Here is a 50,560-nt window from a genome sequence, read left to right as displayed (position 1 = left end):
CACACCACAATTTAGTGGCTACAAACGGTGGTACAAAAGAGGGCTGATCACCCGGAACCACAAGGAACCAGGGCGATCAGCCCACGTAACTTCGGTCTAGTCACCATCGATTCCGGCTTCGCTTTACCCTTGTGCGGCATCACGGCGTCCTTCGATCGTCACTGCAATTTTCGTTCTGCAACCATGCTCGCTGACCATCGAGCTACCGTCCAGACCAAGGTAAGCTACTTCGGCGAAACGAAGTCCCCCATCACCACGCGCTCCAGCACCTCGGTGAGCAGATCCACGCCGGCGAGCATGTCGTCGTCGTTGGTCAGTTCCTTCTCGTTGTGGGAGATGCCCTCCACGCTGGGCACGAACAGCATGATCGTCGGGACGATGTCCTTCATGTTCGTCGAATCGTGCCCGGCTAGTGTGCGGACGGTTCCGTAGGGCAGTTCCAGCGCCTCGGCGCTCTTGGCGGCCAGGCGCATGCCGGCCTCGTCGTAGGCCTTGGCGGCCCAAACATGCTCGGCGCCGCGCTCGATCCGCACACTCGCCTTCCGCTCGATCTCCGCCACCCGGCGGTGCAGTTCGGCGTCGGCCGCGGCCAGCACGTCCGGGTCAGTGCTGCGCACGTCGACGAGCAGCTCCACCCGGCTGGCTACCACCACGGGCGAGTTCGGGTAGACCGTGAACTCTCCGCAGGAGGTGATGACGGAATGCTCGTCGGTGCTGAATTCGTCGGCGATCTCCCGCGCGGCAACCACCAGCGAGGAGGCCCCAAGCAGCGCATCGTGCCGGTCGGCGATCACGGTGGCACCGGTGTGCGCCTGCTCCCCGTGCACGATGAACTCATACTTGTTCGCGCCCCAGGTGGATTCGACCAGGCCGATGGTCAGCCCGGAGTCCTCAAGCGACCGCCCCTGCTCGATGTGGATCTCCACGTACGCAGCAACATCCAGCGAGAAGTCGCCGATGGTCCCGATGGCCTCCAGCGCCTCGCGGACGGTGGTGCCATGCGGATCGGTGGTGGCCAGGACCTGCTCGGCGGGCAGCTTGCCGGTGAACACGGAGCTGCCCATCATGGAGGGCTTGAACCGGCAGCCTTCCTCGTTAAACCAGTTGATCACGGCGATGTTGAACGCCGGCTCGGTGCCCTCCGCCGCGAGCCGCTGCTGCAGCCGGATCGCCGCGTGGGCTCCGGCCAGCACGCCGTAGGCGCCGTCGAACCGCCCGCCCAGCGGCTGCGAGTCCAGGTGCGAGCCCACCGCGATGTACGGGGCGCCGGGCACTAGCTCAAGCAGCGCGAACTGGTTCCCCACCATGTCGTAGCGGACGTCGAAGCCATGCCCTTCCACCAGGCCGCGGAACCAAGTCCGCGTCTGGCCATCGACGAGCGTCCCCGCCTGCCGGTCCACTCCCCCGCCGGGCGTGGCCCCGAACGTGCTCATCGAGCGGAAGTCGTGCAGGAAGGCGCTGGCGTCATCGCCGGAGACGGACGGGGCGGACTGCGCGGAGGTGGTGGTCATGTGTGGAATCCTAACGGCTCGGTCTGACGTAAGATGTTCAGCGAACGACGGCGGCGCCCGGCTCGGGCGCGAAGAGAGACTCAGGCGCGGGGCTGGCGCTGCGATCCGCGGTTGGACCGGTACCTGAACCAGCACTCGCGCTCGTGTCCGGGCCAACAACCGTATCGGAGCTCAACCCGTCGTAGCTGAACTCGCCGCCGACGATCGTGGCCAGCACGTTGAGATCGGAGATGTCCGGCGCGGCCAGCGGCGACCCGGAGAGCACCGCGAAGTCCGCCAGCTTCCCCCGGCGCAGCGTGCCCTTCTGGTCGGCAGTGCCCGTGGCTTGGGCGGCCCAGTCGGTGTAGGTCCGCAGTGCCTCTTCGGCGGTGAGGCCCTCTGCCGCTCCCCCAAGAATCTTGCCCTGCTCGGTGCGCCGATCCACCCAGGACTGCATCGCGCGGAGCACGTTGTTGTCGGCAACCGGCAGGTCGGAGCTGCCGGCCACCAGGATGCCGGCGTCCACCAGCGAGCGCCCCCGGTACAGCCAGTCTTCGCGCTCGGGCCCCACCAGCGCGGCGAACTGGTCTCCCAGCGGGCCGATGAACGCGGCCTGCGGGGCGACGGCGATCCCGGCGGCGGCGACAGGGGGCAGCTGGTCCGGCCTTGCGATGCCGAAGTGCTCGATCCGGTTGGGCAGGTGGTTCCGGCCGTAGCGCTCCTGGCAGCCGACGATGATCTCGGTGGCCAGGTCGATGGCCGCGTCGCCGATCGCGTGCAGCGCGATCGGCCAGCCAGCCCGGTAGGCGGCGTCGACGCGTTCGCGGTAGGCCTCGGGCGAATCCAGCAGGTAGCCGGTGTTGTGCTGGTGGCCGCAGTAGTCCTCGGTGACCGCCGCGGTCGCGCCGAGCAGCGAGCCGTCCATGAAGACCTTAACCGGCCCCAGCGACACCCACTCGTCGCCGAAGCCCGCTACGGCGCCGAGGTCCAGCCCGCGGCCGGAACCCGTGCCGTGCATGTCCGCGGCGTTCGCCTCGATCAGCCGCAGCGAATCCAGCGCGGGCATCAGCTGGGCGCGGGCGTGGAGCTTTCCGGCCCGCTTGGCTGTCAGATAGGCCTGCACTTCTACCGGGCTGTGCCCGATCCAGCCGCCGCCGATGCCGGCTTCGGTGAAACTGGTGATGCCTTCGGCGGCGTACCGCGTGGTAGCCGCGTCCAGCGCCTCGACGATGCGCTCCACCGGATACGGCAGCAGCAGGTTCTGGATCAGCTGCTGCGCGGATTCCTCAACCACGCCAGTCGGGTAGCCGTCAGCGCGCAGCACGGCACCGCCGGTGGGATCGGCGAAGCCGGATTCGAAGACGCCGGCCAGCCGGAGCGTGGCGGAGTTGGTGATGGACAGGTGCCCGGACACGTGCCGCAGGTACAGCGGCCGGTCGCCGGTGATCTCGTCCAGCCGGCGGATGTCCGGAAAGGCCCCGCCGTGGTGCTTGTGGTTGAAGCCGGTGCCGTTAACCCAGGAGTCAGGGGCGCCGCCGGGCAGCGCGTCCAGCCGCCGGACCTCGGCTTCGAGCAGCGCGTAAAGCTCCTCGAGGCCACGGGCCTGCTCCAGTTCGACGGCGCCCAGGCCCAGCCCCCACCAGGTGGTGTGGCAGTGCGCGTCGATGAAACCGGGCACCACGGTGGCGCCGCCCAGCGAGACTTCCCGCGCGGCCGTGCACCCCTCGAGTTCCTCGTCGAAACCGGCGATCCGCCCACCCAGAACCCCCACGGACGTGGCCCGGGGACGGTCGGCCTCGAGGGTGATGATCTCGGCGTCGCGCAGGATCAGGTCCAGTTTCATCGCGCGCCCTCTTCCACGGCAACCTCGGCCAGCTCTTCCGGCGCGTTCGCAGTGCCCGGCGGCATCGTCTCCGGATCGGTCACCAGGTGCAGCAGCGCCAACCGCCCGCTGGACAGCGCACGCTCCAGCGCGGGCCCGAACTCTTCGGTCTTCTCCACCCGTTCGCCGTGCCCGCCGAAGCTGCGGATCCAGTCGGCGAAGTCCGGGTTGACCATCGAGGTGCCGGACGGCCGGTCTGGATATTCCCGCCGCTGGTGCAGCACGATAGTGCCGTAAATCCCGTTATCCACCACGATCACCAACGGGGCAGCACCGTACGCCGCCGCCACGGCGAGCTCCTGCGCGTTCATCAGGAAGTCGCCGTCGCCGCAGACCGCCACCACCTGCCGCTCGGGCTCGATCAAAGACGCGGCAACGGCGGCCGGAACGGCCAGCCCCATGGCCCCGTTGCGCGGCCCGATCAGCGAGCCGAATCCGTGGTGGGTCAGGTAGCGGTGGCCCCAGAGGGTCGCGTTGCCAGCACCGTACGTGACCACCTTGTCCGCGGGCAGCCGGTCTTCCAGCACGCCGAAGGCCACGCCCAGGTCAACGCCCGGGCTGTTGTCCGGCCGCGGGGTCGCGTACCGGCGCTGGTCCTCGGCGAGCGCTTCCATCCAGCCGCTCCCCCGGCTCCCGCGCACCTCCGCGGCAGCCGGCAAAGCCGCAACGATCGACGACGGCGACACCGCCAGGTGCAGGTCGATCCGGCCGGAGTGCGTCGCCGCATCCGGGTCCGGCAGCACCAGCACGGTCGGCACCTTGAAGCCCTTGGTGTAGCCGTCGCTGAGCACGTCGGTCCGCCCGCAGCCGACAAAGACCAGCAGGTCGGCCTCGTCCAGCCGGGCCGCCAGCGTGTCCGCGCGGCCGTAGCCCAGCCAGCCGGCCCATGCCGGAGAACTGTGCGGAACGACGTCGTACGCCCGCCAGTCCGCGGCCGCCGGAACCTGCGCCTCAACCGCCCACGAAGCGAGCTTCCCGCCGTCGTCGCCCCAGCCGTCCCCGCCCACCACAATCAGCGGGCGGGCGGCAGCGGCCAGCCGGCCGGCCAGTTCCTGCATCGCGGCCGGCGGCGGCACCGCGGCGGCCAGCGCGCGCGGCGGAACCACGTCGGCGTCGGTTATCCGGACCAGCACGTCCTCCGGCAGGCCGATCACCACCGGGCCGGGCCGGCCGGACACCGCCAGCTGCATCGCCTCGGCCACGGTCTCCGCGGCGCGGTGTTCGTCGTCGAGCACCACCACGCGCTTGGCCGTCGTCGAGAACCAGCCCTCCAGGCTGAACTCCTGGAACGAGTCGCGTCCCCTGTCCGCCACCGGGATCAGGCCGACAAAGAGCACCAGCGGCGTCGCGTCCTGCCACGCGGTGTGCACCGCGATCATCGCGTTCGCCGCGCCCGGCCCGCGGGTGACCATCGCGATGCCCGGGATGCCGGTCTTGCGCCCCTCAGCCAGCGCCATGAACCCGGCGCCGCCCTCCTGCCGGCAGACCACCGTGGAAACGGGCGAATCGTGCAGCCCGTCCAGCACGTCGAGGAAGCTCTCCCCCGGGACGGAATACACGCGGCGGACGCCGTGCGCCTCAAGCTGGCGGACTATCAGGTGGCCGGCTGACTGGGACATAGTGTGGAGCTCTTTCATCAGGGAGGTCGACGCCGGAAGCGGATCAGGAGCGTCGGCGGGAGGTCGTCGTCGTACGTTGAATTTAGTGCTTGAAGCCGGGCAGGTCCACGCTCATGCGCGGGGCCACGGCACCGGCGACGGCGGTGAACAGGCTCAGGAACACCAGCATCGCGGCGGCCGGCCACCAGTGGTTTGCGGCCGCGGCCACCATGCCCGTAGCCAGCAGCGGAACGAAGCCGGAGAGCATGCCGGCGGTGTTCTGCGCGAAGCCCACGCCGGTGTAGCGGGTGCGGGCCGGGAACAGGCCGGTCAGCACCGTGCCGGAGGCGGCGTACGGGAAGGACAGCGTTGCCACCGCGAGGACCATCCCGATGACCACCAGCACGGGGTTGCCGCTGGCCACCAGCATGAAGGACGGAACCGCGGCAATGGCGGAGGCGATGCCGCCCACCAGGATCACGCGGCTGCAGCCGTAGCGCTCGCCCAGCCGTCCGCCCAGGATCAGGATGGGGATTTCCACGATGGCGGCGATCATGCCGCCCAGCAGCATCAGCTGCGCGGAGTAGCCCAGGATGGCCACGCCGTAGTAGACCACAAACGCGGTCACCAGGTAGAAACCGCCCACGCCCAGCAGGGCCGCGGCCATGCCGATGATGATGTGCTTCCAAGACTCCCGCAGGGTGGTGCGGATCGGGGCCTTCTCCACCTGGTCGTTCTCCATCAGCTCGGTGAAGACCGGCGACTCTTCGAGCCGGCTGCGGATGTACAGCGCAATCAGGAGCATCGGGATGGCGGCCAGGAACGGGATGCGCCAGCCGAACGAGTTGAAGCTCTCCTGCGAGAAGAACAGCGTCATCAGGAAGAAGCCGCCGGAGGAAAGGATGGTGCCGATCGGCGAACCGATCTGCGGCAGCGCGGCGTAGCGGGCACGGCGCTCCAGCGGCGCGTTCTCCACCACAATGGTCATCGCGCCGGACCACTCGCCGCCCACAAACAGGCCCTGGAACACGCGCAGCAGCACCAGCAATACCGGAGCGGCAATGCCGATGGCGGCGTAGGTCGGCAGCAGGCCGATCAGCCCGGTCACCGCGCCGATGCCCACAATGGTGACCATCAGGGTCTTGCGGCGGCCGATCCTGTCGCCCATGGCGCCGAAGAACATGCCGCCCAGCGGACGTGCCACCAGGCCCACGCCGAAGGTGGCGAAGGAAGCCAGCGCCGCCGCCGTGGCGTTCTCGTTGGCGAAGTACTGCACGTTGAACACCAGCGCTGCCGCCGCGCTGAACAGGAAGAAGTCGTACCACTCCATCGCGGTGCCGATGAGGGCGCCCATGGAGACCTTCATCGCCTCCTTGTCGGTGATCTGCCGGGTGGCCCCGGCCTCGAGGTTCAGGGTTTGTGACATGGTGCCTCCACGCTTGGTGTTCGGACTGCCCATTGCGCCGAACGGTGCGCAACGGACTGGGAATGCACTCAAGCCTGCCAGAGTGCGCCGCGTCACACCCGCACGAAAAGTCGCGGGTTTCGGCGGCTAGAATGTGCAAAAGCACAAAAATCGGGGCGGATAACACCATGGCAATACCCAGGAAACAAAGGAACGACGACGGCGCCGCGCAGGCCGCCCGCTGGAACGGCCTGCTGGACCAGCTCTCCGTGGATACGCTCACGGATCTCTTCATCGAGCGCGTCCTGCAGCTCGACGACTACCGGGACGGGGTCCTGCCGGCCAGCGAGATCCGCCGCACCGGTGCCGCCTCGTTCGCGTCGCTCATCGAGAGCCTGCGCCCCGGCGCGGACAGCGACCGCTTGGTGGCCGAACGGCAGAACATCTCCCTGGACGTCGGCGTCTCCCGCGCCCGTGCCGGCATCCCGGTGGAATCGCTCATGACGGCCATCCGGATCGACTTCACCGTGATCTGGGGCGAGCTCATGGCCCTGGCGGACCCGGGCGACGCCGAACTGCTGGTGCGCCGGGCCGAGACAGTGTGGCAGGTGGTCGACTCCTACGCCGCCCAGACCCAGGCCACCTACATCGCCGAACGCCAGCGCATGGCCCAGGAAGCCTCCTCCGTGCGGCAGGGCCACGTCGCCACCATGTTCGGCCCGGTCAGCCCGGCCCCGGAAATGCTCACCCGCATCGCCGACGAGCTCGGCATCGACCAGGACGCTCCCCTCGTCGTGGCGGCAGCAACAACGGACGACGCCGCCGCCCTCCGTGTGGTGATAGCCGCGGCTTCCCGCCGTGGTACAGAAGTATTCACCCACCCGCTGCCCGACGGACTCGTCGCGTTCTGGGCCGCCGACGACCGCCCCGGCAGCGCCGTCCGCGAAGCCGTTGAGCAGATCCGGCAGATCAGGTGTGGCCTGGTGGAACAAGTCCGCGGCCTCGCGGACCTGCGCGTCGCGGCACAGGCAGCCCGTGCGCTGGCCTCCCTGGCCGAAGACAGCGATCAGCAGGCCCTCACCATGCGCAATGCCTGGGCCCGGCTGGCCCGCCACCGCCTCTCGGAAACCGGCGTTCCCGTGGTGCCCGATGTCGAATCGGCGCTAGCCCAAAGCGGAACGGTCGAACGGGCGCGCTTGGAAGAAGCCGTGCGCTCTTACCTGACCACCGGCAGCATCGCTCAGTCCGCCGACCAGCTCTTTTGCCACCGCAACACCCTCATGAACCGCCTGCGCCGCTTCACCGACCTCACCGGCATCGACATCACCATCCCCCACCAAGCCGCCCGCCTCGTCGTCGCCTGGTCCTGAGCGCTGTCGCCGTCACCGAACAGGCCCTCTCCGCCGTGTCCAACAATCAGGATGGACTCTGAGGCCTCGCCTCGGAACTGTCCGGAACCTCAGAAACCGATCGCGATCGGGCGTAATTCATCGCGTTTTGTAGTATGGTCCTTCCCAATCGGTTGGCCGCCCTGACCTCGCCATCCCGGCCCATGACAAACAGCGGCATTTGTACTTCGTTCGCGTATATGGTGGCTTGCGCCGTGTACCTGGAGCAGCAAAAAAAATAGCTGCCGTCTTACATCGACGTGTGCCCTGGCCGCCCCGACGAGGCGTTGCAGCGCTGGGCGGCCGGTATCTGCTCTTTCGTTTTTCACCGGAGCTACAACGCCGGTACCGAAGATGTCTATGCCCCCATCCGCGCCACGTCTTGTGAGTTTTGCGTCGCTGAATCCCAGGTAGTGCATCCAACTCAAAGCATTCAGCTCAGCCGTAATCCAATCAGTGATTTCCAACGGCGCTGGCTTGTTTTTTCTAACCCACTCTGCCGCGGCCCGTCGTTCCTTCTCTTCCTTTCGCAAACGCCGTTCTTCCTTCTGCGCGTGCTGCGCTTTGCGATCGTCCGCGCCTGCCCTCCATCTCGCGTCGGCTTCATCCCGCTTCACTTTGGCGACCTCCCGTCGCCTGAGGACTTCGTCGTAGCCGTCTACGACTAGCATTCTCGCGCCTAATCTCTCCAAGACTTTGTCGTCGACTTGCGCTGTGCTCCACTCTGGATTTTTGTGGCTGGCTGCCGCAAGGAGCGTGTTGACATACGCGATGTACGTAGACCGTTGATCCACCAACCGGGAGAAGCTGCCGGAAATTTGTTCGATGATTGCATTCGCACGCTTTTCTTCAGCCCGCAGGGGCCGCACGAAAAATGAGTCGAACTCGACTAGCAAGGGCGCCCCCTCGCTTATGACCGAGGCACCCAGTTTTCTCGACGGCCTTGCCCGGTTAATTTGGTGGTAGGCGGGTCGTATCCTCTGCATGTCGCTACTGGAAATCCTGGCCCAAAATCGGCGGTCCAATAGCCTTGTCATTGCATAACCGAGGGCTTCTTCGGTGATCGGCGTCGCCCTCAGGTACTTGCGCAAGTCAGAAGCGAGAGCCGAGGCGCTCGGACGTTCATAGGGGGCCACAGTAAAGAGGGTTTCCATCCAGGCAGCCTGTTCCTCAATGAGAACTTCAATGGCTGTCCGCATGTCTTGGGAATACGTGTATTCTTCGTACTGTGAGGTCCAAAACTGGTGCCAATCGAAGGATGATGGCGGCATGGATTGTGCAGGCTTCATGGCCTGCCCATTGGCATCGAATACGAAGACATATTGATTCGAGCGCATAGCTCGAGCCAAGAGGCATTGACCATGACAGTGCTAATGCCCGGTCTGGCATAGCCGTATTCCCTTTGGCGGCGACCAAAAGAGACCTGGAAACCAGGACTGCCGGTATTGCTAAAATCCATCGGAAAATTTCCTCCGACAACAGGCTTCAAAATCGACGCTTGGGTCATAAACGGCATACTTTCACATGCTCGTGCTACACAGGTGCGGGGAGGGTAAATCTTCAGGCATCCGGCACGTCGAGAACTAGGATCCGCAAATCAGCGTTTTGCTCCAGCGCGGATCCATACCGCCGTCTCATGAACTCGACTGTCTGTCGCTAGTTGAGACGGTTCGAATGAGACCAGGTGTTGAGAGGCCCGCAGCAAGAGGACCAACGTACTTTAGCGTCGGTGCACGTCCCGGGGTGTCGGACGTCCGACACCCCGCACACACCGACCTCGACCGGCATCCCTCCCCCATCCGAACGAGCTGGTGCCAATTCCGCCGGTGCGACCTATGGTTGACCGCCTCGCCCCGTGATTCTTCCGATGCTCCGGCGGCTCCCACCGATACCATAGCTTCGGGTTGCTTGAAGACACGCACATCCGGACTAGTCAAACTTGGCTTAACACGCCTCTAGCGGAATAGAGTCCAGTAAACGTCTATGAATGGTTGTTCCCTCCGGCTCTGAGCTGGATGGAGAAAAAAGGGGGGCCTGGTGTCATTGCGCGATGCTTGGAAAGCCGATCAATCGCTGATCGCTTATGTCCAACAGCTGAACTCCAGTGCTCTGGCGGCCTATCGGGAGAACCCCAACCTCATTGAGGAGCACGCCAATCAAGAGGAGTCCATCAAAGTGGGCGGATACGCCCACCGGACCGTTCAAGAACTCGTCCAGAACGCCTCCGACGCGTTGGCGGGAGCGACAGCGTCGATGATGGCCGGTGGCCGTATCGAAGTGGTCCTCGACGAGGTCAACCGCAGGCTCTATGTCGCCAACTGCGGTCGGCCGTTCTCGCGCGAAGGACTACGGGCGGTTGTTCACGCCCATCTGAGCGCCAAGAGAGGCGACGAGATCGGGCGGTTCGGCCTCGGCTTCAAATCAGTCTTGGCCGTCACCGACCATCCGCAGATTTTCAGCCGGTCAGTATCCTTCGAGTTCAACGCACCCGAAGCTCAGGCGGTCGTGAGCACGGTCCGGCCCGGCAACCGCAAAGTGCCGGTCTTGAGAACGCCGTCCCTCCTCGACGTCACGGCCGAGATGGAAGCAGACCCCGTCTTGGCCGAACTGGGGGGCTGGGCTACAACGGTGGTCCGCCTGCCGGAGATCGACGACACGACCTCGCTCCGGAGGGATCTGCTCGACTTCTCGACTGAATTCCTCCTCTTCGTCACGGCTGTGCGTGGAATCAGAATTCGAATCATCGGCGACGAACCGATCGATAACACCCACGTGTCTCGAGACCTCGGACAGGACCGTTTCTCGATTGAGACCCCTCACGGTGCCGCCAATGAGTGGATCGTCACCGAGACCATGCACTCGCCCAGCGCCACCGCGCGTCGTGAAGTCGGTGAGGCCGTATCACGAGACCAAATGAAGGTATCCGTCGCCATCCCGGCGTCTGGCGCCCCTGGCTTCAAGGGTCGCTTTTGGGCGTACTTTCCCATCGAAGACGAGACTTCTGCCTCCGGATTGTTCAATGCACCATGGAGTCTAAACAACGATCGCACGACCCTGCTCGATAACTTGTACAACCGGGAGATCCTTTCCACGCTCTTGGATCTCTTTCTCGAGAAGATGCCGAGCCTCATGACAGGGGACGACCCTGCACGGCACCTCGACTACCTTCCATCCCGCCCACGAGAGGCGTTCTCTACCGCCGACCGATACTTCCGAGCTATCGGACCAATCCGGGCCGCCGCAGTCGGACTGGTTCCGAACGCCGCAGGGAAGCTGACCACGCCTGACAATCTCAAGCCCCTCGATTTCAATTTCGAAAGGGTTGACGCTAAGGACCATCGATCCTGGCAACGTGCTGAGCACACCGGCGGAGACGTACCTCACTGGCGCTGCTATACATCCCCCACAAGGGTCAACCGCCTGCGACATATTCTCGCCGCACCAGGGATCGATGTCGCGGCCGATTGGTCGCCGTCTCTCGAGGAACGTGTTCTTAGCAGGATGCCCAAGCGCGGCGTCCTATCGTGGATTCGCGAGTGGGCTGAAGGTGGAACAAACACCGACACGGCTCATGCACTGGACTTCGTCCTGCGCCATGAAAACAGCGTTCCGCTGCTACGGGACGCCAAGGTCATTCCGACGAACCAAGGACTCGTCACGCTGAACGACCGGACAACCGTCTTCCTCGACAGCGTCGAAGGTTTTGATGTCGAGTCCGCGACCTTTGTCTCGAGCACGTTCCTGGAAGTCCCTGGAGTACGAGTTGCACTGGAACGGCGAGGGTTCCGACAACTTGACGCCCAAACGCGCCTGGAAGCGCAGATGTCGCGTCTCCGCCCCACGTCCGTAGCCGAGGACCACGAGGCGGTATGGAAAATCATCCGCGAAGAAGTGCCGCCAGCCCAGGCGGTGAAAGCGGTCGAACGGCAGGGCCGGATGATGAAGGTCCCCACCCTCGACGGAAACTGGTCCTGGCCGCAACAGGTTCTCCATCTCGGGGGGATCGATGCGGCGGTTGCCGCTCCACACCTCCTGGACATCGACCGCTGCGTCCTGCCCGTCGCACGTAGCCTGGGGGTGATCGACCAGCCTGTCTCTCGCTTCGCGCTCAGCGACGAAGTGGGAGAGGCCGCTTATAGGGAGTTCATCGAGGAGCACGTGAACGGCAGCCTGGGGCCGGGTGAAAGAGTGATCGATCAGATTGACTTGTCCCTCGAGGAAGGACCAGGCCCGGTGTCTGCACTGATCCTGCTGAGGGACTCGGCCTCGGACCCGGGGCTCATCAACCAGTGGACCACCCGTCTACTTGTGCAGCCTGATGGGACATGGAGAGCCGAAGACCCGGACAGCCGCAGGACGTTCGATATCCCCTCCCCCCGCGACTGGGCCGTCGCGCAGGCCGGTCTGCTGAAATCGGACTGGGGCTATCGCCGCTTGGACCAGCTGGTGTCGCGTCGGCTGCTGCGATATCAGGGGCTGCTTCCCCTCTACGCCGACGAGATGCGTCTCGAACAGCAGCTCGGTCTCGCATCCGAACTCTCGGAGGTCTCCGCCGACCTCTTCCGTGAAGCCCTCACACGTGATCGATATGCCTTCAGCAACACCAAAGAACTCGATGTCGTCCTGACAGAGTTCCTGACCGCAGCGGCTCGGGCACTGGCAGATCAAGGGGGGCTCAGGAGGATTCCGGCACGGATCGGGCGGACCGTGGAATCGGCTCCGGTGGGCTCCGTCTACGTCGCTGTCGACGAAGAACAGGTGGAATACCTGCTCGATAAAGGCAAGTACTTCTTGAGTCTTCCGGCGGAGTGCGCCGAGGAATTTGTAGAGATCACGTCCACCAAGTCCTTCTCCGAGGTCTATTCCTTCGAACTTCATATCGGGGGCAAGCAGGACGGGGAAGTGATCACTGACGTCTTCACAGGGTTTCGAAATACGTACTTTCTTGACAGTGTGCGCGGAGCGTACCTCGTAAGGACACAGGAGATCGTCAAGCGGGTCACCACCTCGGCTGGGGAAGGCGTCGAACCGCTCCCCCTGCAATGGCACCGCGACGGAGAAACGCTCTACGTGAAGTCCGATCTCGACGACACGGCCATACTCAGGTGCATCGCCGACGCGTTCACTTTGGAACTCACCGGCAAGGATCTCGACGAGATCCTCCAGACCGGGCATGACGACATGCTGGAAGGTCTACGACGTGAGGCACAGAGCATGGAGTCGGACGCGGACCGCTTGGAGGTCTATTTCACTCCCGAGGATCTCAAAGAAAAGCTCCCATCGGGTCTCTGGGAAACCTTGGAGGATCAGGGACTGGTAGATGCGACGACCTCCGTTGCCGAGCTGTATCTGACAGTGAATGGCAACGACGCCGTGAAGAACCTCCGGCCGCTCTTCCGTGACTTGGGCTACCGCGATGTCCCGGAGCGGTGGACGCGCAATTCCTCGACGCTGAACTGGCTGCGGAAGATGGGGTTCAATGGTGACTTCGCGAGCCAACCCGCGGACAACTTGCCTTCCAGCGATGTAATCCCCGGCGCGGTCAATCTCCCGCCCCTCCACGACTATCAGAAGAAAGTTAGAGACGAGTTGGCATCGGCCATTCTGGCCGTGTCCGCGGAAGGGCACCGCACGAAGGCCATGGTCGAAATGCCCACGGGGGCCGGCAAGACACGGGTCGCATCCCAGACCGTGCTCGAGCTCTTCTCCCGTGACTTGTTGACCGGGCCCGTTCTCTGGATCGCCGAATCCCAGGAGCTGTGCGAGCAGGCCGTCCAGACGTGGGGTTACGTCTGGCGGGGCCTGCTCGATGAACGCCCCCTCACCGTCGGTCGCCTGTGGGGAAGCAACAGGGTGGAAGAGCCGGAGACGGACTTCAGCGTAATCGTCGCGACGGACGCGCAGCTCAATGCCATCTTGTCGGATCCCGCCCGCGCCACCCAATTCGAATGGCTACGCGATTGCGCGGTTGTGGTGGTCGACGAGGCCCACCGGTCCGGCTCCTCCGAGGTCTACACGAGGCTTTTCCGCTGGCTGGGTGTGGATGGCCGTAACCACGAGAAACCATTGGTTGGTCTATCGGCCACGCCTTTCAAGGGCGGCGACTCCGGCACCACCGCTTTGATCCGACGGTACGGGGGATACCTCATCCGCGCTTTCGAATCAGACTCACCCTTCGAAGAGGCTGCGCAGGCAGAAGTGCTTGCGCGCGTTTCTTACCGCAAGATGCCGGGTATCAACGTGGTCCTCGGACAAGACGAGATCAATGACGCGAAGAAGTTCCGGCGGGTGAACCCGAAGGTGCTCGAACGCATCGGGCGAGACCGGAACCGACTACGGACGCTCGTCCACGACATTGAGCAGTTGGACCCCGATTGGCCCGTTCTCGTCTTCACTCCTTCCGTCCTCTCGGCTCAGGTGCTCGCCTCGACGCTCCGTTACAAGGACATCTCCGCCGCCTCTGTCAGCGGGGAGACGGGACGGCACGAACGTCGGAAGATCATTGAAGACTTCAAAGCGGGCAAAATCCGTGTGCTCGCGAACTGCGATCTCCTGACCCAGGGGTTCGACGCTCCGGGAGTCCGAGCCCTGTATGTCGCCCGCCCCACCTTCAGTCCAAGTGCGTACATCCAGATGGTCGGACGCGGACTGCGTGGGCCGAAGAACGGCGGAAAGCGCGAATGTCTCATCGTCGATATTGAGGACAACTTCGGAGCGGAGAACCATCTGCTGGGTCATTTGGACTACGTCGACCAATGGAAGGCGCTGGCACGATGATCCTGGTTCCGACTCTCGAGGAGATCCGGCGGACCTCTAACAGTCCTGCCGAAATACTCGTCGCCACCCTGCTCTCGGAAATCGACCTCGGGGACAACGCGCGTGCGTTCCATTCCCTTCGACTCCGCTCGCACCGCTATAAGAGACAGGCCGAAATTGACTTCCTGGTCCTGATCAAGGGAGCCGTGCTCATCATCGAGGTCAAGGGCGGCGGCATCGTCCAGCGTGACCGGGAATGGTGGACGGTGACACGTCGAGGAGAGTCCCATCGCCTTTCGGAGCCACCCATGAAGCAAGCTGAGGGCGCCGGTTTCGCATTGCAGGAGATCCTGAAGGACGAGAACGTGGGATGGTACCCATGGGAGGCACTCGTCATCACTCCGGACGTGAAGGACATTCCCGGGTCGACGGAGTGGAAGACCACGCACTGGTTGACGGGTGAGGATATGACGTCGAAGGGCCTGGAGGACGCTCTGCGGAGAGTCCTCAACGAGGTCACCCAGCCACCGCGCACGAGCAGGAGGGCATCGGACTCGGATCTGCGCAAGCAGTTCTACAAGGATTTCACCCGCCTGCCGTCAATCGACAGCAGCACTGGGAGAGTGCTCGAGCAGCAGCATCGGGCGACTGCTGCGCAGGCGCGCATCCTGGCCATCAGCACTGAGAACGATCGCATCATCGTCAAGGGAGGAGCGGGCACGGGGAAGACCCTCGTAGCGGCCGAGCTCGCCAAACAGGAAGCCGCTCTTGGGAAGACAACGCTGCTCACCTTCCGTTCGCCGACACTGCGGACCGTCGTTGAAAAGTACGTCGAAGGTCACTCCGTGGATGTCATACCGTTCACCGGAACGACAGGCTTAGATGCCTACGACGTCGTGGTGATTGACGAGGCCCAGGACCTGATGACCGTGGAGGACATGGACCATCTCGACGCCCTCGTGAAAGGTGGCCGCGAGAGCGGGAGATGGCGGATGCTCATGGATCCGAACAACCAGACCCATGTCGAGGGCGCCTTCGACCCCGAGGTGTTTGACCTGGTCAAAACCGGTGCGACAGTCCTCACTTTGCCGAACAACGTCAGAAATACGGAATCCATCGTGCAGGTGGTGCGTCAGTATCTCGGTGCTGACATCGGGGACCCCGGCACCGTCCACGGCGAGAAGGTCGAATGGAAGCGAGGAGCCACGGGAGACTTGAGCGCAGCGATCAGCCGGGCACGTGAGCTCGTTGAGCAGGGAGCCGCACGGGATTCGATCTGGTTAATCGACATGACAAACAACGGTGAGTCCCGAACGGTGGAAGGTTTCCGGCTGGTCTCACCGCGAGAGGTGAAAGGACTGGAGCGCGAACACGTCGTGGCATACGCCTGGCCGAGTGACTTCACCGATGAGGCCATCGCGTCCGTCTACGTCGCCTTGACTCGAGCGAGGGTCTCCCTTTCCATCCTGCTGTCCGTAAACGAAGAGGCGAAGCTCAAAGAGCTCCTCATGAAAGTGATGGCCGTATGAACCTGTCTCCGCCACAGCAGGCCGCCCTCGAGCATCTCCGGGCCACCTACGCGGGTCCCGAGGGAGGTGAGCACGAGGTCATCGTCAAGAACAACCCCGTCTACCAGTACGTCGTCGGCATGCTGTTCCCCCGGGAAGCCAGTCAATCGGCTGGCTCGACCGGCGAAGTAACTGTCATGGCGGATACGGTCCTCGGGGATATCGAGGAACCGGCCGAAAGCGATTCCTTGGCCGAAGCTTGGCGGCCGTCGTCGACGGGGATCTCCTTCGTGACGGATGCGGAGGAGCTCGAGGTCGACCTTATGTTCGGCACCTATGAACACTTCGAGAATGGTGACGTCCCCGAATGGCGACGGACACCACACCTGTTCGAAGGCATCAGCGTTACCAGGACCGGCGAGCAACCCCAAGGGCGTCGAGCCGGTGACGTCCTGTTCCAAATCGGCTCGCGATGGCGACCGTACGGCGACAACTGGCTGGTAACAGTCCACCTGCGCAACCTGGAGATTTCGCCGATCGGGCGCGACGACGACGCCACTCCCGAGGCCAAACTGCAGGACGCACAGCGGACAATGTTCCAGGTCGGTCTGGATGTCACGCCGGCGGGAGGTCGAATTCTTGAATACGATCTTGACAAGGTCCTAGACACCGACCCCGAGGCGGCCGAGCTCCGGCTTAGATTCAGGAAACGGAAGACTTTTGCCGTCGGCCACGGTCTGGCAGCGAACTGGACCATGGATGGTGACCGATGTGTCAGTGCCCGCCTTGAGGCCGTCCCGGCCCATGTGGTGCCCGCAGTCGAAGGAACCACCATGCCGGAAGACCTTCCGCAAGGGCAAGCGCTGCGCTTGGACGAACTGGCCCGGATCGTGGAGGATCCTGAAGGCGTGGCCGCCAAGCTCCGCGCATTCGCAGACGCCTTCGCGGATTGGGTCCAGACAGAAACAGTCAAGGTTCAGGAGCTCGACACTCACCGTGAACCGGCCGAACGCATCGTCGCTCGTGCGCGCATCGCGGCCGAGCGGATGGGTGCGACAATCGACCTGCTCGCCGACCCAAGGCAGGGCACCTTGCGTTCGTCCTTCGCCCTGGCGATGAAGGCCATGCGACTCCAGATGCGCCAGGCGACTGCCGCGAAAACCACGGCGGACTTGAAAGAGCCCTCCTGGCGGCCGTTCCAGTTGGGTTTCCTCCTGGTCTCGCTGTCGTCGACGGTCGATGCGCAGCACCCGGAGCGGGAGCTGGTGGATCTCATCTGGTTCCCCACGGGAGGCGGGAAGACCGAGGCATATCTGGGACTTGCAGCAGTGGAGATGTTCCGCCGTCGGCTGGAGCACGGACAGAAGGGAGGCGGGACGGCGGTCATCACCCGGTATACGCTGCGCCTCCTCACCTCCCAACAGTTCCAGCGTTCGGCCGCGCTGATCTGTGCAATGGAGACGCTCCGCCGCACCGATGCCAGCGCAGCCAAGATGCTGCCGTTCACCATCGGTCTGTGGGTCGGCAACGAGGTCACTCCAGGCAACAGCAAGGACGCGGTCGAAGCACTACAGAGACTCTTCGAGGCCAAGCATCCCCAAGAGGCAAACCATTTCCAAGTCACCGACTGTCCCTGGTGTCGGACCGAACTCGTTCCGAAGGAGTGGACCGGCGACCGGTCGCGTTATGGTTTTCGAGAGGAATCCGGTCGGGTGGTGGTCTACTGCCCCCGGGCTGACTGCACGTTCCACGACGCCATCCCACTCAGCGTCGTCGATGACGACCTGTATGAGAATCCGCCGACCTTCCTGCTGGGCACTGTCGACAAGTTCGCCCGTCTCCAGTTCTTGCCCGAGGCCGGATCAATGCTGGGCCTCCGCGGGACGACTCTACAGCCCTCGCTGTTAATCCAAGACGAGCTCCATCTGTTGTCTGGACCGTTGGGGACGACGGTCGCGGTGTTCGAGGCAGTCCTGCAGATCCTGCTATCTCGGCAGGGGACGCATCCCAAGACCGTCGCCTCGACCGCGACGATCAGGGCCTCGGAAGAGCAGATTCGAGGCCTGTACGGACGACCTGTAGCTCTCTATCCGCCCGCAGGACTCGACGAGGACCGCAGCTTCTTCTCACAACCCGTCCCTTCCGGTGAGGGACGTCTCTACGTCGGCCTTATGCCCCAGTCGTTGCCACAAACGACCGCATTGATAGCGGCCGCGACACCGCTACTTGAACTTCCCCATGTCTTGGTGGACCGGGGGGTTACGGAAGCGGTTTCAGACGACTATTGGACCTCGGTGTTCTATCACAACAGCCTGCGGGAGCTGGGCCGGAGCGAGACGTTGATCGCAGACGACATCGATGCTCGCTTGGCGGTGAGGGCAGTCCGGATGGGGTGGCCACCTCGTCGCCTCGAAGGCGGTCGCCTCATCGAACTGACGAGCCGGAGGCAGTCCAACGAGCTGCGGGGTGACCTCCAGCGGATGGAGACCCGTCTTGACCAGAGCGACGAGGCGATCGATATCGTGCTGTCCTCGAACATGCTGTCGGTGGGCATCGACGTGTCTCGTCTCGCCCTCATGCTGATGGTGGGTCAGCCAAAAACCACCTCCGAATACATCCAGGCGACCAGCCGAGTCGGACGTGGAGAAGTCCCCGGTGTCGTCGTCACCCTGTTCCGCTCGAACCGGGCCCGCGATAGATCCCAATATGAGTCATTCCGGGCCTTCCACCAGTCGCTCTATCGGAATGTCGAGCCGACCAGTGTCACTCCCTGGTCGCATTCCTCGAGGAAACGTTCATTGGCTGGCGCCCTGGTGATGCTCGTACGACAAGGACTCTCACCGTTCAGCGGGAACAACGATGCGGGCCGATATGACCGGGCGGACGCACAGATCAGCCGGGCCGTCAACGGCCTCGTGGACCAACTTCTCAGCCGGGTCGAACGTGCCGACACCGCCGAACAAGCCGCTACGCGGCGCCAAGTGGACGAGTACTTGGCCGAATGGCATGACAAAGCGCAGATGTCGGGCGCTAGGGCTCCGCTGAAATACGAGAAAAAATCGTCCACGGACCGAAATGTCCTCCTGCGTCGATTCGACGACCTATTCGATGGATGGCTCGTCGCGGACTCCATGCGAACGGTGGAACCCAGTGTGGCGATCGAAGTCCAGGAACCCTACGAGAGGGGAAAGTGACGTGACCAAGAAGGTCAAGTACAGCCTGCGGCAGTCGGAGACGGTCTCGCCTTTCGGCCCAGGGGCGATCACCGACGTCAGCGGAGCGTCGCTGATGGCACCAGATATGACGAGATGGAATACGAAACATGCCGAGGAGATTTTTTGCGATCGGCTGTCGTCCAAGCTCGGTGGCGGACGGCTGCTCGCTTCCCCCACGTTCTCGGGCCCCCTGGAAGCGGACGTTCGGTCGCTTGAATACTCGCGATTCCCGGAATGGCGGTTCTGCGAACGATGTGAACGGATGACCCGAAAGACCGTGGTGAAGAAAGGCAAATTCGCCAACGAGTGCCCCTGTGGCGGCGCCTTGATCCCGATGCGGTACGTGGCTGCGTGCCAGGGGGGCAGCCATCTCCAGGACGTCCCTTGGCACCTGTGGGTGCACCGACGCCGGGATGAGGATCTATCGGAAGAGCAGCGACTTTGCAGGGCCGACGACCAGCTCAAGTTCGTCAGGCGGTCGGACAGGGGTGAGGGACTAGGGTCCATGTTCGTCCGCTGCATGGCGTGCCGGCAGGAGCGAAGCCTGGCGCAGCTGGTTGGAAAGAAGGCGCTGGCGGCGGACGGGTTTCGGTGCCTCGGGAGGCAACCGTGGCGAGGTAGCGCCATATCCGAATGCGAGCATCCTCTGGTAGCCAAACAGCGGGGTGCCACAAGCAATTATCTCCCCGAGATCGTTGCCGCCATCGACATCCCGGAGGGCCAGGCCAGTGCCGAGAGAGACCTCGAGCGGATTCGCACCCACGATGCCTTCGGCCTGCTCGTCCAGGACAACGGGGGCCCCCTTGCGGAAATGCTCCGGACGAAGATCGCCCAAGACCTGGACGTCCCGGAGCACATGGTCGATGAGGCGGCCAGGACGTCCGACGAGGACGAACGTCCGGTCCTGGGCCTGAAAGACGGTGAATGGCTGGCCTTTGAGGAGAAACTCGAGAACGGCCGCGATGAGGAGACTAGCGGGTTCATTGTCGACGGGCGGCGAATCCCTACGACCCCAAACGTGCCGACATCCGTGTTCGAGGTGTTCACCCACGTCGGCCAGGTCAGACGCCTTCGTCTGGTGCGCTCACTCCAAGGATTCCGTCGCCATGGGCAGGACGCCCGGATGATTGCGGCGGACCCAGGGGAACCAGGTCGCACCCGCCGCATTTATCCCGCCCTGGAACTCTTCGGCGAGGGAATCTTCCTGCGTCTTGATGAAGACCGTGTCCGTCAATGGGAATCGCGCCCCGATGTTCAACACCGGGCTCAGACTCTGATGCAGCGGCTGGGCGCCGAGGGCCTCACTGACCGCCTGGACCATCCGGAACCGCGGTTCATCGCCCTCCATACATTGGCTCATCTGCTGATCCGGCGGTTGGCGTACGCCAGCGGTTACGCCTCCGCCGCGCTCCAAGAGAGAATCTATGCCTCGACACAACGCGGGGAGCCGATGGCTGGGATTCTGATCTACACCGCAGCAGGGGACGCGCAGGGCACTCTCGGCGGCCTCGTAAGACTCGGCGCCGAGGACAAGCTTCTGCCACTACTCCTGGCCGCGATCAGCGATGCGGAGGTCTGCTCCAATGACCCGGTCTGTATTGAATCCGACCATCAAGGAGCATCGAACCTGAACCTCTCCGCGTGTCATGGGTGTTCCCTAATCAGCGAGACGTCGTGTGAGAACCGCAACGTCCTGCTCGACCGGCAACTGCTGTTCGGCGGTATGGACGTGGAGCGCGGGCTTCTCCAGCAGATACTGGACGACCTCAGGGTCATGGCTTCCTCTACACCGTGACGACTCCGACGCGACTGAGGAGCGCTGACCCAGCAGCATGCGGATCTCACCACGCGCGGCATTCTCGTGCGCCGCGCCTCGGACCCGCTTGATCCAACGCCAGCTAAGATCAACTGACAATGGAAAAGACTCTTGCGGCCCCCTACGACCGAAAAGCGACAACGGATTCGATCACCATGGTTGACCTCTTCGCAGGTGCGGGCGGGCTGACGAATGGTTTCTACAGCGCCTCTGAACGATTCGTGACCACACGCGCGGTCGAGTTAGACAAAGACGCCGCGGCCACCTTTGCAACAACATTTGGAAACAAGGTGTACGCAGGATCCGTCACTGATTGGCCGCTCGAGGAGACAGTCCCAGAGGTCGACGTCGTCGTCGGCGGACCGCCGTGTCAGGGCTTCTCCCTCCTGGGGAAACGGGATGCCAATGACGAACGAAACTTCCTGTGGCGCGAATACGCCCACGTCTTGAAGCTCTCAAGGCCGAAGTACTTCGTACTGGAGAACGTCCCTGCCTTCGCCAAATCACAGCAGCTCGTGGATCTGACCGCTTCGACGCGCCCCGGCGGGGACCTCGAGGACTTCGATTTCGAGTGGAGAATTCTCAACGCCGCGGACTACGGGGCACCCCAAGCCCGAAAGCGCGCGATCGTCCTGGGCTGGCGCCGTGACGTCGAAGCTCCGAAGTTCCCGGCCCCGACTCATGCAGGCAAACATGCCTCGGTTCGGAGCGCATTCCAGGGGATACCCGCAGAGGTCGCCGGAATCGACTTGCCCGCACGGGCGTCAACCAGCACCGGCAGAGAAGCCAGAGGCCCCTTCCGGACCACGGAGCTACACCTCGGTCGACGATACGCTCCCATCTCACTCGCACGTTTCGATGCGATCCCCCCGGGCGGAAGCCGACGGGACCTTCCCGAAAGCCTGCAGGCCCGGTGCTGGATCGGACACCACTCTGGGGCTGGCGACGTCATGGGACGTCTCTATTGGGACAAGCCGTCCGTCACGATCAGAACCGAATTCTTCAAACCTGAGAAGGGGCGGTATCTACACCCGATCGCTCCACGCGCGATCACGCACCTGGAGGCTGCCCGCCTCCAAGGTTTCACTGACGAGCACCTTTGGGTTGGGTCAAAGACGTCGATTGCCAAGCAAATCGGTAATGCCGTACCCAGATGGCTTGGCGAGGCGGTAGCCCGGGAAATACTCAAGGTGGCGTAGAACCGTCGTAGATTAAAAGGAGCTTGCACGGCTGGTGTGAGGTGCTACGGCTGGATCGCGGTGGTGGTTTTGTGGGCGCCAAAACTCAGCCAGGGCGGACGACGGTGAGGCAGAAGGGGTGTCCATCGGGATCGGCCAGCACCCGCCACTGTCCGGAGCGGGCTGGTGCTCCGCCTCCGTGGCACCCAAGGCCAGAGCACTGGCGACGGCGGGCTCCAACTCGCTGACCGCAACGTCCAGATGGATGTGCTGGTGCTGCGGAACTTCCGGCCAGGAAGGTGGAACATAACTGCGACGTGCATCAACGTGAGTATGGGGCCCGCTCCTGAGAGGGCGACGACGCCGCGGTCCGGAGTGGCGAATGCTTCCTCTGCCCAGGAGCCGGCAGTAGAAGGTCGCCAGTTGATCGGTATCCGGGCAGTCGAGCAAGATTGATGTGAGTTGTCCTACGCGTTCTGTCATGACGAGAAACTGGCAGGCCTGCGCTGCTTGTTAGTCCGGCTCCGGACCCGGGACATGTTCTTCCTTGGCCCGTAGTTCGGCGTCGTAGCCGTAAAGCCAGCCATTCTTGACCAGTGGATCGCCCTGAGCCAGGGCGGCGTCGCGTTCTTGCTGGGCAGGGCCGTCCGGCAGGTGGTTGATGTCCTTGCGGGCGTGGCTGAGTTGTTGGATCTTGGTGGTCTGTTCGATGCGCAGTTGTTCGTAGGCCTTCAGCGCAATTTCCGGGTTATCTGGATCCGCTGCCAGGCATTGGGCCAGAACAGCGGCATCCTCAATGGCTTGGGCGGCACCTTGGGCGAAGAACGGGAACATCGGATGGGCCGCATCGCCGAGCAGCGTGATCCGGCCGTGCGACCACTGCTTCAACGGTGCGCGGTCCAGCAAAGCCCATCGCCCGGGTATCCCGGCGGCGCTGATGAGGTCCGTCAGCCGTGGATCCCAGCCGGTGAACTCAGCGAGGAACTCTTTGGTGGTCGCCTTTGTACTCCATGATTCCTCGGTAAAGTCACCTGCCGGGGCAAAGGCAACGAGGTTGACGGCTTTGCCGCCTGAGATCGGGTAGTGCACCAGATGATGGTCCGGTCCGATCCACAGCGTCTGTGCGGGGAGGCGGGCAAACTCGGGGGCGGCCTCAGCCGGCACGATCGCACGGTACGCGCACATGCCGGAGTACTCGGGTGGTTCGGCTTGGGCAATTGCGCCACGGACGACTGAATGCACGCCGTCTGCGCCAATAACAACATCGGCATTGCAGGCAGTGCCATCGTCAAACTTCAGCTCCGCACCATCCGAATGCTGCGTGACTTCAATGCAGCGTTTGCCCAGACAAAGCCACTCCTCGGGTAGCGCCGATGTAAGAGCTCCGAGGAGGTCTGCCCGGTGTGCCACGTAGGTGCGTTCGCCATAAAGTTCCTCGCATCGTCCGGTGAGCTGCTCAGCCGAGAGGACTTCGCCGTTTTCCCAGCGGCGGAACTCCCAGCCGACCTCCAGCGGGACCGCGTTCTCCAATAAGGAGTCGAGGTGGCCGAGCCTGCGGATCAGGCGCACTGCGTTGGGCGAGATAACCAGTCCGGCGCCCACTTCGCCGAGGGCCGTAGCCTGCTCGAACACAGTGGCGCGCAATCCTGCCCGATGCAGGAAAGCTGCGGCTGCGAGCCCGCCGATGCCGCCGCCAAGTACGGCGATGCGCGGTCCGCTTGGCGTACTACCGTGCTGAGGTGACAGATTCATAGATGCACGTCCTCGGGCTGATGGGCCGTTTCCGGCATCCCTGTTCCTAATGTCATTGGTCCCATGAGAGAAGGGTGCGCCGCCACCTTCGCGGCGGCAACGCACCCTTACTCGTTGTCAGGAGGCTACTGGACCTCGGCGACGAACTCCTCAAGGTCCACTGGCTTCTCTATGAGCCCTTGGTCCAGCATGATCTCGTTCAGATCCGCGAGCTTGCTGAAATCTGACTTCTCGGCGAAGGAGATGGGATTCAGCTTGGCCACCACTTCTTCGGGAATCTCGGTGAAGGTCAGCAGGGAGTCCTTGACGGCCTGCTCGTCCTCCACGGCGATGGCCATGGCCTCGTCCATCGCGGCCACAAAGGCGGAAACGGTCTTCGGGTTCTGCTCGGCGAAGTCTGTCCGCACGGCCCAGCCGGCCACCGGGACGTTCTCGGTAGGTCCTTCAAAAGCGCTGACCACGGGCGTGGCCCCAATCGTACCGGTAGCGATGGTCACGAAGGGCTCAACCAGCCAGGCAGCGTCCACTTGGCCCTGTGCCAGCGCAGCTTCCATGTTGGGCGGCGGGATTTCCACAAACTTGGCGTCCGTGACGCCGTGGGATTCAAGCACCGCACGGGAGGTCAGCTCCATGATGTTGCCCAGGCCGTTGACCGCGATGGTCTTGCCGGCCAGGTCCTCGGGCTCCTTGATCCCGCTCTCCGGTATCACGTACAGAGCCTGCACACCGGGACGGTCATTCTCGCGGATGACCTGCAGCGGCAGTCCCTTGTCGGCACCTTGCATCAAGGAGACATAGTTGCTGTACACCACGTCGATATCACCGGCCACCATGCCCGGGATCAGGCCGGCACCGCCACCGGTGGAGTCTGCGAGTTCCACGGTCAGGCCGTGGTCTTCGAAGATTCCCTGCTCGATGGCCATGTGCAGAGGGGCCAGCTCGGCGAAGGTCTGGGTGCCGACGACGATGGTAGCCTGTTCCGGTCCGTCGCCAGTGCCCGCGGCGGGCGTGCCGGTTTCGCTGTCCGAGCCGCAGGCAGCAAGACCGGCAACCAATGCGGCCGCCATGCCGACGCCCGCCCACTTCTTCAGAGCCTTAAAGCTCATGTTTCCTCCAAGTTTGTTCTTACCCGCGGATGCCACTATGCATCTGCGGCCCCAACTGATGGCCACGAGGGCCGGACTTTGCTGTTCTGCGGAACTTCTACCAGCGTGGGTGCTCACGCCTCCATCCCGTACCCCGATTCCCGGTGACCGGGAATCTATTCTGTGGCTCAGGTCACGATCGGCGTTTGCGGGATACCGGCGGCTTTGAAGACGTGCTTCCGAACGGACGCACCGCCCAACCGCAAGGCCTCCCCTGCTTGCTCAATCACTCCTGCCAGCCCCACAAAACCGTGGCACATGCCTTCGAACATGGTCAGCTCGACGGACACACCGTGCTCCTCCAGCCTTCGGGCATAGGCCAGGCCCTCATCCCGGAGCGGATCGTGGCCGGCCAGGATCATGACGGTGGGAGGCATTCCGGCCAGAGACTCGGCGCGCAACGGGGAGACCCCCGCCGCCTGCCGTGCCGCCACATCCGGCACGTAGTGGTCCCAGTACCAGTTCATCTCCGCCCCCGACAACAAGGTGGGAACGGGCGGCTCCTCTAGGTAGGACGCCCGGTTGGCGTCGCTGTCCGTCACCGGATACATCAGCAACTGGACGCAGATGCCCACGGTGTTGCGCTCCTGAATCTTCCGCGCTGCGACTGTGGCCAGATTTCCGCCGGCGCTGTCTCCAGCCACGGCGAGCGGTTCATCGGGGAACTGATCCGCGGCCCACTCGATGGCATCGATGGCCTCGTGCAGGGCCGCCGGGTAGGGGTTCTCCGGGGCCAGGCTGTAGTCCACGCTGATCACGCGGGCTCCGCTGTAGTAGGCGAGTTCGCGGGCCACATTGTCGAAGCTGTCCACCGTGCCCATCACCCAACCGCCGCCGTGGAAATAGACAAGAGTGCCGGCCGCATCAGGCTCGGAGAGGTAGACGCGGACACGGACTGTCCTGCCAGAGGTTGGAACGGCGTCGTCGTAAATCCGGTGAAGCTCACGGCCCGGAACCTGCTTCCGTGCGGCCAGCTGGGCACGTGCTTGCTCCGGTGTTCCTTCGCTGACGGGCCTACGGCCTGCTTCCAGCATCGAGGCCAGCAGGGCCTGCAGTTTGCTATCCATCTTCGGTCTTCCTCCTGTGTGCCACCATGATGTTGTGAAGAGAACCACACCGGGCGAAACCGGGCTGAGCCGGATCGTGAAGGTCCTTGAATCGTTCGACAAAGGCAAGTCCACGCTGACGCCTGCCGAGATTGTCCGGCGGACCGGGCTGCCCGCAGCCAGCACCTATCGTCTGGTCAACGAGCTGATCGACGTGGGCTTCCTGGACAAGTCCGACGGCGGCGTCCAGACCGGAGTGCGGTTGTGGGAGCTGGCCTCGCGCGAGTCCAGGACACTGAGCTTGCGAAATACCGCACTGCCCTTCATGGAGGACCTGCAGGACGCCATCCGCCAGCACACCCAGCTCTCCGTCATGGACGGTACGGACATCCTCTACATTGAACGTCTGTCCGCTCCGGACGCCGTCGTCAACATCACCAGGATTGCCGGCCGGCTGCCGGCTGTGGTCGCCTCCCCCGGCCTGGTCATGGCCGCTTTCGGAAGCCGTGACCTGCAGGAAGCCATCCTCGCCGCCGATGTACCGCAATACACCCGATTCACGCCGTCCACTACCGCCGATTTCCGCAGGATCTTCGCGGAAATCCGGCGCCAAGGCTACGCGCGGATGGATGGCTGGATCGACGAAGGCGTCTCCGGAATCGCCATGCCGGTCCGCGACGCCGAGGGTGAGGTCATTGCAGCGCTCTCCGTGCTGCTGCCCAACGACGGCAAGACGCCCAGGATGGCACTGCCTGCCGTGCAGATAGCGGCCGCCGGAATCTCCCGGGCCTTGGGCTGGTCCCCGTCCCACCACTAGCCGGCACTTCCTCGCTACAAACAACGACGGCGGTGCCTGGCTAGGCACGAGCTGCCGCCTTTTCCTCCTGCCCTGCCGCGTGGACCGGGTCGGCGAGCTCGACGGGCTCAGTGGGTTCGGATCCGCTCTCCGTGCCGTCGAGCAGAAAGCCGGTGTATCCGGCCTGAGCCAGAGCGGTAATCCGGTTCCAATAATTGCCTACGCCACCGACGTACGGCATGAAAACCACCGGCTTGCCCGGAATGTTGGCGCCGTAGAACCACGTTGCCTTCGACTCGCGGTAAAGGGTTTTGTTGGCCACCTCGTTCACGTGCCGGACCCATTCGGTCTCCGCTCCCGGGCTGGCCTCGATGGTGTCCAACCCGTTGCCGTCCAGATGGGCGATGGCGTCCGCGATCCACTCCACGTGCTGCTCGATGGACGTGACCATGTTGCTGAACACCGAGGGGCTGCCCGGGCCGGCGATGATGAACATGTTGGGGAACCCACTAACGGTCAGGCCGAGATAGGTCTGCGGTCCGGCGGCCCAATGGTCGCGCAACTGGCGTCCGTCCCGACCCACCGGATTGAGCCGGTTCAGGGCGCCGGTCATCGCATCGAAACCGGTAGCAAAGACCAGGATATCGACGTCGTAATCAGCGTCCGCGGTACGCACTCCTGTGGCGGTAATCCGATCGATCGGCGACTCCTTGACGTTGACCAGCGTGACATTCTCCCGGTTGAACGTCTCGTAGTAGCCGGTGCCGGAGCACAACCGCTTGGTACCGATCGGCAGGTGGCGAGGGGAAAGAGCCTCAGCGGTTCGCGGGTCGGCAACGATGCTGCGGATCTTCCCCCGGACAAACTCGGAGGCCTCGTCATTGACTTCCTTGTCCACCAGAATGTCCTTGAACGCGCGCATCATATACAGCCCGCCCAGGTCCCAGCGGTTCTCCAGTTCAGCCAGCCGTTCCGCCACCGAAACTTCCTTGCCGGACTTCGGGTTAGTGACTTGGTTGTGCCCGAAGCCGGACTGCCGCGCGAACGCGCGGCGCTCCGGATAGGTGGCCTTCCATTCCTGTTCCACTTCCGGCTTGACCGGATAGTTCTGGGCGGGCATGCAGAAGTTGGGCGTCCGTTGGAATACCAGCAGTTCATCGGCCTGGTCCGCCAGAATGGGAATCATCTGCGTTCCTGACGAGCCCGTGCCGATCACACCGACACGCTTGCCGCGAACGTCCACGCCCTCATGCGGCCAGTCCCCTGAGTGATACCACTCTCCTTGGAAGTCCTCCAGACCCGTAGTGGACGGGACCTGGGGAACGGACAACACGCCCGTAGCCATCACCGCGAACCGTGATTCGAAGTGCTCACCTGCGTCGGTGCCGATGGTCCACGTGTTCGTAGCTTCGTCGAAAACTGCTGAAGTGACTTTGGTATCCAACTGGATGTGCTTGCGCAGGTCGAACCGGTCCGCCACGTGGTTGATGTAACGCAGGATCTCCGGCTGCGAGGCATACCGTTCGCTCCAGCTCCATTCCTGCTGCAGTTCATTGTCGAAGGAGTAGGAGTAGTCCAGCGATTCAATATCGCACCGGGCACCGGGATAGCGATTGTGGTACCAGGTGCCGCCGATTCCGCTGCCGGCCTCGAGTACCCGGACCGACAATCCTTGGATCCGCAGCTTGTAAAGGGCGTAAACACCGGCCAGGCCAGCGCCCACTACCACTGCGTCGTACTTTTGTGGGCTGGTTTGCGCAGCGTTCTGCATGATGACTCCTTCAGCGGGACTGTCGAATGACTTGCCTCCACTATCCGAAGTTAGGGACCAGCACCACAGGGAGATTCTCAGTGACCGGGAGTCCGATCTGGTCTGCACGAAGCCTCAAATGCGGTAGCTATCGTGTAGGTATGCGAACGGACTTTAGCCCTGAAGAAATATCGTCACGCGATTTCTACCGCTTGTTGACCGCTGTGGTGGTCCCCCGGCCCATTGCCTGGGTGTCGAGTACATCGCCGGAGGGCGTGGACAATTTGGCACCGCATTCGTTCTTCACGGTTGCCTCCGTAAATCCGCCGATTGTCCAGTTCACGTCCGTGGGCGAAAAGGATTCGCTGCGCAATATCCGGGCCGCCGGGGAATTCGTGGTCCATCTGACCCCCACCCATTTGATGGCCGAGGTCAACGCGACAGGAACGAACTTCCCGCCGGATGTCAGCGAGTTCGACGCCGCGGGCCTGACGCGTGAGCCGAGCTTCACGGTGAAGCCGCCCCGGGTAAAGGAATCGCCGGTGGCGTTGGAATGCAAGCTCCACCAATTGATGCCGATGGGCGACTGCACGCTGGTTTTCGGCGTCGTTACTCATGCTGTGGTGACAACAGATGTCTTGGATGGAACGCACCCGCGGATAGACCAGCTCGCGCCGCTGTCCCGGCTGGGCTTGGACGAGTGGGGAACCATGGGCGAGGTACGGGAGATCAAGCGGATCCGCAAGGCGGACTGGCCGGGGCACTTCCGTCCCGGCTCCGCACTCTGAGATATGACGGCGAAAGGGCGTCCGGATCTGACCCGGACGCCCTCCCCTTTTTATGTGGCTTCTTATACGGCCTAACCGATGCCGAGCTGGACGAAGATGAACCACACCAGCAGGGGCACTACCACAATCATGGCGATGGCCCACAGCAGCAGTGCGCGGAAGAACATGCGCTCGTCCTTCGGCTGGGCACTAGCCATCAGCAATGCACCGCTGGTGGACATCGGGCTCACATCCACCACCGAGGAGCTGATCGCAATTGCGGTGACAACGCCGATGGGCGTCAGCATCGGGTCCATGGCGATAGGAGTAACGATGGGACTGATGACCCCCAGTGTGCCGGTGGTTGAAGCGAAGGCCGAGACGATGCCGACCACGTAGCTGGTAATCAGGGCCGCAACGCTGCTGTTGCCGAGGCCGGCGATTCCCGCCTGGAGCTCTTCCAAGGCGCCCATTTCCTCCAGCATGCCCACGTAGGTCACGATGCCCGTCACCAGGATGATGGCCGACCACGGCATACTCTCGACGGCAGGCTTCTGCACGCCGGGATTGACGACGATCAGGGCAAGGGCGACAACGAGGGAAGCTACGCCGACGTCGAGCCCGAAGACGGTTGTCAGGACCAGCAGTGCGCCGATTCCGGCCAGCGTCAGGATCCGGATGGGCGTTGCAGCAACTTTTTCAGGACGTCCTGCCGCAGGGGTCACAACGCCGGTGGGTGCCGGTGCCGTCAAGACGGCAGTTCCGGTACCCGATCCGGACGGGAGTGTACCTCCAGTTGCCCCGGCATCCTCGGGTGCAGAGGTCAGGCTTGTTTCCGATCCGGAGCCTCCCGCCCGGGCAGCGCGCTTCTTCATGATCCTTTCGATCAGCAGATACGCGATGACTGCCAGTACCGCATTGAACAGGAAGCAGTACACGTAGAGTTTGAGCGAATCCTGTGCGGCGCCGGCGTCGTCGAGCATGACGTTGCCGAGAACGCCGAAGGGGTTCACCGGCGAGAAGGCACCGGCGTTGGCGCCCTGGACAATGACAAGACCCATCGACAAGGTGCTGATGCCGAATCTGGACCCGAGCGCCAGCCCCACCGGAGCAACGATGGCGATGGCCGCCGGGGTAAATGCACCCGCTGATGCGAGGGCGGCGGTCAGCAGGAACATCAGGACCGGGACCAGGAACCGCCTGTTTCCCGCAAGCAGTTCTGCCCAATAGGCCAGCAGGTCGATGGTTCCGTTGATCCGGACGATGGCGAAGAGCAGTGTTGCCCCGACCAGGATAAAGAAGAGCCCCGCGGGGAACTGCGCGATGACGTCCTTGACCGGCAGACCGGCCACCAGGGTCCCGACGCCGAAGGCGGCAACGGTAGCGATGAGACCGGCGTTGATGCGGGTGAAGGAGCCGATGGCGAAGGCGCCGATGAGGACGGCGAATGCAATGAGTGACAATGACATGGCGGATACCGTTTAGATCTGTGCGGGGACTTTGACACCTGCACCTGACAGCAGGCTGCCGGCACCGGTGATGGCGGGCGTGTGGCCCAGTGACTTGAGGATCTCGTAGGCGGTTGCCGTCGCGGCGGTGACGACCGGCAGTCCGAGCTCGTCTTCGACGGCCTGCACGGCCGGCAGCGAAGGCATTTGCACGCAGGCAGACAGCACAATCGCGTCGGCGCCGTCGCGCTTCAGGTTCCGTGCGATCTCCGGCAGGTTCTGTGGATCCAGGCAGCCGACGGCGAGGTTGTCGGCGACTTCGAGGCTGACGGCGTCGAGAACGGTAATGCCTGCGCCCTCGATGTATTCGCGGACCATCTGGGTCAGCGGTTTCATGTAAGGCGTGACCATGGCGACCTTTTCGACGCCCATCTCCTGCAGGGTGCGGACCAGTGCGCCGGCGCTGCTGGTGACTGCTGCCGGGTGCCCGTTGTCCTCTGCCGCCTGGGCAATGGTCGATTCGGAATCGACATGGGCGTTGGCGCCCTGGGCCATCACGGCAACCAGGCAGGCGTAGGCAATGGCATCCACGTCGGCGTCGGAGACAGCCGCGGCGCAATCCGCAGCCTTGCCCACCATGGCCAGCAGTTCTTCCCTGTTCACGTTCTTCATGCCTGCGCGGGCGGAGTGGAACGTGTATTTGTGGCCGGTGGCTTCGGTCTGCCGGCGGAACAGTTCGGGCAGTTCGGTCTCCATGGTGGTGTTGGAGCTCGGAACGATGAGTCCGATGCGGGACAGGCCGCTTTGCTTCGGGGCGGGAACGGTTTCACAAGCGATGTCAGGGGTGCTCACAGGTTTCTCCACGCTGCTAGTACTTTTAAAAACCCACTTCGTGGGATCGGAAACCATAATGCGGGTTACTCCACATGGATGTCAACTGGGTCACATTCCATCGCCGCCGATCTGGGCTCGAAGAATCATTTGCACTGTGAGCGATAAGATGGCCAGCATTTGGCAGAGAACTGTGCGGGGCAAGGGACATGAGCGTGACAGCGGACAGCAACAAGGGATCGGCGCCGATTCTGGTGCTCCACAAAGTGACGGAAATTTTGAACTGCTTCTCCATCGAGGCACCGGAACCCACACTGCAGGAGATCATCCGCAAGACGGGCCTGCCGTCGAGTACCTGTCAGCGGCTCGTCCAGAACATGGTGCGCGAGGGATTCCTCGATCGTGACGGCGACAGATATCGGATCGGGATCGGCTTGGTGAGGTGGGCAACGCCCGGGACCTTGGGACTCGACGTCGTTCGCCTGGTCAAACCCATACTCCAGCAACTCCGTGACGAAACCGGGGAAAGCGCCTGCTTCTACGTCCGCGACGGCGCCTTCCGCACCATCGTTGCGGTGGCCGAGACACGCCATGTGGTGATGCGCCCGTTCCTCGTCGGCCAGGTCATGCCGATTCACGCTGGAGCCCCAGGGAAGGTTTTCCTCGCTTATGATCCTGAAGCGCGTGACGCGATCAGTGGGACGGGGCTCGCCAAGTTCACATCAGCAACCCCCGACAGCCTGGACAAACTGGACAGCCAGAGCCGGGAAACACGCGAACGGGGCTATGCCGCAGCATTCGGCGAACGCCACGACGACGTGGGTTCAATCAGCGCACCCGTTTTCGACCACACAGGGCACCTGGCCGGGGCGTTGGGGCTAGGCTTCCCCACCCAGCGGATCGGACCCGGCGATGTCGGACGGTTAGGCCCGGTGGTAGCGAAGGCTGCCGAGGCTGCCAGCCAGGCCCTCGGTTACGACCCGAAGCCTGCCTGAAGGAGAAGAGAACGGCCCTGCCCTCTTCGGCAATGTGGCGGCTCCTGGCCTGCAAGCGGAGTCAGCTAGTCAGCGGGCCGATGCCGCCAAGGCCGACTCCGGGCTCGAGCTGTCCTGCGTCAATCCGGCGCCGGCGGCGAGCACATGCCGGCGCATTGCGTCCTCGGCTGCATCCCCGTCTCCGGCACGAAGAGCTGCGCAAACCTCGCGATGGGCCGTGACGGAAGACTGCTTCACCTCTTCAGAGCCCCAGTAGCCCTGCTTGTACGGCAGGGGCACCTCGAGCTGGCGCCGGGCGATGTGCGTCAGACGGTCATTGCCCACGACATCAAAAATGAGCCCGTGGAAGAACTGGTTTTCCTCGTCGCATTCGGCGACAGCACCGGCGGGCAGCGCTTCCAAACGGTCGCAGCTGGCTTCGAGGGCCACGAGGTGGCTGTTGGATACATGCATGACCGCACGCTTCGCCACCTTTCCTTCCAGAACGCTGCGGATCTCGTGGATGATGGCGACGTCTTCGGCACTGTAGACCCGGACTCTTGCTCCCCTGCCTGGCAGTAGTTCGATCAGGCCTTCGGTTTCCAGCACCCGGAATGCCTCGCGTACCGGCGTGCGGCTGGTGCCTGTCCGCTCGGCGATTTCGAATTCCTTCAGCCGTTCTCCTGGCGCATAAACACCCTGCAGGATGGCGGAACGGATGAACTCCACTGCGCCTTCATTGGTCGTAGTTGCCACTGGCTGAATCTCCTCTAGCTTCCGGCGCCCCACCGCAGACGAACAACAGGGCTATGTCCTGCATCACATCTTATGCTACGGTTGTCCGCATTGCATGCAATGTATGCAATTTCACATCCCGAACATTCAAGGGAAAACTATGACTCCTGAAATTGTCTCGATCATTGTCCTGGCCCTCCTGTTTTTGGTCGCTACTGTCCGCTCGGTCAACATGGGCGTACTGGCTTTCGTCGCCGCCTTCGCCGTCGGCGTCCCCCTCGTCGGGATGACTACGGACGACGTCGTTGCCGGCTTCCCCGGGGAACTCTTCCTCGTCCTGATGGGACTGACCTTCCTCTTCGGCTTCGCCCAGCAAAACGGCAGTATCGATCTGCTGGTGCAATGGAGCATGCGCGCGGTACGCGGCAAAGTCGCTGCTGCCCCGTGGATCTTCTTCGCTCTCTCCGCCGTCCTGATCTCTGTCGGTGCGCTCTTCGCGGTGGCCGTTGTGGCTCCCCTGGCCATTCCCTTTGCCCGCCGCTACAAGATCAACCAGCTCATGATGGGCATGATGGTTGTTCATGGCGCTCTGGCAGGGGCATTTTCCCCCATTAGCGTCTACGGCGCCTTCATCAACGGCTACCTTGAGAAGGAGGGGCTGCCGGTCAGCCCCATCGCCCTCTTCCTTGTCCCGCTGGTCTTCAACACCCTTATCGGCGTGATTGTCTACCTGACCATGGGTGGCCGCAAGCTTAAGGGACTGCGCGTTTCTGCAGACGGGGAAGTTGTCGGAGGAACCTCTGCCGGCGGATCCTCGACATCACCTGCGCCCTCAACCGGTGGAACCGGCGTCGGCACGGGCGGCACCGCCCTCCTGACGCGGCCGAAGGCGCCGGCACCGGCTCCCTCGTCCGTCGCGCCGAAGGCAACTCCGTACCAGAAGCTGACTCTCGTGGGCCTGGCTGCCCTCGCCATCGGTACTGCCGTGTTCGGAATCGACGTCGGCGTTCTGTCGCTCAGCATCGCCTCCGTGCTGGCCATCTTCTCCCCCAAGGCCGCCAAAGAGGCCATGAATAAGGTGAGCTGGTCCACGGTGATCCTCGTGGCAGGCGTCCTCACCTACGTCAATGTCCTCCAGACTGCCGGGACCATTGAGTTCGTGAGCAACGGCATCGCCGCCATCGGCATTCCACTCGTCGCGGCTCTCTTGCTTTGCTACTTGGCGGGCATCACCTCCGCCATGGCATCCTCGGTCGGTATCATCGGCGTCGCTATTGCGCTTGCTGTGCCGTTCCTCCAGTCCGGGGCTATCGAGCCGATCGGCTTTGTCGTAGCCCTTGCAATCGCTGCCACCGTGGTGGACGTCAGCCCCTTCTCGACCAACGGCGCCCTTGTCCTGGCCAACGTCGATGACCGGGACCGGGAAAAGTTCTACCGCCAGATGCTCGTCTACGCCGGCATCGTCGTCGCCGTCGGGCCGGGTCTGGCCTGGCTGACCGTGCTCGTTCCCGGCTGGCTCTAGCCCGGAACGCGGGGCCTCGATCCGCGGTTCTCCGGGCCGGGGTGGCGGACCACCCCGACCCGGAGATCCAGCTGTCATCTACACCCGTCAACAGGAAGAACCAATGGGATTCACCCTCGCTGAAAAAGTCTGGAACAACCACATTGTGCACCATGAGGATGGCTCGCCTGACCTCCTGTACATCGACCTGCATCTGGTCAACGAAGTGACCAGCCCCCAGGCCTTCGAGGGACTGCGCAACGCAGGCCGCATGGTGCGCCGGCCCGAGCTGACCCTTGCGATGGAAGACCACAACGTACCGACCAGCGGCCTGGATAAGCCCATCGACGACCCGATCTCGGCCCTGCAGGTACAGACCCTGCGCCGCAACTGTGCAGAGTTCGGCGTCGAGCTTTTCAAGATGGGAGGCGAGGAACAAGGGATCGTCCACGTGGTCGGCCCCCAGCTTGGCCTCACTCAGCCGGGCATGACCATAGTCTGCGGCGACTCCCACACCTCCACACACGGAGCGTTCGGCGCGCTGGCCTTCGGCATCGGCACCAGCGAAGCGGAGCATGTCCTGGCAACACAGACGCTGCCAGCTGCTCCGTTCAAAACCATGGCCGTCAACATTGAGGGCGAGCTGCCGCCGGGTACCAGTTCAAAGGACGTCATCCTGGCCCTGATCGCCCAAATTGGAACGGGCGGCGGCCAGGGCTATGTACTGGAATACCGCGGAAGCGCCGTCGAGAAAATGTCGATGGAAGCCCGCATGACCATGTGCAACATGTCGATCGAAGCCGGTGCCCGGGCAGGTTTGATCTCGCCCGACCGCACCACTTTGGACTATCTGAAGGGCCGGCTAAAATCACCGCAGGGCGAGGCCTGGGACGAAGCTGAAGCCCTTTGGCTGAGCCTGTCCACAGATCCAGACGCTACATTCGATGCCGAAGTCACCCTCGACGCCGGCAGCATCGCACCCTACGTCACGTGGGGAACCAACCCCGGTCAAGGCATTCCGATCACCGGTTCCATTCCGTCTCCCAAGGACTTCGAGGATGAACGAGAGCGGAAGGCAGCAGAACGTGCGCTGTCCTACATGGGTCTTGAAGCGGGAATGGCGATGAAGTCCGTGCCGGTGGATACGGTCTTCCTGGGATCCTGCACCAATGGCCGCATCGAGGATCTGCGTACGGCGGCCGGAGTTCTCAATGGTCGCCGGATCAAGCCTGGCATGCGGATGCTGGTGGTACCCGGTTCGATGAAGGTCAAGGCGCAGGCCGAGGCAGAAGGTCTGGACCAGGTGTTCGCCGACGCAGGAGCCGAATGGCGCTTCGCGGGCTGTTCCATGTGCCTGGGCATGAACCCGGACCAGGTAGGTCCCGGGGAACGCTGCGCCTCCACCTCGAACCGCAACTTCGAGGGGCGCCAAGGATTGGGCAGCCGGACACATCTGGTCTCTCCCGCCGTTGCTGCGGCCACCGCCATCCGCGGCACCATCTCCACTCCCGCCGACCTCAATTAGCCGACAGGACACCGCCGTGCAGAAGTTCACCACCCACACCGGCACAGGCATCCCCCTGCGCCGAAACAATATCGACACCGACCAGATCATTCCGTCCCGGTTCCTGAAACGCGTCAGCAGAAGCGGCTTCGAAGACGCCCTCTTCGCAGAATGGCGCAAAGATCCGGATTTCATCCTCAACACCGCGCCGTACAGCGGCGGTTCCATCCTCGTGGCCGGCACCGATTTCGGCATCGGTTCCTCCCGCGAACATGCGGTATGGGGACTTCTGGACTATGGAATCCGTGTGGTCGTTTCGGCCCGCTTCGCGGACATCTTCCGGGGCAATTCCGGCAAGGCAGGTTTGCTCACCGTCCAAGTCTCCGAGGACGACGTCGATCGTCTCTGGGATCTGCTTGACCGGGAGCCGCAAACGGATCTGCTGGTTGATCTGTCCAGCCAGACGATTACGACGCCGGAGTCCGTCATCAAATTCGACGTCGATCCCTATGTGAAATGGCGGCTGGAAATGGGCTACGACGACATCAGCCTCACCGAGCAGCACGCCGACCGGATCGAGGCGTACGAAAGGCGACGGCCCGGGTTCCTACCCGACTGCAGGTTCCAGTCCGCTTAGAACAACCTCCCCTACTCCCCCTCGAGGATTACTTCATGGGCAATGCTGCAGACTCCGACGATCTGCTGGGCGAAGACCACGCACTCCCGATGCCCTCGCCGCGCCGGCACCCGGGACGCTTAGCCACTGCAATGGCCGCTTCCACCACCATTGTTGCCGTACTTCCCGTGTTCCTCGTGGGCGGATTGGCGGTGCAGTTGGAAGACGATCTGGGCATGAGCACGGCAATTCTTGGTGCCGGCGTCGCCGTCTTCTGGGCTGTTTCCGCCCTGCTGTCCCCGGCGGCCGGCCGTGTGGCGCAGCGGCTCGGGGCGCGGAAAGGCATGCTCGTAGCCGTGGTCGGCGGACTTGCCGCGCTCTCAGGCATCGCCTTCGCTACCCCGCATTGGGCATGGCTGTTCGTCTGGCTCGCAGTGGGCGGCGTGGCCAATGCCCTCGGGCATCCGCCGTCCAACGGACTGATTGTTGACCAGGTTGCCGTCAGGAACCGCGCCTTCGCCTTCGGCCTCAAACAGGCAGCCGTCCCCGCAGCAACCCTGATCGCGGGCCTCTCGGTACCCGTCCTCGCGCTGACGGTCGGCTGGAAATGGACTTTCACCATCGGCGCTGCCTTTGCGCTCCTGCTGGTACCTGTACTGATCGGCCTTGTTCCCGCAAAACGGCGGGCCCAGCCAGCGGCCGCCCAATCGCAGCGGTCCGCAGGACCGTCAGCAGGTCCGTTGCCCCGCAAGCTGAAGTCTTTCCTGATTGTCACCGCCATCGCCGCCGCCATGGGCTCGGCCCAGGCCAACGCACTGGGCGCCTTTACAGTCATCTCGGCAACCCAGGCAGGTTTCGACGTCGCGACGGCAGGACTCCTGCTCGGCGTGGGCAGCGCGGCGGGGTGCCTGACGCGGCCGCTGGTCGGGATGGCTGCGGACAGGGGAATCGGCGGTTCGATGGGGACCGTTGCCATCATGATGTCCATGGGATGCGTGGGATTGCTGGCCATCGCTTCGGGAAATCAAATCGCGTTCGCCGCCGGCTGCATCTTTGCCTTCGGCTTTGGCTGGGGATGGAACGGCCTCGTGCACTACGTCGTCTCGCACCGGTCCCACCCCTTCACCGCCCGCGCAACAGGCATCGCGCAAAGCGGGACATACATCGGCGGCTCCCTTGGTCCACTTGCATTTGGCATCGTGCTCGCCGGCTTCGGCCCCACCGTCGCCTGGACTTCCGCCGCCATTCTCGCAGCGATGGGCGCAGGTGCCGCGCTCCTTGCACACCGGCTGGAAAAGCAGTTGTCCACCCCTACCGCAATATCTGTTCAGGCAGCAGATGAGCCCAATCACGGGCTCGTGCACGGAGAACGCGGTGCTTGCCGAAGCAACTAAGTCTGGCCACGGGCGTGGTCCATAACGCAGGCCCGAACGCGTCGTCGTCGTGAATCCTCGCTAGAGTTGGAGCAGCGCTTTGCCGCGCCATCCCGGCCGCGGCTCCGGTAGTGGGTCCGAAAGCGAGGCAGGAATGAACAGGCGTTCCCGCACGGAGCGCAAGGCAGCCGTCCGCCTCGATCCTGCGCTCCGTCCGGTGCTGTGGGTCGCGATCCTGGCTTCGTTCGTGGCATTCCTGGACGGCGCGATTATCAACGTTGCGCTGCCTGCAATGACGGACGATCTGGGCGGTGGGCTGGCCCTGCAGCAGTGGGTTGTCGATTCTTACCTTCTGACCCTCGGCGCCCTCATCCTCATTGCAGGCTCCTTGTCCGACGGGTTCGGCAGGGTCCGCATACTCCGGCTGGGCCTGGTCCTGTTCGGCTTGGCATCCCTGGCCTGCGCGCTTGCGCCGACCGGCGGCGTGCTGATTACAGCGCGTGCCGTCCAAGGTCTCGGCGGCGCCTTGCTTGTGCCCAGCTCCCTGGCGCTGATCATGTCCTCCTACAGGGATGCAGCCCAGGGCCGAGCCATCGGGTTATGGGCCGGCTGGACAGGTACCTCTGCCATCGCGGGGCCATTGCTCGGCGGGCTCCTGGTTGACCTGTTTACCTGGCGCTGGATCTTCGCCATCAATGTGCTCCCCATTGCCGTCACCCTGGTGATTCTCGGCCGGCTCAAGGGAAAGCCTTCCGCGCAGACGCGGCCCCCGCTGGATGTGGTCGGCGCCGCGCTGGCCGCGGTCGGCTTGGGCGGCATGGTCTTCGCGCTGATCGAGCAGCAACGGCTTGGCTGGAGCCATCCCGGTGTCGCCGGTTCCCTGGCCTTGGGAGTTATCTCCTTCGCAGTCTTCCTCTGGTGGGAAAACCGCACGGCGCATCCGATGATGCCGCTGCGGTTGTTCCGGATCCGCAACTTCGGCATCGGCAACGTCTCCACGGCGTTCATCTACGCCGCGTTGTCGTTGGGCATGCTGGTGCTAGTCCTGTTCCTTCAGCAGGTCGCCGGGTTCTCCGCAACCCAAGCCGGGCTGGCCACCATCCCCGTGGCCATATTGATGCTGCTGTTGTCCGGCACCTTCGGCGGCCTGGCAGGGAGGTTCGGCCCGCGTATCTTTATGGCGGTGGGTCCGCTCGTGATCGGTACCGGTTATTTGATGATGACGGCCGCGCGAATCCCGGTGGTCTTCTGGACGCAACTGCTGCCCGGTCTGCTCGTATGCGGGCTGGGCCTTGCCATCACCGTCGCCCCGCTGACCTCCGCCATCCTTTCCGCTGTAGGTCCTGGCGAGAGCGGAATCGGATCCGCCATCAACAACGCAGTCTCACGCATCGCCGGGCTGATCGCGGTGGCATTCGCCGGTGTCATTCTTGGGGCCGTGCTCGACGGCGACGGCTTCCGCAGGGTACTCGTGGTCGTCGCCATCTTCGCCATCGCCGGAGGCCTCGTCTCGGCGTGGGGTATCCGCAACCTTCCGGCAGAGGCCGGATCAGTCAACGAGTAGGTATTTAGTCCGTCTCAGGGCCGTTGCAGTAGAGGCAGGTGGAGTCTTCGCAGGTTGCGTCGTACGGACCGATGGCGTCAGCGTTGAAGAACCGGGCCGGACCGTTGCTGGCCGCCGAAGTGGTAATCAGAGTACTCGCCGTTGAGTTGCTCATGCGGGTGCCTTTCTAGCCTTTGAATTGGGTGCTGCTTCCATAGTCCAGCATGCCGGTGACCTCGCGTCAGGTACAGCGACGGTTTTCGACGGGTACCGGTTAGGAAACCTGAACGGTGGGACGTCGGAGGTGGGGACTGATCGAGCCCCGTTAGCAAGACTGACCGGATGGCTGCCTTCGCATAAATCATCTGTAGCCTAAGCGTGGGTCACACGTAGTCGGTCAAGGCGCATATTTGTGGCCGATGAGACTGCCGGACTGGCACCCTTCCGCGTCCGAGGCCTGTTGACTCCTGAAAGGTTCGACGGTAAGTAGCAGGCCATGTTGAACCGGTTGTAACTGCTCACGTGTCCGCACTACATGGTGTCTCTTCAACTAGGCGCGGATATATGGAAGGTAAGCAGCCTCGACGCCTGAAAAGTCACTTCCAATTTGATTGATTTGCATGCATGTATCGTTTAAGCTGTAACAGACGTTTACGGGCATCTGCGCCCGTGTCGCTATTGGGGGAAGCGATGTTGTTTTTAACTGTCTGCTGGCGCAATCAACCGCCTTCGCGGCCCGCGCTCCATGCTGAGTTCCCTCTATGCGCGTCCATCACCGCACCCACCTCGCACACTTCGCATCGCACGTCGGTCAAGTGTCCTCTGGAAGGACTCTCATGAGCCAAAACCCCTACACTGCGCCATATCCTCCAACCCACGGCTATGGACAGCCACAGCTGAGCAATAAATCGTTCCTTGTGACTTGGTTGCTCTCCCTCCTCCTCGGCGTTTTGGGCGTGGACCGGTTCTATCTGGGCAAAATCGGAACCGGTGTCCTCAAGCTGGTCACCTTCGGCGGTCTGGGCGTATGGGCTCTCGTCGACCTCATTCTCGTTCTGGCGAACAAGACCCGCGATAAGCGGGGCCTTCCGCTGGAGGGTTACGACAAGCACAAGAAAATGGCCTGGATCGTCACAGGTGTTTTCATCCTCCTGAGTATCATTTTCAACGCCACCCGTGGCGAGTCGGCCCCCACAGCGTCCGTCTCGGCCGTTTCCGCTCCGGAAAGCTCCGCTGTTGCTACCGCGGCAGAGCCAACGGAGGATCCTGCCGCTGCTGAAGCTCAGGCAGACGCCGAGGCTGAGGCCGCTGCGGAGGCGAAAGCTGAAGAGGACGCAGCCGCTAAGGCTGAGGCGGATGCTGCTGCCAAGGAAAAAGCTGAGGCGGACGCTGCCGCCAAGGCTGAAGCTGATGCCGCGGCCAAGGAGAAAGCTGAGACGGATGCTGCCGCCAAGGCCAATGCCGGGACAATCAGCCAGCAGAATGCTCTGCGGAAAGCCTCTGATTACCTCGACTACACCGCATTCTCGCGCACCGGTCTGATCGGTCAACTGGAGTTCGAGGAATTTTCGACCGAGGATGCGACTTGGGCAGTAGACCGCGTGACAGTCGATTGGAACGAGCAGGCTGCCAACAAAGCCAAGGACTACCTCGACTACACTTCCTTCTCTCGCGGCGGGCTGTACGACCAGCTGATCTTCGAGGGCTTCACCCCGGAGCAGGCCGAGTACGGAGTGAGCCAGACGGGTCTATAGCGGTCTGTATGAGCTCTCCTGGTGGTGTCGAAGCCGACGCTCGCTGGAGCTGAGCAGCTGTAATACCCGAGCCATCCGCACCGCGACCGTTCTGGGGAGAAACGGTCATCGGCCAGGCCGCCGCGATCATCGAGTTGATCCGGCGTCCTCGCCGTTTAACCAGCACCGGTTGGTCGGCACACTCCAATAGCTGCAGAATCAGTCCCTTGTGCGGACGTTACGCGATGTCGAAGGCCACCGGAGACCTGGTCTCGGCATTCCGGGCCAATGAGGCGGCAGGCACTCACCTGCGACGCTCCTGAAATGTCGCCCCGACCCAGAAGGTGCGCTTAGTCCTCGAGCGGCTGGATCCGGAGACCGGTGAACGATCTGCGTTCCGGAAACGGTCCGGTGGGGTCTGGTCTCGTCCTGGGCCAGGGACCCGAAAATGCTGACGACTTAGATGAGGGGCCGTCCTTCGTTGGGCATTTTCTGGCCCTGCCGGACCTTCGCGATGACCTGTTCGGGGGTATGCCTAGGTGCCCTTACTGGTGAATTTCTTACTGCGCCCATTCTCGGACACGAAACTCACATAGTCACCGGACTCCTACACGGGACCCAACCAGGACGTTCCTTCAAACCCAGGTTCAACTCGCGAGCCTTCATTAACGGGCTCGCGTCACATAAGGTGGGAATCTCAGTCAGATACAAATCAGATCAATATTCCATGACGAGAGTCATCAGTGGAAAAGAAGCCCGACAATGACTGTCACAGCCACCATTACAGACCTTTATCGTCGACCCAAGGAAGTCCTTGCACATATCGACGAGGGAGATGTCATCATCACCCGCCAGGGCAAGGAGTCTCTTCTGGTCTCCCGTGCGAGTGCTATCGAGCAAGATCGCAAAGGCTTGCGCCTTGCCTCGGCCCTGATCGCTGCGCATTTGGGCGAGGGTGATTTTGTCTCCCGACTTCATGTCCCGTTTCCATGGCTAGTGTTTCTCGATCGTAAGGATCAGGAGACGTTTGCCAGTGAAGTCATCGATACGACACGGGGCTGCGCGTCCCTCGGCCGCTATGACCGCCTTGTCATCCTGATTAGTTCTTGGAAGGCAACGGCCGAGGCTGTAGCTGATGGGTATAGGGCCGACGGGAGAGATTTGATCTGGCTGGAAGAGCCGATCAACGTTGAGCGTCCTTAGACGCCAGCTCCCCGACTGACCGACCGAAAATTCATCCATGCTCAACCCGCACAGGGCGCCAGCGAAGGAGGTGTCAATGATGACTACCATTTCCCATCGTCAGCTTCGCCAGGAGAGCCGCAAGATCCTTGAGCGCGTCAGAAGCGGGGAGATCATCGGCGTGACAATCAAGGGTGAGGTGGCGGCGACGCTTATCCCGCCGTCGTCCTCACCCTTTGAACGGTTGCTGCTCGGGGGTGCCGTTCGTCCTGCCGCGTCTACGGCACCAGTGGACTTCACTTTGCTCGTCAGAACCCGATTGGATGAAAGCAGCGAGGACATACTCGACGATCTCCGCGGGGACCGCTGATCCTTTCACCGGGGCGACTGCAGGATCAGTCCGTCTCCGGACCGTTGCAGTAGAGGCAAACGGAATCTTCACAGCTCGCAGCGTCGTCGCCGACTGCAAACGTGTTGATCAGAGTACCCGCCGTGGAGCTGCTCATGTGACTTGCTGCCTTTCGTGATGTCGGGGCGGCGGCCACACTTCGATGTGCGGCCGCCGCCCCGGTTGGTTGGGTCAGGCCATGCCGCGGCGGAGCAACTGTCCGGCCGGGGTCTGGCTGTCGATCTGCTGTCCGCGCAGGTAGGTCTTACGGACCACGCCGGAGAGCGGCTTCTGCGCGTAGGCGGTGATGGGGTTCTTGTGGTGGAGCTTGGCCGGATCCACCACGTAGGACTCGTCCGGCGCGAAGATGGACAGGTCGGCGTCGTACCCTAGCGCGAGCTTGCCCTTGGAGTTCAGTCCTGCAAGCGCGGCCGGCTTGGTGGACATCCAGTCGATGACCTTGTCCAGGGCGATGCCGCGGCGGCGGGCTTCGGTCCAGATCAGCGACAGGCCGAGCTGGAGCGAGGAGACACCGCCCCAGGCGACGGCGAAGTCACCGTTCTCCAGGTCCTTCAGGTCCAGCGTGCTGGGCGAGTGGTCCGAGACGATGCAGTCGATCGTTCCGTCCAGCAGGCCCTCCCACAGCAGTTCGCGGTTGCCGGCCTCGCGGATGGGCGGGCAGCACTTGTACGCGGTGGCGCCGTTGGGGATTTCCTCGGCGATGAGCGTGAGGTAGTGCGGGCAGGTCTCGGCGGTGATGCGGACGCCGTCGCGCTTTGCAGAAGCAATCATCGGCAGCGCGTCCGAGGAGGACAGGTGCAGCACGTGGGCGCGGGCGCCGGTCCAGCGGGCGCGTTCGATGACCTCGGCGATGGCGACGTTCTCGGCACCGCGGGGGCGGGAGGCGAGGAACTTGTCGTAGTGGTCGCCCTCGGCGGTGGGCGCGCGGTCGATGGCGCGCGAGTCCTCCGCGTGCACGATCATGATGGAGTCGAAGGTCTTCAGGACCGCCATGTCCGATTCCATCTCGTCCGCTTCCAGGTGCGGGAATTCATCCACACCGGAGTGGAGCAGGAAGCACTTGAAGCCGAAGACGCCCTCATCATGCAGGCCGCGCAGGTCGCCCTGGTTGCCGGGGATGGCGCCGCCCCAGAAGCCGACGTCCACGAAGGCCTGCTCGCGTGCCGCCGCCCGCTTCTGCTCGAGCGCGTCCACGTTGACGGTCGGCGGAATGGAGTTCAGCGGCATGTCGATGATGGTGGTGACGCCGCCGGCGGCAGCTGCACGGGTGGCGGAGGCGAAGCCTTCCCATTCGGTGCGGCCGGGCTCGTTGACGTGGACGTGCGTGTCCACGAGCCCCGGGAGCAGGACTTCCTCGGCGGAGAGCTCGATGACCTCTGCGCCTTCCAAGTTGTTGCCCAGGGGCTCGATGGCGACGATCTTTCCGTCCCGGATGCCGACTTCGCGGGCGACTTCGCCGGCGGTGGTCATGATCCGGTTGCCGCGGATGACCAGGTCATAGTCAGTGGCGGTGCCGGTGGGTGCGGAGGCGGGACGGCTGATGGTTTCTGTCATGGTGGTTCTGCAATCCTGTGAGTAGTGGGTTTCTAATTAGGCTTGGCCGGCGAGCACCGGGACGGAGCTCAGCGGCCAGTTCTTGAAGGTTTTAGGCCGCGGGGGCGCATAGGTGCGGATTTTCGACGTCGTTAGTCCCATCCGAACCAAAGATTCCGCGATTGTGACGGCGGCAGCAACGCCGTCGACAACGGGCACGCCGGTCCGCTCGACCACGCGCTCGGCGAGGCCGGCCATGCCGCCGCAGCCGAGGCAGATGACTTCGGCTTTGTCCTGCTCGACGGCGATGGCGGCTTCCGCAACGATGGCGTTGACGGCCGCGTCCGGATCCATTTCCAGATCGAGGACGGCCATGCCGCTGGCGCGGACGGAGGCGCAGCGGGCGTCGAGTCCGGCCAGCTTGAGCCGGTCCTCGATCAGCGGGACGGTGCGGTCCAGGGTGGTCACCACGGAGTACTTGTGGCCGAGGAACTGCGCGGTGCTGGCGGCGGCTTCGGTGATATCCACGACCGGGACGTCCAGGATTTCCTGGAGCCCCTCGCGGCCGTGTTCGCCGTAGCCGGCCTGGATGACGGCGTCGAACGGTTCCGGGTAGTTGCGGACCGTTTCCATCACGGCGATGGCGGCCAGGTAGCTTTCATAGTTGCCCTCGACCGAGTCCGCGCCGAAGAGCGGAGTCAGCGCGACGATCTCGGTGCCCGGCGAGGCCACGGCGGCTGCCTGCTGCCCGATGGCTTCGGTCATGGACTCGGTGGTGTTCACATTCACGACGAGGATGCGCACAGTAATTCTCCTGCTGGATAGGGATTGGTCGTTGTTAGTGAACGCTGGCCACGGCGAGTGCTTCGCCGTCGACGTCGCGGAAGCGTGCCTTGCGGTCGGCCACGATCAGGTAGAACACCGCGGCCAGTCCGGCGCCGAAGAACCAGGAGAACCCGGCGACGGCGCTGAAGGCGGGAGCCAAGGCCAGGATGATGGCGATGACGGAGGCCGGAACCAGGGCGATGATGGCCCGCGGGTTGACGCCGTGCTTGTAGTGGTACTCGCCGGTGGCGGCCTCGGTGTACAGGTGCGGGACGTTGATCTGCGCCTTCCGGATGATCCAGTAGTCCGCCATGATGACGCCGAAGATCGGGCCGAGGATGGCGCCGAGGCCGCCCAGGAAGTACACGATGACCACGGGGTTGTTGTAGAGGTTCCAAGGCAGGATGACCAGGCCGATGACCGCGCTGACAATGGCGGCCGAGCGGAAGTTCAGGCGGCGCGGGAAGAGGTTGGTGAACATGTAGATCGGTGCCACGAAGTTGGCCATCAGGTTCACGGCCACGGTGAGTACAAGCAGCGCGAGGCAGGCCAGCACCAGGAAGAAGGTGTTGGGGATGGTCTGCACGATGTCGGACGGGCTCTCGATGATCTGACCGTTGATCTTGAACTGCGCGCCGGCAAGTACGACGACGATGGCGCCGAAGAAGAGCATGTTTAGCGGGATGCCGACGAAGTTGCCGCGGGTGATGGCCTTCTTGCTGGTGGCCGAGCGGGTGAAGTCGCAGAAGTTCAGAACGAACGTGCCGTAGATGGCGATCCAGAGGGCGCCGCCCACGAAGATCTGCCGCCACATCTCGCCGCCGGTCAGGCTCTCGTTGGTGGAGAGGGCGATGGAGCCGCCGGCCTCGATGAACATCCAGACCGCGATGGCGAGCATGGTGACGAGGATGACCGGGCCGGCGAAGGCCTCGTACTTGCGGATCATTTCCATGCCGAAGCTGACAATGATGACCTGCAGGATCCAGAGCGCCACGAAGGAGATCCAGCCGAGGGTGGACATGCCGAGGAAGTTATTGGTGTCCAGCGGTGCCAGTCCGGGGAACATTGCCGTCAGCATCACCCGCAGGACCACGGAGGCCAGGTAGGTCTGGACACCGAACCAGGCGATGGCCACCCCGCCACGGGTGACGGCGGCAAGCTGGGCGCCGTGGATACCGAAGGCAATGCGGCTCATGACCGGGAAGGGAACACCCGTCTTCTCCCCCATGAAGCCCGAGAGGCTCAGGAGCAGGAAGAGCAGGACTGCGCCGACAAGGAATGCCAGCAGGATCTGCCACGCTCCCAAGCCGAGGGCGAAGAGTCCGATGGCGAAGGCGTAGTTGCCGAGGCTGTGGACGTCATTGGCCCACAACGTGAAAATATTGTAGGCCGTCCAGCGGCGCCCGGCCTTTTTGGTGGGTGCCAGATCCTTGTTGTAAAGGCGCGGGCTCAGGGGCAGTGCGGTCGACGTTGACCTCTGGTCCTGGAGAGCAGTCATTTCTACCTGTTTTCATAATGTGGAAAAGAGTTTTCAGGAATTGAAATAAGATTAGGGGTGACACCAATCACAGTCAAGGAACCGGAGGCCTCAGTCAATGCCCCATTCACGGGCTGCCGCGGGATCACGGCGTTGGTATGCGAAGAAAGCCCAAAACGGCCGCGGTTCAAGGCGAGAAGCGGATCGAGCCCGCTGCCGGCTAGGGGCACAGCGGTGGTGCGCACGACGGAAAAGGGGGCTCCGGACGGAAGGCGACGACCGCCGTCACTGTTCGCTTGATCGCTCCCCGGGGCCGCCGCTCGGTGTGTGCAGGAAGGCCCACGATTTGTTTGACCGCGATCAGCGGCAGCACTATGATTTTGGGATCCCAACTCGGTATCCCAAAGACTTTTCTGCGGTCGGGAGGTTGGATTCCCACCCCAACCGCTAGGGCCCGCGTTGTGGTTCTGGAGATCGAATGGAGAAAACGATGAGTCGCACAGGTGGAACCCCCGAAAAGGACAAGCCGCTTCGGCATACTGTGCGCGATGCGATCCGTTCGAGGATTTTCGAAGGCCGCTATGTGCCCGGCACCCCGCTGGTGGAACGCGACCTCGCCGCCGAGTTCCACGTCTCCCGCCTTCCGGTCCGCGAGGCACTGCGGATGCTCCGCCAGGAAGGCCTCGTGAGCGACCGCGGGGCGCGCGGCGCCGAGGTGAGCAGCCTGAGCGAAAAGGACGTCGAAGACCTCTTTGCCGTCCGGCACTCCCTGGAAGTGCTCGCCTGCAGGCTCGCGTCGGTCCGCGCAACCCCTGAAGACCTGGACCGCCTGAAGGGCTACCTGGACGACGCCGAACGCCATCTCGCCAAAGGCTCGCTGCTTGAAGCCCTCCGCACCAACAGCGGGTTCCACCAGGAAATCACCCGGATTGCGGACAATGACTTCCTGCGGACCGCCCTGGAACCCTTGCAGGGGCGGATGAACTGGCTGCTCCGCTACGCCACCGACCTGCCCGAACTGATCGAGGAACACCGCGAACTCTGGGCAGCCATTGCCAGCGGCGATCCGGAGCAGGCGGCCGCGCAGTCCGCACACCATGTTGAGAAGTACCACGATCAGTTCCCCGACGATTACCGCAGGGCCCTGCAGGAACAGCAACGGCAGAACCCCTGAAGCTCCCGAAAACTTGACGCGCCACCCGACGCTGGATAAAGTCGCCCTACCGCGTAGCGAGAATTAGTTTCCACATCATGAAACATGACGTAAGCGGCTCACTTCTTGCAGACGGCATGCCGGCTCGGTTCGGTTGCCCGGCGCGGATCCCAGACCACAGCGAAAGGACCCCCGCATGAAAGTTATGCGCATCGGCGAAGCCGGACAGGAAGTACCCGTCTTCGTCTCCACGGAGGGGCAGGTGTACGACCTGCGGCCGGTCACCGCCGATATCGACGGGGCGTTCCTAGAAAGCTGGGCGCACCGGCTGGACGAGCTGCCGCTCGAGGCCTTGGCACCCTTTGATACCGCCGGCCTGCGCGTCGGCGCGCCGATTGCCCGACCCGGCGCCGTGCTCGGCATCGGACTGAACTACGCCGGCCACGCCGCCGAATCCGGCAACCCCATTCCCGAGCGGCCCATCGTCTTCTACAAGCACCCCAACACGGTGATCGGGCCAAACGACGACGTCGTCATCCCGCCCCGCGCGGAAAAGGTGGACTGGGAGGTGGAGCTGGGTGTGGTGATTGGCCGGCGCGCCAGCTACCTCGCATCCCCGGCCGACGCGGCTGCCTGCATTGCGGGCTACGTGCTGGCCAACGACATCTCGGAGCGCGAGTTCCAACTGGAGCACTCTGGTGTGCAGTGGACATTGGGCAAGTCCTGCCCCACGTTCACACCCATCGGGCCGTGGCTTGTCCCTGCGGCGGAAGTCCACGCGGCCGGTGATGCCGGCGTGCGCCTGCAGACCTGGGTCAACGGCAATCCACGGCAGGACAACTCCACCACGGACATGGTTTTCGACGCCGTCGAACTGGTTTACCGGCTGTCCCAGTACATGGTGCTCGAACCCGGTGATCTCATTAACACCGGCACCCCCGAGGGCGTGGCCATGTCCGGACGCTTCCCCTACCTGCAGGAGGGCGACACCCTAAAGCTTGCCGGTGGCATCCTAGGCGAGCAGGAGTCCAAAGTGCACCAGCACGAGTTGGTTGTCCCGAAGAACTAACTCGTTTGATTCCTTGACACTGCCGACCTCTGCGTATGAACTGAGGGCCAGAGTGTGGGGCCTATCTGGCGACGGTGCCGGGTAGACCTCGCCATTCCGCGTAACGGCAGGAGCAGGCCATGATTGCCCTTCACACCGCGATAGCCATCATCGTCATCATCCTGCTCATCATCAAGGTCAAAGTCGACCCGGTGATCTCGCTGATCATCGGCTCGCTCTACCTCGGCCTCGCCACCGGCGTCGGTTTCACGGGGACGATCGTGGCGATCGCCACCGGTTTCGGGGAAATCATGGGCGAGGTTGGCCTGCTCATCGGCTTCGGGGTGCTCATCGGGGCGATGCTCCATGCGATCGGCGCCTTCGGGAAGATGGTGACGATGCTCGTCAACGGTGTCGGTGCGCGCCGGCTCCCGTACGCGTTGACCGCGGCGATGTCGACAATCTTCCCCTCGATTTACGTCGACGTGCAGGTTGTGCTGGCCTCTCCGGTGGCCCGCTCGAGCGGGCCCCTTATCGGCCGGACCGGTTTACCGCATATGGCCGGTGCGCTCGGGACCGGGATCTTCGCCGGCTACGTCTTCGTGATCCCGGGACTCGCTGCAGTCTCCATCGCGGGCCTGATGGACATTCCATTGGGTCTCTGGCTGGTCTACGGCCTCGTGCTGGGACCGTTGACCGCGATCGTGACAACCTTGATCTTCCGCTGGCTCCTGCGTGGCCGTTACTGGAAACCGGATAAGGACGAAGAAGTCGATAAGGCGATGGTCGAACTGGAGACCACCGAACTGGTCGAAAAGGACGCCAGGACTCCCCCGCTGTTCGTCTGCTTGCTGCCTATTCTCGTACCGCTGGTAATGATCGCCTTTGGCGCCTTCGCGGAGCTGTTCGGGTTCTCCAACGACTTCATCACTTTCCTCGGTGACGCCAACTTCGCGCTCTTCGTCGGCCTGCTCGGTGCCTACGTGCTTTGCCGGCGCACTCTGGGCTCGAAGGGCACGGACACGGCAATGAGTGAAGGCTTCCACACCACCGGCGAGATCCTGCTCATCACCGGCATCGGCGGGTCCCTAGGAGCGTGGGTCATTAGCCGGCCGGTGGTTTAAAACGCCGGGTGAATTACCGGGTTCCGGGATCGGTGGCTGGAAGAATCGTGGGTATGGAT

The 50,560-nt window shown here is 63.3% G+C and carries 37 protein-coding genes; 20 read left to right on the top strand and 17 right to left on the bottom strand.

Annotated features, from left to right (window positions below; genetic code table 11):
• Positions 1-224: 224 nt before the first annotated feature.
• From B0G38_RS21355 to B0G38_RS21340, 4 genes are all read right to left on the bottom strand, one after another.
• Positions 225-1,511: a M20 family metallo-hydrolase gene (locus tag B0G38_RS21355; RefSeq protein ID WP_264671324.1), complete on the bottom strand. Its 1,287-nt coding sequence runs from the start codon at positions 1,509-1,511 to the stop codon at positions 225-227.
• A 37-nt stretch (positions 1,512-1,548) separates the two neighbouring features.
• Positions 1,549-3,333: an amidohydrolase gene (locus tag B0G38_RS21350; RefSeq protein WP_264671323.1), complete on the bottom strand. Its 1,785-nt coding sequence runs from the start codon at positions 3,331-3,333 to the stop codon at positions 1,549-1,551.
• On the bottom strand, positions 3,330-4,991 hold the full coding sequence (locus B0G38_RS21345; RefSeq protein ID WP_264671322.1) for a thiamine pyrophosphate-dependent enzyme: 1,662 nt from the start codon (positions 4,989-4,991) through the stop codon (positions 3,330-3,332). Before B0G38_RS21345 ends, B0G38_RS21350 begins: the two co-directional genes overlap by 4 nt.
• Before the next feature lie 82 nt (positions 4,992-5,073).
• On the bottom strand, positions 5,074-6,396 hold the full coding sequence (locus B0G38_RS21340; protein ID WP_264671321.1) for an MFS transporter: 1,323 nt from the start codon (positions 6,394-6,396) through the stop codon (positions 5,074-5,076).
• A 167-nt stretch (positions 6,397-6,563) separates the two neighbouring features.
• Here B0G38_RS21340 and B0G38_RS21335 point away from each other — a divergent pair, with 167 nt between their 5' ends.
• Positions 6,564-7,745, top strand: coding sequence for a helix-turn-helix domain-containing protein (locus B0G38_RS21335; protein WP_264671320.1), 1,182 nt, complete (start codon positions 6,564-6,566; stop codon positions 7,743-7,745).
• A gap of 89 nt (positions 7,746-7,834) precedes the next feature.
• Here the strand turns inward: B0G38_RS21335 and B0G38_RS21330 are convergent, their stop codons facing one another.
• Positions 7,835-9,100, bottom strand: a complete 1,266-nt coding sequence (locus tag B0G38_RS21330; protein ID WP_264671319.1) for a hypothetical protein — start codon at positions 9,098-9,100, stop codon at positions 7,835-7,837.
• A 700-nt stretch (positions 9,101-9,800) separates the two neighbouring features.
• Between B0G38_RS21330 and B0G38_RS21325 the strand changes: the two genes are divergently transcribed.
• The 5 genes from B0G38_RS21325 to B0G38_RS21305 all read left to right on the top strand — a co-directional run bounded on the left by B0G38_RS21325 (position 9,801) and on the right by B0G38_RS21305 (position 22,257).
• On the top strand, positions 9,801-14,540 hold the full coding sequence (locus tag B0G38_RS21325) for a sacsin N-terminal ATP-binding-like domain-containing protein (protein WP_264671318.1): 4,740 nt from the start codon (positions 9,801-9,803) through the stop codon (positions 14,538-14,540).
• Positions 14,537-16,048, top strand: coding sequence for an NERD domain-containing protein (locus tag B0G38_RS21320; RefSeq protein WP_264671317.1), 1,512 nt, complete (start codon positions 14,537-14,539; stop codon positions 16,046-16,048). Before B0G38_RS21325 ends, B0G38_RS21320 begins: the two co-directional genes overlap by 4 nt.
• Positions 16,045-19,221 (top strand): helicase-related protein, encoded by a 3,177-nt coding sequence (locus tag B0G38_RS21315; protein WP_264671316.1) that lies wholly within the window; start codon positions 16,045-16,047, stop codon positions 19,219-19,221. Before B0G38_RS21320 ends, B0G38_RS21315 begins: the two co-directional genes overlap by 4 nt.
• A gap of 1 nt (position 19,222) precedes the next feature.
• Positions 19,223-21,037 (top strand): DUF1998 domain-containing protein, encoded by a 1,815-nt coding sequence (locus B0G38_RS21310; protein ID WP_264671315.1) that lies wholly within the window; start codon positions 19,223-19,225, stop codon positions 21,035-21,037.
• Positions 21,038-21,156: 119 nt separating this feature from the next.
• The gene (locus B0G38_RS21305) at positions 21,157-22,257 is read left to right on the top strand and encodes a DNA cytosine methyltransferase (protein ID WP_264671314.1); all 1,101 of its coding nucleotides are present in this window, start codon (positions 21,157-21,159) and stop codon (positions 22,255-22,257) included.
• A gap of 12 nt (positions 22,258-22,269) precedes the next feature.
• Here the strand turns inward: B0G38_RS21305 and B0G38_RS23380 are convergent, their stop codons facing one another.
• The 4 genes from B0G38_RS23380 to B0G38_RS21290 form a co-directional block, all read right to left on the bottom strand.
• On the bottom strand, positions 22,270-22,719 hold the full coding sequence (locus B0G38_RS23380; RefSeq protein ID WP_413542102.1) for a VOC family protein: 450 nt from the start codon (positions 22,717-22,719) through the stop codon (positions 22,270-22,272).
• 30 nt (positions 22,720-22,749) lie between these two features.
• Positions 22,750-23,988: an FAD-dependent monooxygenase gene (locus B0G38_RS21300; RefSeq protein ID WP_264671313.1), complete on the bottom strand. Its 1,239-nt coding sequence runs from the start codon at positions 23,986-23,988 to the stop codon at positions 22,750-22,752.
• A 125-nt stretch (positions 23,989-24,113) separates the two neighbouring features.
• Entirely contained in the window at positions 24,114-25,094 is a 981-nt protein-coding gene (locus B0G38_RS21295) for an ABC transporter substrate-binding protein (protein WP_264671312.1), read from the bottom strand.
• Between the two features lie 167 nt (positions 25,095-25,261).
• Complete coding sequence (locus B0G38_RS21290; RefSeq protein ID WP_264671311.1) at positions 25,262-26,200, bottom strand: alpha/beta hydrolase; 939 nt, start codon at positions 26,198-26,200, stop codon at positions 25,262-25,264.
• Between the two features lie 34 nt (positions 26,201-26,234).
• Between B0G38_RS21290 and B0G38_RS21285 the strand changes: the two genes are divergently transcribed.
• The gene (locus B0G38_RS21285; RefSeq protein ID WP_264671310.1) at positions 26,235-26,996 is read left to right on the top strand and encodes an IclR family transcriptional regulator; all 762 of its coding nucleotides are present in this window, start codon (positions 26,235-26,237) and stop codon (positions 26,994-26,996) included.
• A gap of 40 nt (positions 26,997-27,036) precedes the next feature.
• Here B0G38_RS21285 and B0G38_RS21280 read toward each other — a convergent pair whose 3' ends face one another.
• Positions 27,037-28,746 carry a flavin-containing monooxygenase gene (locus B0G38_RS21280; protein ID WP_264671309.1) on the bottom strand — a complete coding sequence of 570 codons (1,710 nt, stop codon included), beginning with the start codon at positions 28,744-28,746 and terminating at the stop codon, positions 27,037-27,039.
• 140 nt (positions 28,747-28,886) lie between these two features.
• On the opposite strand from B0G38_RS21280, the gene B0G38_RS21275 reads away from it, so the two are divergent.
• Positions 28,887-29,513, top strand: a complete 627-nt coding sequence (locus B0G38_RS21275) for a flavin reductase family protein (protein WP_264671308.1) — start codon at positions 28,887-28,889, stop codon at positions 29,511-29,513.
• A gap of 71 nt (positions 29,514-29,584) precedes the next feature.
• Here the strand turns inward: B0G38_RS21275 and B0G38_RS21270 are convergent, their stop codons facing one another.
• Complete coding sequence (locus B0G38_RS21270; protein WP_264671307.1) at positions 29,585-30,961, bottom strand: SLC13 family permease; 1,377 nt, start codon at positions 30,959-30,961, stop codon at positions 29,585-29,587.
• 12 nt (positions 30,962-30,973) lie between these two features.
• Positions 30,974-31,792 (bottom strand): maleate cis-trans isomerase family protein, encoded by an 819-nt coding sequence (locus B0G38_RS21265; protein WP_264671306.1) that lies wholly within the window; start codon positions 31,790-31,792, stop codon positions 30,974-30,976.
• Positions 31,793-31,980: 188 nt separating this feature from the next.
• On the opposite strand from B0G38_RS21265, the gene B0G38_RS21260 reads away from it, so the two are divergent.
• Entirely contained in the window at positions 31,981-32,766 is a 786-nt protein-coding gene (locus tag B0G38_RS21260) for an IclR family transcriptional regulator (protein ID WP_264671305.1), read from the top strand.
• A gap of 69 nt (positions 32,767-32,835) precedes the next feature.
• On the opposite strand, the gene B0G38_RS21255 is transcribed toward B0G38_RS21260, so the two are convergent.
• The gene (locus B0G38_RS21255) at positions 32,836-33,501 is read right to left on the bottom strand and encodes a GntR family transcriptional regulator (protein ID WP_264671304.1); all 666 of its coding nucleotides are present in this window, start codon (positions 33,499-33,501) and stop codon (positions 32,836-32,838) included.
• A gap of 139 nt (positions 33,502-33,640) precedes the next feature.
• On the opposite strand from B0G38_RS21255, the gene B0G38_RS21250 reads away from it, so the two are divergent.
• The 5 genes from B0G38_RS21250 to B0G38_RS21230 all read left to right on the top strand — a co-directional run bounded on the left by B0G38_RS21250 (position 33,641) and on the right by B0G38_RS21230 (position 40,038).
• Positions 33,641-35,002 carry an SLC13 family permease gene (locus B0G38_RS21250; protein WP_264671303.1) on the top strand — a complete coding sequence of 454 codons (1,362 nt, stop codon included), beginning with the start codon at positions 33,641-33,643 and terminating at the stop codon, positions 35,000-35,002.
• Between the two features lie 103 nt (positions 35,003-35,105).
• Entirely contained in the window at positions 35,106-36,506 is a 1,401-nt protein-coding gene (gene leuC, locus B0G38_RS21245) for a 3-isopropylmalate dehydratase large subunit (protein ID WP_264671302.1), read from the top strand.
• A 16-nt stretch (positions 36,507-36,522) separates the two neighbouring features.
• Entirely contained in the window at positions 36,523-37,122 is a 600-nt protein-coding gene (leuD, locus tag B0G38_RS21240) for a 3-isopropylmalate dehydratase small subunit (protein ID WP_264671301.1), read from the top strand.
• A gap of 35 nt (positions 37,123-37,157) precedes the next feature.
• Complete coding sequence (locus B0G38_RS21235) at positions 37,158-38,495, top strand: MFS transporter (RefSeq protein WP_264671300.1); 1,338 nt, start codon at positions 37,158-37,160, stop codon at positions 38,493-38,495.
• 133 nt (positions 38,496-38,628) lie between these two features.
• Positions 38,629-40,038, top strand: coding sequence for a DHA2 family efflux MFS transporter permease subunit (locus tag B0G38_RS21230; RefSeq protein ID WP_264671299.1), 1,410 nt, complete (start codon positions 38,629-38,631; stop codon positions 40,036-40,038).
• Positions 40,039-40,042: 4 nt separating this feature from the next.
• Here the strand turns inward: B0G38_RS21230 and B0G38_RS21225 are convergent, their stop codons facing one another.
• A complete protein-coding gene (locus B0G38_RS21225) occupies positions 40,043-40,192 on the bottom strand; it encodes a hypothetical protein (RefSeq protein WP_264671298.1) in 150 nt (49 codons plus the stop codon).
• Positions 40,193-40,853: 661 nt separating this feature from the next.
• Between B0G38_RS21225 and B0G38_RS21220 the strand changes: the two genes are divergently transcribed.
• From B0G38_RS21220 to B0G38_RS21210, 3 genes are all read left to right on the top strand, one after another.
• Positions 40,854-41,771: an Ltp family lipoprotein gene (locus B0G38_RS21220; RefSeq protein ID WP_264671297.1), complete on the top strand. Its 918-nt coding sequence runs from the start codon at positions 40,854-40,856 to the stop codon at positions 41,769-41,771.
• Positions 41,772-42,512: 741 nt separating this feature from the next.
• Positions 42,513-42,953 carry a type II toxin-antitoxin system Phd/YefM family antitoxin gene (locus tag B0G38_RS21215; RefSeq protein ID WP_264671296.1) on the top strand — a complete coding sequence of 147 codons (441 nt, stop codon included), beginning with the start codon at positions 42,513-42,515 and terminating at the stop codon, positions 42,951-42,953.
• A gap of 76 nt (positions 42,954-43,029) precedes the next feature.
• Positions 43,030-43,302 carry a type II toxin-antitoxin system Phd/YefM family antitoxin gene (locus B0G38_RS21210; protein ID WP_264671295.1) on the top strand — a complete coding sequence of 91 codons (273 nt, stop codon included), beginning with the start codon at positions 43,030-43,032 and terminating at the stop codon, positions 43,300-43,302.
• Positions 43,303-43,512: 210 nt separating this feature from the next.
• Here B0G38_RS21210 and allB read toward each other — a convergent pair whose 3' ends face one another.
• From allB to B0G38_RS21195, 3 genes are read right to left on the bottom strand one after another with little or no spacing between them, the layout of a single operon-like run.
• Positions 43,513-44,895: an allantoinase AllB gene (gene allB / locus B0G38_RS21205; RefSeq protein ID WP_264671294.1), complete on the bottom strand. Its 1,383-nt coding sequence runs from the start codon at positions 44,893-44,895 to the stop codon at positions 43,513-43,515.
• Between the two features lie 36 nt (positions 44,896-44,931).
• Positions 44,932-45,678 carry an aspartate/glutamate racemase family protein gene (locus B0G38_RS21200; protein ID WP_264671293.1) on the bottom strand — a complete coding sequence of 249 codons (747 nt, stop codon included), beginning with the start codon at positions 45,676-45,678 and terminating at the stop codon, positions 44,932-44,934.
• A gap of 34 nt (positions 45,679-45,712) precedes the next feature.
• Positions 45,713-47,197 (bottom strand): NCS1 family nucleobase:cation symporter-1, encoded by a 1,485-nt coding sequence (locus tag B0G38_RS21195; RefSeq protein WP_264671292.1) that lies wholly within the window; start codon positions 47,195-47,197, stop codon positions 45,713-45,715.
• A 469-nt stretch (positions 47,198-47,666) separates the two neighbouring features.
• On the opposite strand from B0G38_RS21195, the gene B0G38_RS21190 reads away from it, so the two are divergent.
• From B0G38_RS21190 to B0G38_RS21180, 3 genes are all read left to right on the top strand, one after another.
• On the top strand, positions 47,667-48,350 hold the full coding sequence (locus B0G38_RS21190) for a GntR family transcriptional regulator (protein ID WP_264671291.1): 684 nt from the start codon (positions 47,667-47,669) through the stop codon (positions 48,348-48,350).
• 175 nt (positions 48,351-48,525) lie between these two features.
• Positions 48,526-49,398, top strand: coding sequence for a fumarylacetoacetate hydrolase family protein (locus tag B0G38_RS21185; protein ID WP_264671290.1), 873 nt, complete (start codon positions 48,526-48,528; stop codon positions 49,396-49,398).
• Positions 49,399-49,517: 119 nt separating this feature from the next.
• A complete protein-coding gene (locus B0G38_RS21180; RefSeq protein WP_264671289.1) occupies positions 49,518-50,501 on the top strand; it encodes a GntP family permease in 984 nt (327 codons plus the stop codon).
• Positions 50,502-50,560 lie beyond the last annotated feature (59 nt).

Origin of the sequence: Crystallibacter permensis (genome assembly GCF_025960875.1) — a bacterium.
GTDB lineage: Bacteria > Actinomycetota > Actinomycetes > Actinomycetales > Micrococcaceae > Crystallibacter > Crystallibacter permensis.
This window is presented reverse-complemented; position numbering and strand designations above follow the sequence as displayed.

Coding starts and splice junctions, on each gene's coding strand:
- B0G38_RS21355 (WP_264671324.1), bottom strand. CDS start 1,511: ATGACCACCACCTCCGCGCAGTCCGCCCCGTCCGTCTCCGGCGATGAC.
- B0G38_RS21350 (WP_264671323.1), bottom strand. CDS start 3,333: ATGAAACTGGACCTGATCCTGCGCGACGCCGAGATCATCACCCTCGAG.
- B0G38_RS21345 (WP_264671322.1), bottom strand. CDS start 4,991: ATGTCCCAGTCAGCCGGCCACCTGATAGTCCGCCAGCTTGAGGCGCAC.
- B0G38_RS21340 (WP_264671321.1), bottom strand. CDS start 6,396: ATGTCACAAACCCTGAACCTCGAGGCCGGGGCCACCCGGCAGATCACC.
- B0G38_RS21335 (WP_264671320.1), top strand. CDS start 6,564: ATGGCAATACCCAGGAAACAAAGGAACGACGACGGCGCCGCGCAGGCC.
- B0G38_RS21330 (WP_264671319.1), bottom strand. CDS start 9,100: ATGCGCTCGAATCAATATGTCTTCGTATTCGATGCCAATGGGCAGGCC.
- B0G38_RS21320 (WP_264671317.1), top strand. CDS start 14,537: ATGATCCTGGTTCCGACTCTCGAGGAGATCCGGCGGACCTCTAACAGT.
- B0G38_RS21315 (WP_264671316.1), top strand. CDS start 16,045: ATGAACCTGTCTCCGCCACAGCAGGCCGCCCTCGAGCATCTCCGGGCC.
- B0G38_RS21305 (WP_264671314.1), top strand. CDS start 21,157: ATGGAAAAGACTCTTGCGGCCCCCTACGACCGAAAAGCGACAACGGAT.
- B0G38_RS23380 (WP_413542102.1), bottom strand. CDS start 22,719: ATGACAGAACGCGTAGGACAACTCACATCAATCTTGCTCGACTGCCCG.
- B0G38_RS21300 (WP_264671313.1), bottom strand. CDS start 23,988: ATGAATCTGTCACCTCAGCACGGTAGTACGCCAAGCGGACCGCGCATC.
- B0G38_RS21295 (WP_264671312.1), bottom strand. CDS start 25,094: ATGAGCTTTAAGGCTCTGAAGAAGTGGGCGGGCGTCGGCATGGCGGCC.
- B0G38_RS21290 (WP_264671311.1), bottom strand. CDS start 26,200: ATGGATAGCAAACTGCAGGCCCTGCTGGCCTCGATGCTGGAAGCAGGC.
- B0G38_RS21280 (WP_264671309.1), bottom strand. CDS start 28,746: ATGCAGAACGCTGCGCAAACCAGCCCACAAAAGTACGACGCAGTGGTA.
- B0G38_RS21275 (WP_264671308.1), top strand. CDS start 28,887: ATGCGAACGGACTTTAGCCCTGAAGAAATATCGTCACGCGATTTCTAC.
- B0G38_RS21270 (WP_264671307.1), bottom strand. CDS start 30,961: ATGTCATTGTCACTCATTGCATTCGCCGTCCTCATCGGCGCCTTCGCC.
- B0G38_RS21260 (WP_264671305.1), top strand. CDS start 31,981: ATGAGCGTGACAGCGGACAGCAACAAGGGATCGGCGCCGATTCTGGTG.
- B0G38_RS21250 (WP_264671303.1), top strand. CDS start 33,641: ATGACTCCTGAAATTGTCTCGATCATTGTCCTGGCCCTCCTGTTTTTG.
- leuC (WP_264671302.1), top strand. CDS start 35,106: ATGGGATTCACCCTCGCTGAAAAAGTCTGGAACAACCACATTGTGCAC.
- B0G38_RS21235 (WP_264671300.1), top strand. CDS start 37,158: ATGGGCAATGCTGCAGACTCCGACGATCTGCTGGGCGAAGACCACGCA.
- B0G38_RS21230 (WP_264671299.1), top strand. CDS start 38,629: ATGAACAGGCGTTCCCGCACGGAGCGCAAGGCAGCCGTCCGCCTCGAT.
- B0G38_RS21225 (WP_264671298.1), bottom strand. CDS start 40,192: ATGAGCAACTCAACGGCGAGTACTCTGATTACCACTTCGGCGGCCAGC.
- B0G38_RS21220 (WP_264671297.1), top strand. CDS start 40,854: ATGAGCCAAAACCCCTACACTGCGCCATATCCTCCAACCCACGGCTAT.
- B0G38_RS21215 (WP_264671296.1), top strand. CDS start 42,513: ATGACTGTCACAGCCACCATTACAGACCTTTATCGTCGACCCAAGGAA.
- B0G38_RS21210 (WP_264671295.1), top strand. CDS start 43,030: ATGATGACTACCATTTCCCATCGTCAGCTTCGCCAGGAGAGCCGCAAG.
- allB (WP_264671294.1), bottom strand. CDS start 44,895: ATGACAGAAACCATCAGCCGTCCCGCCTCCGCACCCACCGGCACCGCC.
- B0G38_RS21195 (WP_264671292.1), bottom strand. CDS start 47,197: ATGACTGCTCTCCAGGACCAGAGGTCAACGTCGACCGCACTGCCCCTG.
- B0G38_RS21190 (WP_264671291.1), top strand. CDS start 47,667: ATGAGTCGCACAGGTGGAACCCCCGAAAAGGACAAGCCGCTTCGGCAT.
- B0G38_RS21185 (WP_264671290.1), top strand. CDS start 48,526: ATGAAAGTTATGCGCATCGGCGAAGCCGGACAGGAAGTACCCGTCTTC.
- B0G38_RS21180 (WP_264671289.1), top strand. CDS start 49,518: ATGATTGCCCTTCACACCGCGATAGCCATCATCGTCATCATCCTGCTC.